Here is a 57,671-nt window from a genome sequence, read left to right as displayed (position 1 = left end):
CTTGGAACAGTAGCCCCAATAGAAACCACGAAATGTAATTCAGTAGAGGTGGTTCGTTACCAAGAAATTCCCAAAAATTAAACCTTGCCGCGCTGGCTTCCATAAAAAAGTCTAGGAACACCATTAGCGAAGCAGCAAGAACCATTTTTATAAATATATTGGTTTTTAGAAAGTCTGTAATGCTCATGGTAATGAACGTGAGTAGTGCCCAATACGAACCGATTAAAAGAGGAACTCCTGCTATTTTTATTCCAAAATTAGTTCCATAATCGTAATCTCCAAAGAGAAGTCCTGTTGTAATACCTAACCATTCGGCAAACATGCCTACAATAAAAAAGAGTAAAAAAGCCCCGCCTTTTTTAAGGCTATTTACGGGATAAACAAAAAGAAAGAGAATAAGCGACAAACAGAGGTTAAGAGGTGTTTTTTCGATAAACCAATCTACATTTCCGAGACTTATACCAATAATTGCGGTGCTATGAAAAAGCCATACCAATACAATGGCCCAACCATTTTTTATTGGAAGAATTTCTTTAGGTTCCATGAATCGGTGCGTCTGGGATTAAATCACTCGTTATTTTGGCCGATAGGAGGCACAAGGGTATTCCGCCACCAGGATGTACAGAACCACCACAAAAATATAATCCAGAAATATGGGAACTAAAATTGGGATGTCTTAAAAAAGCAGCGAATTTAGAATTGCTTGAAGCACCATAAAGAGCTCCGCCTACGGAACCTGTTTTCTTTTCTATCTGAAGAGGGTCTAAACTGTCCTCTTCAACTATATATTTTTCAATATCCGTTCCAAGTATCTTATTGGTCTTTTCAATAATTTTTTTCCTTACCCTAGTTTTAATTCTATCCCAATCCTGTCCATTTGCCGAAGGCGCATTAACCATAACAAACCAGTTTTCGCATCCTTTCGGCGCATCCTTAGGACTGTTCTTGCTGGATATGTTTATATAGATTGTAGGGTCTTCCGGGGGTTTTTTCTCATTGAAAATGGCGTTGAATTCCTTTTGGTAATCGGAGCTAAAGAAAATGTTATGTAAATCTAATTCAGGGAAGCTCCGGGCAATGCCCCAATAGAATATAATTGCCGAACTCGATTTTTCTTGGTTCAGGGTTCTCTTGGGTTCTTTTTGCGCAACCAGTAAATCTTTATAGGTCGCAGCTATATCAGCGTTGGTTACCACAACATCCGCCGGGTAGTATCCTACTCTGGTATTGATTCCTGTCGCTTTATCATTAGTAATGGCGATATTCTCGACTCGTTCCCCAAAGTAAAATTGTACACCTTGAGAAACAGCAAGTTTATATAAGCTTTTGGTAATGTTGTGCATACCGCCTTCCGGGAAATAGGTTCCCATATCCATTTCAAGATGTGGAATCATGGACATGATTCCTGGAGTTTTGTACGGGTCAGAACCGTTATATGTAGCGTACCTATTAAAAAGCTGAACTATTTTAGGATTGTTAAAACTTGTTGTATTAACATCGTTCAACGTACCGTACAGGTCTAGTTTCTTAAAATTGATGAGCGCCTTGAGGGTATCCTTGGATATATAGGTTTTTAGTTTGTGAAGTGAACTTTCTAAAAATAATTTTGCGGTTAAGTCATACTTTTTTTTATTTTTTTGGAGATAATTTTCAACGGCTACCTTGTTTTCTCCAAAATTAGAAACCAAATTTTCTGCAAATAAATCCGGGTTAGTTGAGGCGTTAAAACTCGTGCCGTCTTCCCAAAAATAAAAACAGGAATGGTCTTTTTTTATGTAGTTAAAGTGTTCGGAGGCTTGTTCGTTAAAAAGCTCGAATAATTCAGTAACCAAATGTGGCATAGTAAATAATGAAGGTCCCCAATCGAATCTATATGGTCCTAAGGAAAATTCGTGCAGTTTTCCTCCTGGATAGGCATTACCTTCAAATACAGCAACTGTATAGCCTTTTTTTCTTAGCCTTAGTGCAACGGCTAGACCAGCAATACCGGCACCTACTACTAAAGCTTTGGACATTTTATTTTTTAAAATACTTGAACGGAACAAATAACATTCCAAAGCATTCACCATCACCCTTGCCTAAATGCTTGTGATGTATCTTGTGTGCCCTTCTAACGCCTTTTGCATACCAGTGATTGGCGTTCCTGAATAATTTAAACCTTTGATGTATGAATATATCGTGTACCAAAAAATAGGCGGCTCCATAGGCCATAATGCCAAAACCTAAAGGCCAGCCGTACCAAAAACCGTTGGCTGCCGCATAGAATAGGGACATGCTAACCACTGCATAAAAAATAAAAAAGGCATCGTTTCTTTCAAACCAAGAATCATGATCTTTATGATGATGGTCCTTATGAAGACTCCAAAGAAAGCCATGCATTACATATTTATGTGTAAACCACGCCATAAATTCCATTAAGGAAAACGTACCTAAAAAAATAAGTATCCAGATTGCTGTTTTCATCTAAACTAAATTCATTTTATATTTAACATAGGATCTAGCCAAAAGACCAAACTTCTGATAATTGGGAACTCTTATTCGAGTGTTTTTAATATCTAGCGACGGCGTATTTTGAAGTTTCTGTAATAATTTATAGTAGTATTTATAAGCGGTGTAAACACCAAATTTTGCTTCCATCGGTAATTTTAAAATTCCTTCGTAGCCTAACTGAAAATCTGCCCTAATTTCATCTACAATCCTTTTTTTAGAATCCTCGTCCAATTCGGTAAGGTTGGTATTAGGAAAATAGGAGCGGTTCAGTTCCTCAAAATCGGCCTTTACATCTCTTAAAAAATTCACCTTTTGAAACGCTGAGCCTAAAGCCATTGCAGATTCTTTGAGACTATCATATGAATCTGGACAGCCTTTTACAAAAACTTTTAAACACATTAAACCTACGACATCAGCGGAACCATAGATGTATTCTTTGTATTCCTGATCGGTCTTGTAGATACTTTTGGTCAGGTCCATTCGCATGCTTTTCATAAAAGAATCCACTAAATGTTTGGGAATGTTGTATTTATGGAAGGTGTGTTGAAAGGAGTTCAATATAGGGTTTAGGCTAATTTTTGATTCTAGGGCTTCTTCTAAATCTGTATCAAACTTATTAAAAAGTACATCTTTGTCGTAATCATGGAAAGTGTCCACTATTTCATCTGCAAAGCGCACAAAACCGTAAATATTATAAATATCACTCCGTATAGAGTTATCCAGCATTTTAGTGGCCAATGCAAAAGAAGTGCTGTATTTCTCTGTTACGAGCTTACTGCACTGATAGGAGACCATGTCAAAAGTAACTTTCATTCCGGTACTAATTATCTTTAACTATTAATTCCGACACTAATTTGCCGGATATTAAAGAAGGGGGAACCCCAGGCCCTGGAACTGTAAGTTGACCTGTAAAAAAAAGATTTTGCACCTTCTTGCTCTTTAATCTTGGTCTTAAAAATGCAGTCTGGGAAAGCGTATTGGCCATTCCGTAAGCGTTGCCTTTGTAAGAGTTATATTTTTCAATGAAATCATTAACACAGAAAGATTCCTTGAAGATAATATTATTTGTTATGTTTTGACCTGTTCTTTTTTCAAATCTGTCCATTATTAAATCGAAATATTGGCTTCTTAGAGCAGGGGTGTCGCTTAGTCCGGGAGCGATAGGAACTAGGAAAAACCCTGTCTCACAATTGTTTGGAGCCATTTTTTCGTCTGTTACCGATGGGAAATTAGCATAGAATAGGGGGTCTGTAGGCCACTCGGGAGTATCATAAATTTCTTGTGCATGCACTTCAAAATCCGTATCAAAGAATAGATTATGATGCTGTATGTTCTTTAATTTTTTATCAAAACCTATATAGAACAATAGGGAAGAGGGAGCAAAGGTTTTCTTGTCCCAATAACTTTCTTTGTACTGTCTATACTTTTTATCCAATAAACCCTCCGAGTGGTGATAATCTGCACCGCTTAATACCACATCGGCATTTATGGTCTCTCCATCACACAAAACCCCTTGACTTGAACCATTGTTCACAACAATTTTCTCAATAGCTTTACCTGTATGAATGTTCACTCCAAGTTCTTCCGCTAGACTTTTCATGGCTTTAATAATTTCATACATGCCGCCCTGCGGGTGCCATGTGCCTAGACCGAAGTCTGCAAAATTCATAAAGCTGTAAAAAGATGGGGTTTTACTCGGTTTGGCACCTAGAAACAGTACGGGAAATTCCAAAGTAGCTATAAGCTTGGGATTTTTAAATCTTCTGCGGACTTCCGTGCTTATTGTTTTGAAAAACTGGTCTACCTTGAGTATCGTTTCCTTTGTAACCAATTCTAATGGAGAGATTCCAGGTCTTAGGACTACCTTATTAATGGCGATATCGTAATTTTCCTGCGCTTGGGATATGAACTTGCGTAACTTTTTTGCACTGCCTTTTTCTATCCTTTCGAACTCCGAACAAATTTTATCCATTGAATCTCCAATGGTAATCACATCATCGGAAAAGAAAATTTTGTACGCAGGACTTAACTTGTCCAACTGGTAGTAATCGCTAGTTTTTTTTCCGAAATCAGCGAAGAATTTATCAAAAATATCGGGCATCCAGTACCAACTTGGACCCATGTCAAAGGTAAAACCCTTTTTGGTATATTGAGAAGCTCTGCCGCCTACGGTTCTGTTTTTTTCGTAGATAGAAACTTCAAATCCCTCCTTTGCAAGATAACAGGCTGCTGAAAGGGATGAGAATCCAGAACCTATAACGATAACTTTTTTAGCCATTTATTTTGAGATGTTACCTCTTAAAGTTTGCTTATTACTTCCTCTATGGATGTAAACGTCTTAACGAATTTTGGGAGTTTAGCTTCATCGATATGCTGAACTTGCCTTCCCAATATCCATAGATTAGGATTGTTGTACTCGGATACCAATTCTTCAAAATCCTTGATGTATTTGTTTATCCGGTCCTTTTCAGGCACTACGGTAAAATAGGAAAGAAAGTAAATATCTTCGAAGTATTTCATTACATCCATTAAGTTTTCCATTGGTACGGTCTGCCCTAAATAAATACATTTATAGCCTCGAAGTACAATTTCGTAGTTAAGATATAGCAAGCCAATTTCATGGATTTCATTTTCCGGTAAGTAGGCCACAAAAACTTTATCAGTTTTTGTAGGCTTCAAATGTTGCAATTTCTCTGTGTTCAGTAATATTTTCTGTTTTATAAGACTAGTTATAAAGTGCTCATGAGCCGGACTTATCGTATCTGTTTGCCATAACAATCCTAGTTCGTTAAGCAACGGAATAAAGGTCTCTTTGAAAATTTCCCTAAACGACTGTTGACTAAGGAGATTGTTATACGTATTAAAGAAGATGGTCTGGTCAAAATTGACCATGGCCAACTTAAACGAATTTATGGCGTGATTCTTATTACTGTTTTTGGCTACTATTTCCCTGACCACTAGCGGTATTTCGTTTTCAGGTATTTTTGCAATCTTAGAAATTTTATGTCCGTTGTGATAAAGTAGTGTAACGTTCAAAAGCTTCTGAAGGCTTGCCAAACTATAGTTCCTGATATTGGTGTCGGTTCTTTCAGGTGATAGCAAATTGTACCGCTTTTCCCATATTCTAATGGTATGGGCCTTAATCCCAGAAAGATTTTCTAAATCACGGATACTGAATTGTTTTTTTACGTTGTTCATACTTTTGAAAAAAGAGTTAAACAAATTTACAACATTATGCCGTAGGTAAGAAAAATGCTTCGTTAAATTTTTACCAATGAAAAAGTCAGGATTAACCTGACTTTCATGTGCCCACGACTAGATTCGAACTAGCACGTCCTTGCGAACACTACCCCCTCAAGGTAGCGTGTCTACCAATTTCACCACGTGGGCAAGTTTTATAAGGCCACAAAGATAAAAAGGTATCTCTGATATCATAATAAATTAGTGTAATTCCTCACCTTAAACTTTAATAAAAATTTGTCCGTACGATTAATAGATAAATCAAGGCGTATTAATTTGGTCTACGCGCCAACCGAAATTCTATAATCGCTCGGAGTGCAGTTTTTCAAAGACTTGAATTTTTTGTTGAAATTTGATATCGATTTAAAGCCAGATTCCTCGGCGACTTCTATAATGGTCATATCCTTTTTGGTAACAAGTAGTTGACACGCATGGGCTATACGTAGTTCTATGAGAAATTGAAAGAACGACTTATCGGTACGTTGTTTAAAAAATCTACAGAATGCGTTCGGGGTCATAAATGCCAAATTAGCAGCTGTGGCAAGCTTTATATCAGCTTGAAAGTTCTTGGTGACATAGTCAAAAACATCCTGTAAGCGTTTACCTTCGTTGGAATTTAAGGCCTTAGGATTTATAAATTCGGTCAAGGTTTCTACTTTGGACGAACTTATCAGTTCCAAGAGTTTTAAAAATAGAATAAATCTGTTCAGTTTATCCTTTAAAGGAATTTGAAGCATTATTTCTGTAATATCCGGCTTAATGGGGCTTACTTTAAAGCTTTTGTTCGCCACTTTAAAAAACGGTGTAATCTGTTCTAAATCAGGGATATCAAAAAAATCCGCCCCAAAACTATGTGGAGTAAAGAATAGGGAGATCATGTGCGCGTGTTCTTTGCTAGGGGTACTCTGAAATAGATGGGGAACCTGACTGCCAATGACAAAAACTTCGCCAGCACCGAAAGAATGAACGCTATCACCTACAATGAGTTTACCGCTGCCGTTGACAATAAGGCTTATCTGTATTTCCTTGTGTTGATGAAGTTTATCAAAAAATACTAAACCCTTGTCTATCTGCACAAGCAGATGTACGTCAACTGGTTTTGAAATTTCAAAGGGAAGTACTTTCAATATAACTGTAATTTATCTCAAAACACTAAGTTATGTAATTTTTGAGGTAATATAAGCTTATATATGGCTAAAATTCAGGTATAGGAATAGATGCTATGGTTTCTATTTTTGTGGAAAATTAAATTATTACATATGAGTGTTCAATGGAAAGGGGTAATGCCCGCTGTAACGACAAAGTTCAAAGAAGATGATACTTTGGATATGGAGATGTTCGAAGTAAACATAAAAGCGCAACTAGAAGCTGGCGTTTCTGGAATTATCCTCGGTGGAACGCTGGGAGAGGCAAGTACGCTAACGTACGAGGAGAAGCGGACGCTAATTATAGAAACGGTTAAGATGGTAAAGGGTGCGGTTCCCGTAATCATCAATATAGCTGAGCAAACGACTAAGGGTGCCATACATGCAGCAAAGGTAGCTGAGGAATGTGGGGCAAAGGGTCTAATGATGTTACCCCCAATGCGGTACAAGGCCAACGATTATGAAACCGTAACTTATTTTAAAACGGTTGCTAATAGTACTTCGTTACCCATTATGATATACAATAACCCCGTAGATTATGGTATTGAGGTTACATTGGATATGTTCGATGAACTTATGGAGTGTAGTAATATCCAAGCAGTGAAGGAATCTACAAGGGATATTTCTAACGTTACGCGTATCAAAGCTAGATTTGGAGATAGGTTAAAAGTGCTTACAGGAGTAGATACTCTAGGTTTAGAAAGTATTCTTATGGGTGCGGACGGCTGGGTGGCTGGTTTGGTATGTGCGTTTCCGGCGGAAACCTGTGCTATTTTTGAACTGGCAAAAGCTGGAAAACGGGAAGAAGCACTTGAAATTTACCGTTGGTTCTTGCCTTTATTGGAGTTGGATATTAATCCCCAGTTGGTTCAGAATATTAAAATGGCAGAGGTTGCCACAGGAATAGGAACCGAAAGGGTAAGGGCACCAAGGCTTCCATTAATAGGTGCGGAGAGAACACGCGTAGAAGTAGTAATTGCCAAAGGAATGGCTTCAAGACCTACCCTGCCAGCGTACAAGGAATTGAATATGGTACATAATTAATCCTACCATTTCATAAAATTTGAAAAGAAGCACTGGAACGCGTATTGTTTCGTTCAGTGTTTCTTATTTTTAATAGTAAACTATAGCACATACAATGATTACAGGCGGAAACTATATCGGAGATGAAATCTCTAAACAAGGCACACATACTTATCAAACATTTAATCCAAAGTTAAATCTGCCTACACCATGGACTTTTCATGAAGCTACAGCCCAAGAGGTAAAGGCAGCTTGTGATTTGGCAGCGGAGGCTTTTGTCACCTATGGAAAGTGTACCGGTTCGGAGAAAGCGAAATTTTTGAGACAAATCGCCTTAGAGATTGAAGCGTTGGGGGATACATTGATTTCCACTTACATGCAGGAATCGGGTCTACCTGAAGGAAGAGCTAACGGAGAAAGGGGAAGAACCCTAGGCCAATTAAATGCGTTTGCCGATTTGTTGGAGGAAGGTTCTTGGGTAGAAGCAACAATAGATACCGCAAAACCGGATAGGCAACCCATTCCTAAAGTAGACCTAAGGAAAATGCTAATGCCCATTGGACCTATAGCTGTTTTTGGTTCTAGTAATTTTCCTTTGGCTTTTTCTACTGCGGGAGGAGATGCTGCCAGCGCCTTAGCAGCTGGTTGCCCGGTCATCGTCAAAAGTCACCCTATGCACTCCGGTACGGGAGAGCTAGTGGCTTCGGCTATTACCACGGCTATTGAAAAGACGGGAATGCCAAAAGGTGTTTTTTCGAATTTGAACAGTAGTGGTATAGCGGTCGGGGAGCAACTGGTAATGAACGATAAAATTAAGGGTGTCGGTTTTACGGGCAGTATTAAAGGGGGGACAGCTATTTATAAACTAGCAAATGGCCGTGAGGAACCTATTCCCGTATTTGCTGAAATGGGTAGCGTAAATCCAGTTATAGTACTGCCGAGCGCTTTGGAAGAACAGGGTGAAGATTGGGCTAAAAAATATGCCGGTTCCATTTTACTGGGTGCCGGGCAGTTTTGTACAAACCCCGGTCTGATTCTTGCCATAAAGAGTACTGCTTTAGATGGTTTTATTTCCACCTTGGGAGCGGAAATTAGTAAAGCCGAACCTATTTGTATGCTACACCCAAAGATTCATGAGAATTTTGAGAACGGCAAAGATGAAATGAGCCGTCAAGACACGGTAGATGTTGTCGCCGCATACGAAGAAAGCGCACCACCAAACTTTGCGAAACAGAAAGTATTGACCGTGAACGGGTCTGATTTTTTACGGAACACAAAATTGCATCAAGAAGTATTTGGTCCGTTTTCTATTGTGGTGCGTTGTGAGGATACAGAAGAATTGGAGGCTATTATTAAAAAGTTGGATGGGCAACTTACAGGAACCGTTTTGGGAAGTACAGTAGAATTGAATACTTACAACAGTGTTATAGATAGTTTACAGAATAGGGTTGGAAGGATAATTTTTAACGGTGTGCCTACCGGAGTAGAAGTATGCCCCTCAATGCAACACGGAGGTCCTTTTCCCGCGACTACGGACAGTCGTTTTACTTCTGTAGGGACTTCTTCCATAAAGAGATGGGTGCGCCCAGTGGCATATCAAAGTTGGCCGCAAAATATGTTACCAAAAGAACTACAGAATACGAACCCATTGAACGTAGTACGCATAGTAAACGGTTTGCATACCTCTAACAAAATCTAATATGTGTACGATTAATAGAATTATTGGTCTGTTTTTTTTCTGTTTTGTCTTTAAGGGGATGGTGACGGTATCCGCCCAACAGAATGCTTCGGAAGAATTAAAAAATATTATTCAGATCGTAGAGGGCTATGAGGCGTATGATAGCAAGGCGTATCCCTTGGGAAGATTTCAAGAAAAACTGAAAAAGCAAGAGTCTGATTTCGCTCAATCTCAATTGGTGGAATTAAAGAAACTCAATAGTTCAGAGTTGTCCGAAACGGAGCAAATTTCTGCGGAACTAATGCGTTTTCGTTTACAAAATACGGTTGATGAATACACCTATAAGATGCACCTGAACCCCATACAGGCGGACCAGGGATTCCATTTGAATCTCAACTATAGAATCAAACCCATATTATCCCATACCGATGCTAAACGCTACTTAAATGTTTTAAATGCCATACCTGCTTTTGTAAGTGAACATCTTGTAGTGTTAAAAAAAGGTTTGGACGAGGGACTTTCACAACCAAAAATTATTTTCAACGGATACGAAAGTACCTACGATGTTCATATCGTGGCCGATTATGCACAAAGCGGTTTCTATGACCCTTTTACTGCATTACCATCATCGATGACGAAAGCACAAAAAGATTCTGTACTTAATGCAGCGCAGATTGCCATAGAAAATAGTGTGGTGCCTTCGTTTAAAAAAATAAAGCGATTCTTCGAGGAAGAATATATTCCTAGAACAAGAACTGCTTTGGGTGTATCCGAGACCCCTAACGGTAAAGAGTTTTACCAGAACCGAATCAATTATTATACGACCACAGAACAGTATAGTGCTGACGATATTCATGAGATTGGACTCAATGAAGTGGCCAGAATACGTTCAGAGATGAAAGAGATCATTGAGCGCGTTGGTTTTGAGGGTAGCTTTTCTGATTTTTTGAGCTTTTTAAGAACCGATGACCAGTTTTATGCATCTACGGGAGAAGAGCTGCTCATGCATGCCAGGGATATTGCCAAACGTATAGACGCAGAACTTCCCAAGTTCTTCAAGACCCTTCCTAGGAGACCTTATGGGGTAATCAAAGTTCCAGACGCCATTGCTCCTAAATATACCGGGGGTCGTTATTCGGGACCGTCCTCAGAAACCCAACCGGGATATTATTTGGTAAACACCTACAAGTTACAAAGTAGGCCCTTATACACTTTACCATCCCTAACGGCACATGAAGCCGTTCCGGGACATCATCTACAGGGAAGTCTTAATAGAGAGCTTGGAGATAGTATCCCACAATTTAGAAAAAACATGTACCTCTCTGCTTATGGCGAAGGTTGGGCATTGTATACAGAGTTTTTGGGTAATGAATTGGGTATCTACACTACACCGTACGAAGAGTTTGGCAAGCTTACTTATGAAATGTGGCGTGCGTGCAGATTGGTGGTAGACACGGGAATCCATGCCAAGGGATGGTCACGCGAAAGAGTTTTGGATTATATGTTATCCAATACAGCACTTTCTGAACATGAGGTAGGCACGGAGACCGATCGCTATATTGCTTGGCCGGGTCAAGCTATTTCTTATAAAATTGGAGAATTAAAAATAAGGGAATTACGTAAAAAAGCAGAAGCGGAACTGGGAAGTAAATTTGATATTAGGCAGTTTCACGAAATTATTTTAGAACAGGGGACCGTTACGCTTCCTATTCTTGAGAGAAGAATTAATAACTATATCGCTGCCAGTAAATAGATACTTATGTCCAAAAATACTTTCGTTTGTATCGACGCGCATACCTGTGGTAATCCAGTGCGGGTTATCAAAGAAGGAGGTCCAGAACTTATTGGGGCAAATATGAGCCAAAAGCGTCAACATTTTTTGAAGGATTACGACTGGATACGAAAAGGATTAATGTTCGAGCCCCGTGGACATGATATGATGAGTGGTAGTATTTTTTATCCACCTTCAGACCCTAATAACGATTTCGGTATTCTTTTTATAGAAACAAGCGGCTGTTTGCCCATGTGCGGACACGGAACAATTGGTGCCATAACCATAGGTATAGAAGAGGGACTTTTGAAACCAAAAGTGCCGGGAGAGGTGCGGATGGAAACTCCCGCCGGCTTGGTGAAAATACAATACCAGCAAACTGGTGATAAGGTAGATTGGGTAAAATTAACCAATGTAAAATCGTACCTAGCCGCAACGGAGTTAACCATTAATTCTTCCTACTTGGGAGAATTGACATTTGATGTTTCCTACGGGGGCAATTTCTACGCTATTGTGGACCCACAAAAGAATTTTAGTGGCATACAGGATTTTTCAGCAAGTAAGTTAATTCAATTTAGTCAAGAGATTCGTGATAAAATCAATTTAGAATATCCAGATACGTTCATTCATCCGGAAGATGAGACCATAAGAAATGTAAGTCATATGCTATGGACAGGCGAAACCATTTCTCCTAAAGCTACCGCTAGAAATGCCGTTTTTTATGGTGATAAAGCTATTGACCGGTCTCCTTGTGGAACAGGAACATCTGCGCGTATGGCGCAGTGGCATGCCAAAGGTAAATTACGACGTGGGGAAGATTTTATTCACGAAAGTTTTATCGGGTCCCAATTCATTGGGCGTGTAGAAGAAGAGACAGTTCTTGGGAACATGCCGGCGATAATTCCCAGTATAAAAGGTTGGGCTAAAATATACGGACAGAACACCATAACTATTGATGAGGACGACCCCTATGCACATGGGTTTCAAGTATTATAAAAATGAGTAAAAATATTGTAATTATAGGAGGTGGAATCGTGGGCCTCAGTTCTGCCTACTATTTGCACAAAGCGGGGCATGAAGTAACGGTTATCGATAAATCGGATATTACCTCCGGAGCCTCTTTTGTTAATGCGGGTTACATTACTCCGAGCCATATTATTCCGTTAGCTTCGCCCGGCATGATTGCGACTGGGATTAAAATGATGTTTAATTCTGCAAGTCCGTTTTATATGAAACCTAGACTGGATAAAGATTTTTTGCAGTGGTCTTGGTATTTTCATAAATCTTCCACAAATGCTAAAGTAGAAAAGGCAATACCCTTGATAAAGGAAATCAATATCATTAGTAGGGAGTTGTATGCAGATATAAAGCAATCAGGAGATTTAGGAACTTTTCAACTAGAACGGAAAGGACTGTTGATGCTGTATAAAACCGAGAAGTCCTATTTACACGAGGCTGAGGTTGCTAAAAAAGCAAGTTTTCTGGGCTTGGAAGTAAATGAACTCAATAAAGAAGAATTACAAAATATAGAACCGAATATAAGAATAGATGCACTGGGTGCCATTCATTATGAATGTGACGGACACACCACGCCGACGGAGTTTATGCCAAAAATGCTCAACTATTTGAAGAAACAGGGAGTTAAGGTCAAAACCAATGAAGAAGTTGAGGATATTGTACTCAAGAATCAAAGAATAACCGGACTTAGAACGGACAAGGATGTCTACGAAGCCGACGATGTCGTAATGGCCGCAGGATCATGGAGTGGAGAACTTTCCAAAAAATTGAAAATCAATTTACCCTTACAGGCCGGGAAAGGCTATCGTATAAATGTTGAAAGAGAAACGGGGATATCTTTACCGGCCATACTTATGGAGGCCAAGATGGCCGTGACACCTATGAATGGTTTTACACGTTTCGCCGGCACCATGGAATTTTCGGGAATTAATAATATTATCAGGAAGGAGCGAGTACTGGCCATAGCAAAAGGGGCCAAAACTTTTTATCCCGAATTGGAGATTCAAAAAGAGGAAATTGAAAATGCCTCAACGGGTATGAGACCGGTATCACCTGACGGTCTCCCGTACATCGGAAAATCTAAAACGGTGAAGAATTTGACTTTTGCCACGGGTCACGCCATGATGGGTTGGAGTTTAGGCCCCGCCACAGGGAAACTTATTTCCGAAATTATCGACGAACAAAAACTGTCTATGAGTATCGATGCCTTCGCTCCCGACCGTAAATTTGTCTAATTACAAATGTTAAGGAATAAATTTGGCACAGAACTATTGCAACGATTCTGAATATTAGCTGGTTTTTTAAACTTTAGTTAATTACCATTCACCGACAGTAAAGCGTCATTGGGCTACACTTCTATTTTTAGTAGCTGTGAAAACAGGAACTTTAACCTCTTATAAAAAATAGAATTATGGATATTTTGCTTATTGAGGATGATACAATTGAGGTAATGAAATTAGAGCGAACGCTTTCTAAGCTAGAAACAAAACATAATATTGTTAAAGCAACGAATGGCGAAGAGGCATTGGCACTTTTAAAATCCGGAAATAAATTACCGGATATTATTCTTCTAGATTTGAATATGCCAAGAATGAGTGGAACAGAATTCTTGGAAATTCTCAAGGCAGATGACATCTTAAAATACCTACCTACCATCATACTCACAACTTCAGAGAATAGGGCGGATTTACTAAAATGTTACCAAATTGGTGTAGCTGGTTATATTATAAAACCTTTAAAATATGCTGATTACGAATCAAAAATGAAAAAAGTCTTGGCGTATTGGAGTGTTAACCAATTAGTCAAAGGCTAATTAAAAAGTTGATTTCACAACATTATTTTTTTGATAGGTAATACTTTTCTTACTTTTAAATCTTTAATTTTAATTTATGAAAGGTATAATTTTTACGGAATTTTTGGAAATGGTAGAGTCCAAATTTGGACTAGAAACGGTGGATACCATCATTGAGGGGGCAGACTTACCCTCTCAAGGCATTTACACCTCTGTAGGTACTTACGATTTCAATGAGATGGTTAGTCTTATTACGGAACTTAGTAAGGACACGGATATACCCTTAGGGGATTTGATTTATGCTTTTGGACATTATCTTTTTGCAGGTCTGGGAGCAGCTCATCCAGAGGTCATACAAAGTTATAATTCGCCTTTGGCTTTGTTGTATTCTATCGAAGACCATATACATGTGCATGTCCAGAAACTTTATCCGGATGCAGAATTGCCAACGTTCAAAATTTTGGAAAAAACAGATGACACCCTATCCATGATTTATTCCTCTTCCAGAGGTTTGTATAGGCTTGCACACGGTCTAATAGAAAAATCATTCGAGCATTTTAATGAAAGTGCCACCGTAGTCTATGAACTATTGAAAGAGGATGGCTCCGAAGTTAAATTTCACATTACACAGCATGGATAGCAAAGAAGTTCAATTGCTAAAACGCGCTTTGGACCGACAGAAAAAGGCTCGTATTCAGGCTGAAAAAATACTTGAACAAAAGTCCAAAGAGCTTTACGATACTACCTATCATTTAAAAGAAGCTAACGCTAAACTAGAGAATTTACTGAATGAAAAAACATCGGAATTAGATGGTGTTTTCGTAAATATCATTGACCCTTATGTGGTCATGGACCTTCATTTTAATGTTATTAATATGAACGTCTCCGCCAAGGATTTCTTAGGATACGATCATGGTGTGGAAGATTTAAACTTATCGCAGTTGGTTCACAAGGATTTTATGGCCTATACCGCTGAATCCATGAAATCTTTAATGGAAATAGGTATTCTTAAAAATTATAGGGCCAAAATTATAGTCAAGGATGGTAGTACAAAATGGGTTCAAATTAATGCTAGTCTCATTTATGACATCCATAAAAAGCCCATTGCAGCTCAAGGAATTCTAAGGGATATCACCCAGGAAATGGAAATAAAACAATTGCTGTCAGAACAAAAAAGACAGTTGGATATTATTGTCGAGAATTCTCCTCTCGGTATTGTACTTACGGATAATGGTAAAATTATAAAGGCCAATGCTACCACTACAAGTCTACTGGGGTTCAACGAATTAGAGCTTAAAACAATGCACGTTAAAGATATCTCTGCCGCAGAAAACGCGGAAGAAAGTCTAGAGCTCGTAAAGAAAATGAATGCTGGAGAACTAGAGAAATTTTCAGTGGTGAAGAAATATCGTAAAAAGAACGGGTCAGAGCTACTTGCCAAAACCTTAGTAAGTGCGGTAAAGAATAGTGCAGGAGAAACAGATTATCAAGTAGCTTTAATTGAGGATATTACCAAGCAAAGGGAAGCAGAGGACCGTTTGAACGTGGAGCGGGAGAAGTATAGCAGCATAATAGCCAATATGAACTTAGGTCTCATTGAGGTAGATAATGACGATGTTATCCAAATGGTCAACCAAAGTTTTACGGTCATGAGTGGTTTCCAAGAAAATGAGCTTGTGGGTAAAAAGGCTGCTCATGTTCTAAAGGTAAAAAACGATAATGTCATTCAGGAGAAAACAGCTAAAAGACTAGCTGGCTCATCAGATTCCTACGAAATTGAAGTCCTGAACAAAAATGGAGAAGTAAAGCACTGGTTAATAAGTGGTGCACCAAGGTATGATGCGGATAATAAAGTTATCGGGTCTATTGGTATCCATTTGGATATTACCAATCAAAAGTCTCTAGAATTACAAAAAGAGGTTTTATTGAAAGAATTAGAGAAAAGCAATAAGGGTTTACAAGAGTATGCTCATATTGTTTCCCATGACTTAAAATCTCCATTGCGAAGTATAAGTGCCTTAGCAACATGGATTCAAGAGGATTACAGTGATGTACTCGATGAGAACGGGCAGCAGAACCTTCAATTAATGCAAGAGAAGGTAGCAGCTATGGATAAATTGATACACGGCATATTGGAATACTCTACGGCAAACAGTTCTACGATGGACGTAGCCGAGGTAAATTTAAATGAAGTTGTAAAGGCGGTCGGTGATAGTATCTATATTCCTGAACACGTAAAGCTAACGGTGCCGGAAAAGCTACCTGTTATATTTGCCGACCGTACCAAAATACATCAACTGTTCCAGAATATAATCGGGAACGCTGTTGTACATATTGAAAGAAAAGAGGGTCTGGTTCAGGTCCTTTATTCTGAAACGGAAACGCATTGGGGTTTTTCCATTAAAGATAATGGTGTGGGTATACCTAAGGAGTATCATAAGAAGATTTTTGAGATTTTTCAATCTATTGGTGATAATGAAAGGTCAACAGGTATTGGATTGTCCATCGTAAAAAAAATAATAGATCGTTATGGTGGCGAAGTTTGGTTAGAAAGTGAAGTAGGAGTAGGTACGGAGTTCCATTTTACACTAGATAAAGACATTTGTTCCCTAAAACCAGTTAAATGAGAATAGTACAAGGAATTAAAAAAGGAGACGGTAATTTTGTATTGAACAGTGCCGAAAAATTAAGCGAGCCGCTGGTAATGGTCTTTGGTAACAGGTTTATGTTAGAAGATTCTTCGCTATATGATGAGGTAAAAAACTTATTCCCTAACGGACATATTGTGTTTGGTTCTACTTCTGGAGAGATAATTAATGAAGCCGTTGAAGAAAAGAGCATTGTTCTTACGGCCATCGCGTTTGAGAAAAGTAGTTTTATAGTGCATACCAAGAATGTTAAGGAATTTGATAACAATGACTTTAATTTGGGTCAGGCACTGATGAAAGAATTCCCCAAGGATAAGCTCAAATACTTCTTCCTGGTTTCAGAAGGCAGCACCGTAAATGGCAGTGCCCTAATTAACGGCTTTGAAACCGGCAAAGCAAAAAATATAGGTTTATCCGGAGGGTTATGTGGAGACGATGATCGATTTGAAAAAACGTTGGCCTCATATAATGAGAATCCTAAGGAGGGAGAAGTGGTAGCCGTTGCATTTTATGGCGACACCTTAGAAATATCCAGTGCCAATTTTGGAGGCTGGACCTCCTTTGGACCTGAACGCATCATAACCAAATCCAATAATAACGTTTTGTACGAGCTTGATGGTAAACCGGCATTGGACCTATACAAAAGATATTTAGGGGACAAGGCCAAAGAATTACCTAAATCTGCTCTTCTGTATCCGTTAAGCGTAATTACTACCGAAAATGAAGCCGCCATAGTGAGGACCATACTTAATATTGATGAAAATAATAATACCATGATCTTAGCCGGTGATGTGCCAGAAGGTTCTCGCGTACAATTAATGATGTCTACCGTAGATGATATTGCCAATGGCGCCAGAACTGCAGCGGAGCTAGCTATGAAAAACCGTAAGAATAAACCGGAACTTGCCATTTTAGTCAGTTGTGTAGGTAGAAAATTGGTTATGGACCAACGAACGGAGGAAGAGGTGGAGGAGGTTATATCCGTAATAGGTGATAATGCAGTTGTTTCAGGATTTTATTCTTATGGAGAAATGGCACCCTTTGAAGGTCAGGATAGCTGTAAGCTACATAACCAAACCATGACACTAACCCTATTTAGCGAATAATGTCATCACTTCTAAGAAGACAGTTACGAAAATATTTACCCGAGGATTTTAAGGACCATCCCGACCTACAAGTGTTTATGGATGCCGTAGGAAAATCATATGAGAACTATGACGAAAAACTTTCCATGATGCAACGGGCCACGGCCATTAGCTCAGAAGAGTTGTTTCTTGCAAATAGGGAATTGGAAAAGGAAGCGAAACGACAGAAAAATGTATTGTTGTCCTTAGAGCGGGCAGTAGAAAGTCTAAATGTAAATTTGGAGACTACAGATCCTAAGGACAAACAAAAAACTTTACCGGTAGATATTGAAAAACTGGCAAAACATGTTGGGCATTTGGCAACTGAAATAACTAGGGTTACCGAGGAGAAAAATACACTTCTAAAGGATTTGGCTGCACAGAACGATTCATTGAACAATTACGTAAAAATGGTTTCCCACGACTTAAAGTCTCCCATAAGAAACGTACACGCCTTAATGTCTTGGATTACTGAAGAGGAAAAGGAGAAGTTCTCTGAGGATAGTAAAAACAATTGTGCACTGGTCGCTGAAAATTTGACCAGAATGGATAATCTTATCAACGGTATTCTGCAACACGCTACGGTGGGGGATCATATGGAGAACAGAACAAATGTTGATATAAAAAACCTACTATCGGAAATTGTTGCTACTTCGCAAGTGCCTGAAAATATCAATTTTGAATTGGCCAATGACTTACCAGTTATATCAATTCAAAAATATTGGATAGAACAATTGTTCCGAAATTTAGTGTCGAATGCCATTGCAGCTACAGAAGATAAAAAGCCGGGTCTAATTAGTATTGATTTTATTCCCGATGAAATTTATTGGAAGTTTACCATTAGAGACAATGGCAAAGGAATTCCCGAAAAATATATGACCACAATTTTTGAGATGTTCACTAAGCTGGAAAGTAGCTCCAATGCTGCCGGTGTTGGCCTTTCTTTAGTGAAGAAAATTACGACTTTATTCCAAGGCGATGTTTGGCTGGAATCGGAACCAAATAAAGGAACTACATTTTACGTTACATTTAAAAAGGATTATCATGAGCAAGCCTAATTTGGATTATATTAAGGACCTGGCAGGAGATGATAAAGAATTTGAAAATCAATTTATACACATTTTGAAAACCGAATTCCCGTCTGAAAAGGTTATCTATGAAAAGGCTGTTCTGGAGGGGAACTTTCATGAAGCAGCTCAGATTGTCCATAAATTAAAGCATAAATTTAATATCTTGAGCATGACAGAGGCTTATACGTTGTCCGTTGCTTACGAAGAAGAGTTAAATGCTCAAAATATGGAAAAAGACAAAGAATTTCTCAAAGAGCTGTGTACCATTGAAACGTACCTCAAAACAATCTGAATATGACCTGTATTATTGTAGACGATGAGGCCGCTGCTAGAGCTATTGTTCATCAGCTGTGTTCCAAATATGAGGAATTAATTGTCCTAGATGAGTTTGATAATGCAATAGATGCCATAAAATTTTTGAATCAGCAAGATGTGGATGTGGTTTTCTTGGACATTCATATGCCTGGTTTCAGTGGTGTAGATTTTGTACAGACCTTAAAAAGCGCACCAAGAATAGTGTTGACCACATCAGATACTGAATTTGCGATTGAAGCGTATGAATATGAAGCCATAGTAGATTACTTGGTCAAACCAATAACACCACCACGCTTTGAAAAATCGCTTCAGAAAATAAAGAACGCTTTGGCAAGTAGTGTGGGAAAAGAAGAACAGGGCAGTTCTAATGAATCTAGTGCAGAGGAAGATCTTTATATTAATATAGATAGGCGGTTGATAAAACTAAAGCTGAAAGAGGTTTTGTTCGTAGAAGCGAAGGGAGACTATATAGATATTATTACCGAAGGTAAGACGTACCATGTACATACCACATTAAAGAAGATAAAAGAGAAGCTCCCGGAAAAGACCTTTTTACAGATACACCGATCTTACATCATCAATTTTACTAGGATTATAGACATTGAGGACAATAGTGTACTAATAGAAAAGAAAGTAATTCCGATAAGCAGGTCTAGTCGTCCTGAACTTATGAGGAGGTTAAACTTATTGTGACAGCTTCTTCCCTTATTTAGTTAGCTTATCGTAAAATAATGGTTTTTTGGTGAGTAACCATTTTAGCTTTATTCCTAATTCCGTGAATTCGAAACCTGCCGCGGTCGCCGATGCTATATTGCTGTATTTTCCATAAATACTTGTAATAAAACGTTTGGAAAACCGATGTTGAACATTTGCCTCGGCCCTGAAAATCGTGGTATTTGGGTCGGCTTCTACTTGTTGTATACCCGTTGCGGTACTGGCCATGTAAGAAGTCTTCTCGGAAATGGTACCCCTTACATCTGCAAAAATCTCTAGCGCTTGATATTTTTCCGGACTGAAATAAATTGTAGGTACTTGTTCCGCGAAGGTTATATATTGATAATTAACCCCCATTTTTAATGCCGGTTTTTTCATTAAGGTATAGTATAGGGAGGTAAAAAGCAGATTACGACTGTTAGCATCACTCTGTTGCGTATGGATAAGCTGGGTATACCAACCCAAATTAAAGTTCGTTCCAAGATTATAGTTAAGAGAGTAATTGTTAAGTACTATTTCACGCTCAATTAGGTCAGCATTAAAATTTTGAACTTCACGTTGGTAACCCACTTCTAGATTCTGCATTTTAAAGGGTTCCGTAGCTAATTTAATATCCAAGACGGGTTGTGTATAAGCGTCATCCATAAATTGCGAGTTATTCAAACCTAGGATGCTTTTGAGCATTACTTTAGGGAATAATTTGTAGTGTAGACCTGCAACGAGTACATGTGAATTGGCCTTATTACCTGTAACCGTGTTTTCGGTTGTTCTATACAGGTACGAAAGGGTAGTGCGGAATTTTGTTGACAAGGGAACGTCCACCGTAGTGTTGGTGAAAAAAGCATTATTATTACCATTATCGAAGGTGTAAGCGGCATGTTCCTCAACGGTAGGCGTGTGTATGGTATTGAGTTTTACAATAAAGCCGGTAGCATCCTTTTGATTTTCATAAATTTCCAATGTCTTAAAGGCAGCCTGGTAAGCGGGTACAATGCGATCGGCTGCAAAAAGGGCATTAGCAATGCCTAGGTTACCGTCAAAGGAGTTCTTGTCATTCGCTAAGATTTCGGAATAACTGTTAACACTTGTCTTGGCATCTCCAGTATACAGTCCAAGAGTTGCCTTTAAAGCTAAAATCCAATTCCTATTTGGATTTTCCAACGCTAAACTATCTATAAGTCTTCTGGCTTTGACGAATTTTTGGTTCCAAATCAATGCTTGAACATAACGGTCGTAGGTTTGTTCCACAAGTGGAGTATTGTTGATTCTCTTGACTTTGGATTTCGCCAGCGTTGCTAGTTTCAAAGCTTCTTTATCCCTTTCGCCTATATGTTCTGCCAGTGCTATACCATTTAGGGCTGTTATAGAATCTTTTGGTGTTGTGGCATATCTCTTATAAATGCCCTTTGCATTGGATACTTCTTTGGTAATGAGATATAAGTTGGCCAAGTTCGATAAAGCATCTTTGTCCTCAGGAAAATCATTGAATATCTGTTTTAGAAGCTGCTCGCCTTTCTTGTACTGTTGATTGTTCACAAATTTGTTCGCATAGCCCAAGCGCATATATTTTCTAGAAACTTTGGCATTTTCGCTATCTGGCTGTAGAAGTAATGCTTTCTCTACCCAAATAAGGGCCTCCTCATATTCTTTTAAATTACTCAAGGTATTTGCATAGCCTAGAACTGCACCAAAATTTTCTGGATAATCACTTACCAAAGCCTTATAAAGTGGTTTGGCAGTAGTATAGTCTTTTGCCCATAAATAGGATTCGTTATAATTGATACGTACTTCAAAATCCTTGGGAAAGTTTTCTAACATTTTGGAGAATAATAGGGTCGCTTTCTTTGGTTCGCCACTTAGCCCCACCGCACGGCCGTAACATAGCTGTGCTGTTTTATTTTTCGGATTCGATTCTAGGTATGTTCTGAAAAAATATTCGGCTTCTTCAAAATTGCCATTTTCCAAAAGTTCAAAGCCGGGTTGCATAGAATTTTGTGCAGATGCAAAAGATGTTACGAGGATAAAAAAGAGGTATAGAAAATATCTGTTCATTAATAGTAGGATTATTACTACAAAAATATAACGCTTATATCATGTATTTATTAGTGCTACGTTGTTTTTGTAAAGTTAGAGGCAATACATGAGTACCGGAAGTACGATAACTACCACTCATCTACAGAAATCTTCCATCTACCTATAAGGAACATTTTCGGAAGAACATTACTTGGATATTTGTATGAGAATTGAACATAAACATCTTTAAAACCATACAAATGACAACCATAAAATCATTACTAACGAAAGTTCCCCCGGAACGGTTGTACTTAGGTAGTATGCTTCTTCTATTTGGAAGCTACTACCTTTACAACCAAATTTCCGCTTGGATAATTGGAAGTTACCTAGAAGGTACCGATACCCAACTGTTCAAAGCACTAATACTAACCGGTGGTATTGTCTGCAAGTTAACTTGGTCCGCAGTGTTACTGGTATCGCTGTATGCTTTGATGGAGCGCAAGGAGCCAAGCTATACAAGTACTATTATCAACAATTTTGTACGTTGTAGTCTAGTCATGTGGGCTGCCGTACTCCTTTTTAGTGTTATACGGCCAGAGCTACTCATTACTAAATTAACCGATGAGAGCTTCCTCTTTATTGCGCCGTACCTATGGAAGTACGTATTGGCCGTATTCTTGTTTACAATATCTAACGTTATTAGCTACTACTTTGTCCTGCTAAAGGAATATACACCTATAGTATTTTCCCTAATTATCAGCCTTTTTCAAATAAGTATGCTGTTCTTTTTCCACAATGGTCTCAGCATTGTTGTTCACGTACAGGTGATGTCAATGATTACTTTGTTCGTATTACAGGTACTGTACTTTGAATTTAGTACTACAAATAAAATTCTCACTTAGGTAGGCACTCATACGTAGTTCTTAAAAATCCTTTAAATATTGATATTAGAAAATAGGTTTCAGGGGAAGTATTGGTCTGGAAAATACAGAATAAATTATTTTTTTAATAAATATATGAAAATTCTTACAATATTAAATGAAAATTAACATTATAGTATTATTGATAAAGAATAAACCAAACAAAATTATGGCTACAGAAATAAAAGAAATCAACGGAATGTTTCAAATAGTAGGGAGTATCACTTCGGCTAACTGTCATGCCATAAAAAGTCATTTAGAAAGTACCCTAGTTACTGGTAAGGACCTTTTATTAAGTATAGAAAAGGTGATTTCCATTGATGCTAGTGGAGCTTTTATGCTAGAAGCACTTTACAAAAAAGCGGGTTTGGAAAATCTTGTGATTTCCATATTCGGTCTCGAGAACGATGATATACAGGAAGTGATGTCTACTACTAAAACAAGATATATTCTAAGCAATGACCGTGTATAGACTAATACAAAAGAAGGTTTCACCAGAGCAAATATTTATGCTCAGTGTACTTCTTGTAAATGGAGGCAATTATCTCTATAATCTTCTTTTAGGAAGATTGTTGGGCCCTGAGGTGTTTGCAGAAGCAGCTCTGTTAGTTACACTTTTGCTGGTGTTATCTTTTATAGGAATGACCTTTCAGTTGGCTGCGGCCAAATTTGCCGTCTTGTTAGAGGATACACAATGGTCCCGTTTTCGTTTCAAGATATACAAGGGTGCGCTCTTGGGAGGTTGTATTGCTATGCTTTTGTTAATAGTCTTTGCCCCTAGCTTACAGAATCTATTTCTGACAAAGTCTTCCAATATGTTCATCGTCTTTGCCATTGGAATACCTGTTTACTTTTTTATGAGTGTAAATAGGGGTATCTATCAGGGAAAAATGGCCTTTAAAAAATTGTCCACTACCTATCAAACAGAAATGTGGAGCAGGCTTGGTATTACTCTTTTATTGCTTTGGGCCCTACCTTTGGACCCTGCTACTGTGGTAGCATTGGGTATAGTCATATCCTTGTTTTTCGGGATGTTGCCCACAGATTCGAAAAATTTTAGATTTAATAAGTCCGCTAGGTTGACTGACGCTAATACAAAGCTGGTATCTACCTTTATAGTACTCACGGCTTGTTATGAGGGGACCCAAATTATAATCAACAACAGCGACATCTTAATGGTAAAACACTATTTTGATGCTAAGCAGGCCGGGCTATACGCTTCCTTGGCATTAATAGGAAGAGTGGTGTACTTCATCGCTTGGATGTTCGTCATGATTTTATTGCCAACCGTAGTGCAACGTAAAAAAGATGGCTTGTCCACAGCTCCCGTATTGTTCAAATATGTTTCGATTATTGGGATACTTTCTGCACTTATAGTCAGTGCCTGTTGGATGTTTCCGGAGCTTATCGTACAACTCATGTTCGGTGGGGATTACCTTGCTATTTCAGGTCTACTATGGAAATATGCCACAGCTACCTCACTCTTTGCAATCTCAAATATTTTTGCCTATTACTATCTGTCATTGGACCATTATGTACCTGTAATCATATCCGGAATCTTAGGTTTTCTGCAAATAGCACTCATTACAATATACCATGATAATCTAGAGCAAGTAGTCATGGTACAGATTATAGCTATGGCTATTCTATTACTATTTCAGCTTGTTTACTTCGTCTATAAAAACAATAAGAACAAAAAAGAGCTTTTTAAAGCTGACACTAACCCTATCCAAAATAATTAAATATGAAATTAGCAATTGTAACGGCATACCCACCAAGTAAAGTAACGTTAACAGAATACGGCTATTATTTAGTGAAGCATTTTAGACTACAACCAGAGGTAGATGAGTTGATATTAATAACGGACCACACTTCAGAAGAAAAAGACTTGAACTTTGAAGAGGGTGGTTGCAAGATTACCGTAGCGGAGAGCTGGGATTTTAATAGCTACACCAACATTTTTAGAATTAATAGAACACTAAATAGAACTAAACCGGATGCTATTCTATTTAATCTACAGTTCTTAAAATTCGGAGATAAGAAAGTGCCAGCGGCACTTGGGCTGTTATTACCCTTTATCTGTAAGGTAAAAAAAATTCCTTGTATTTCCTTGCTGCATAACATATTGGAAAAAGTAGATTTGGAGAACGCGGGCTTCACTAAAAACAAAGTACTCCAAAGAATATACGGATTTATTGGTACAAGCTTAACCCGTTTTGTTTTAGCGTCTGATGTTGTTGCTGTCACTATCCATAAGTATGTAGGTATATTGGAACATAAGTATAAAGCAAAAAATGTGATTCAGATACCTCATGGTGCTTTTGAAACTCCGCCTGAGCCAAACTATGCCTTACCTGAAGGACCAAAACAAGTTATGGCCTTTGGTAAGTTCGGAACCTATAAAAAAGTTGAGGTCATGATCGAAGCGGTAGAAAAGATTCGAGAGCGTACCCAAGAAGATATTGAGATAGTTATTGCGGGCACCGATAGCCCCAATACACCAGGTTACTTAGCGGACGTTGCCAAAAGGTATGCCCACGTAAAGCAACTACGATTTACAGGTTATGTTGCCGAAGAAGATGTTCCGGTAATTTTTGGAGATAGCGCGGTCTGCGTATTTCCTTATACCTCTACAACCGGAAGTTCCGGCGTCCTGCATCAGGCGGGTAGCTATGGCAAGGCGGTAGTACTACCAAATTTGGGAGATTTGGCAACACTGGTAGAAGATGAAGGTTACAAGGGGGAATTTTTCGAGGCGGAGGATAGTGCTTCTTTAGCTGATGCAATTGAGCATATTATTATAGACGATGCCAATAGGATATTACTCTCTAAAGCTAATTATAGGGCAGCTTGCTCTTTACCGATGTCTACGATTACCCAGATGTATATGGACTGTTTTAAGGCCATACAACAGAAGACGGCCGATTTCTCCATGCTGGATGTGGAACGTTATATGGAAAAGGATGGTGTAAAAGCTTAAAAGCGTTTTGGTTAGGTTTAATTCTTGAGGCGACCCTTACTGGGTCGTCTCTTTTCTTTTATTTCTATTGTGCCAATTCTGAGTAGCTTTGTTTTTTATTCCCGGCGGTATCAATACAACCATAGTATTTTTGTGGCGCTCTGCGCCAAGGCAAACGTCCAACGACCGCTGTAGGAACTTCTTCAAAATCATACAAACCCCAAAAAGCGAATGGAATATTCTCTTGCTTAATATATCCTTGAATCTCCTTGTAGTAGTCTGCTTGCTTGCTTTCACTACCCATAAAACCTTTCCATAGACCACCGTAGGAAGATATGCCATATTCTTGTAGGAATATAGGTTTGTTTGCAGGAAGGTTAGATTTTAATGTGCGGTATTTTTCAGTAAAAAGGGACAGTTTTTCATAATAATGAAAGGAAACGAAATCTACTTTGTTAGATAAAATGTTCGCACTTTCCGCAGACGACCAACCTATGGTTACAGGATGTGTGGTATCCCATTCTTTTACTTGGGCTATCATTTCACTTAACCAAGCATTAACGGTGTATTTTTTTCTGTTCTCAAAATCCAGGTCCGGCTCATTTTTAATATCCCATGCAAGCAATGCGGGATGGTCCTTTAATGTTTCAACAATAACTTCCGCGTGCCTATGGGTCAAGGTCCAGTCTGTAATATCATAATTCCCGTAGAAATCAAATAGAGTGATCATGACCTTGATACCTGCTTTTTCGGCAAAGTCGAGTACCTGACCTACTTGTGCTAATTTACTTTGGTCAACTTTATTTTTTCCGAAATCCTCATAAGGAATGAATATACGAATCATATTTAATCCCATATGCCGTATGAGTTTTATATCTTTCCCAATGGCAACACTATCAAAATTATCTCCGAACATGTTCCATGCGGCATCCTTAGGGTAGTAATTAACACCACGTATGTTATAGAGATTTAGAGGCATACCAATTTTATTCTCAGCTGCTTTTTCCAAGGTATCCGACTTAATTTCCATAAGATGTCTTATGCGCCAAAACCCGTCTTCTAACAGCATAATAACACGGTAATTAGTGGTATCTTTTTTTGAAATTAATAGTGTGTCACCCATAAAGGTCTGTGAGTAACGGGTAACGTTATTGTCTCGAAACACTACCAGTTGCCCGTCCGCGCTAAAAAATTCCAAATCCGGATGGTGTGTAAGGGTAGTGGTTCTAACATGTACGTTTTCTTCCTTATTAAACCTTACTATCCGCTTTAGCTTCACCAAGACACTATCTGTATAATAGTCTTTTAAACCGTCAGGGTCATTAGTTCTAAAAGCTAAATTTTTTACATACCAAGCCCTCTTATAATCTCTTTCAATTTTATTCAAAATCTGTTTGCTGATCGGCCTTCCTTCACCCAAGGTGTCGGTCCATTGTACCTTTGGTAAATAGACATCATGAACCTCTTGCTCTAAATGTAGCATAGTAGATTTATCAGCACCGGTACTCAAATACGATAATACAGCACCAATACCAAAAATTATAAGGGCATTTATAGCTATAAAGGATAGAACCAAAAAGATACGATATGCGTTTTTTGTTCTACTCATTGGGTAAGGTTATTAGCAGCTCTTTAGAAATTCCCGCAGCTTCAATAGTAATGTTGTAAGTCCCGGAGGGATAAAAATTCTTATCCAGTATATAAAAGGCTTTGCCGTCTTTTGTAAATAGCTTTTCCTCTTCATTAATAATATTAGCTTCTGACTTTATGGATAACTGAATACTAAACCCATCCGTAACCTTTTGTTGCATAAACCCTAGTAATGGGCCAATGGAAAGTTTTCTTTGGTCTTTATCAAAATTGATAGGATAATCTTCTACTGAAGCTTTAAAACCAACAACAATGGTATTACTTCTGGCAGCCCCGGTAATAAATGCTTTTGCCGTCCACGTGGTAGGCTCTTCAGGATGTAACAACCTGGCAATGGCTCTTCCATTAATCGTGTTTCCCGTGGCACTCATAAAAATACCGTCTTGGTTTTCTATGAGAAAATTAACATGGGTACCATCGCTCACCACATTGCCGTATTTGTCTAAGATTTTATTAGTTTGTAAGGTTATAATTTGATTACCATCCGCAAACGTATGGTCTCTTTGATACCCTATTTCAAAATCCGTAGGCATGGCAGGATAAACAATGGTGGTAAGTTGCTTGGAATTGGTGTTTCTACAAAGTGCACTTACCAGAATACGACCGGATTTTTCAGTTGCATTTATATTTTTCCAGGCAATACTTTTGGAAATTGGAACCATAAACTGATGGAATTCATCTTCAAACTCCCTGTTTACGGTAACCATGGTTCCGTTAACTAGCGTATTATCATAGTTGTCCGTTGGAATGTTAACGAGCATGGAGAAATCATTTTTACCAGCGGTTATTTGCCGGGGTCCAAAATAGGTTTCAAGGAAGGTAGTTGTTGCGTCGGGAGCGATACTAATCTGCCCGGCTTCAATTTCCTCACTGTTCAGTACCAGTGACCAATGCATGATACCGGCTTTGTTGGCATACATGGGCGGTACACAGAACCTAAGTTGGTTAGTATCCTTTACAGGTTTAAGTACACTGGTTCCCAAAGCATTTTTCAATACCAGATAGGGTAATAACTCTTTAGAGGCGCTAAAAGTGATACATATCTCTGAGCCTGCGGTGTACTGTGCGCTTTTTGTTAATAGTTTAATTGTGGTATTGGCAGGCACCCTTATTTCCTCATTCTTTTCAGCACAAGAGAAAAAACATATAAAAATAAAGATGCTAATAAATCTCATCATTAGTTGGGATTACCTATGTAGCCGTTAAGTTCTACTTTTATAAACTCATAACCATTGCCCTGCAACGGTTGTAAAAGCTCTTTTCCATGGGTGTTATCTCTGTCAGGGAATATTTTCACGGCTATCTGCTCATTTTCAAGACCGTTTACGAAACAATTTTCTAAACTACTGTTCAGCACATTTAATTTGGGTAAAGTAGAAAGTTCATAATCAAAGTACTGCTTACGTTGTACACGAACACCCTCTCTCATAAATTGGGAATCTACCCAAATAAGTTCCTTGTTTTCGTCATAGTAAGAAATCAGTAATTGCGGAATGGTCACTTCTTGTATGCCACCATTGAAAAGTGTGCCTTTTAAACGATTTTCCGAGTGCTCCAAATCTTGTAAGGTTATCGCTTTATAAAGGTCTGTTGTGGCGACATTACCTGCACATTGTAGGTTGAATTTTGTTGGTATTTCTTCCAAGTTTAGCTTAGTGAATTCATCTGGATTAAAGCTGCTTGGCAGGTGTTCTTCTGGATGGGTCCATGCAATTCCTTCGAAAAGAATCTTAAAAGTGGTCGTTTCCTTGGGCATCAATTTATGCTTCATATGGTATTTAGCGTTAAACTTTGCCAGTTCTTTATCCTTATCATTATATAAAGAGGCCGTAATTACCACATCTGCAGGAACATTATCTACATTTTGTAATTCCCCTATGATTACATATTCTCCTGCTTGCGCTACAAGTTTAGCACTTAGCACTTCTAAAACTGGTTGTTTTAAGACGTCCTCATGGTGCGTTTGCTGCGTGGTTATTTTTCGTCTACCGTGATTATAAAATTGCGTTTCATTAGTCGTGAAAAGTTGATCTGGAGGTATATCCGTATCGATTGGTTCTGGTACTACATACCACTTTCCTTCTTTTTTCACCAAATCGTGTGTCCGGTTTCTGGTTATTTTTTCTAATGGTGTAACCCACTGCATACCAACGTTGGCAGTAGCGCTATGATTCGTTTGTTCGCTTACGGCTACACTAATGGCATCCATTTTGGCATACGAACTAAGTATGCCATCGGTTACAGAAACTTCTAACATAAATTGGGGTAAGGTTTTGGTTCCATCCGGATCTAAATAAGAATGCGCTCGTTCAAATTCCTTAAAATCTAGGGCATCATAATAGGAGCGAAGGACATTTTCCGGAGAGTTCTGTTCAGATGTATTCAAGTAAAAAGTGTACATGCTCAACATTAATATAAGGAGAAGTATGCCTACCCAGAATAGATTAATATTTATGAGTGGCTTAGAAAAGTTTTTATACTTCTGGGAATAAATTAAATAAGCAGAAGGCGTTATATTTTTAGCCTTTAGGGCTCTATACCATATAGATTGAATATTAAAAATAAAAGCTAATAAAATAGTTCCAAGTGGAATTATACCCCACATTAGTTTAAGGAAAGTGGGCACTTCTTCTTTTGCTAAAATTTTCGGCAGCGGAGGTACATTAAGTTTTTCCCAAACCATGATGCCATTTTCTAATTGCTGTAAACGCTGCCAACCACAGAAGAACAGTAAGGGGTCATAAAATTTATCGTTAGAAAAGATGTATTTTAAGTTATACTTTTCCGGGACGGTCAGGAATTGTTGTAACGAACCTATACCTTCTACACCTCTAAATTTGGAATTCTCCAAACGTTCTATGGCTCTTGTGGTCAATTCTGGGAGCCTTCGTGCAGAATGGTAATTTCCATCCACGGTCATGGCATTTGTTTGGGCAGATAACCATGCCATTTGGTCCCCGAATCCCAGGGGTAAATAGCGCCATTGGTCATGTTGGTCTTGATTGAGAAAATTAACGATAGGTAACATTTTAATTTTTTGAGGTTGGGAAGGTCTAAAATACCCCAAACTCATGGTAAAGATGACCATAAAGAGGATGCCCCCAACTAACAACCCACCCATGATCCTATGATACACGGCGCCAAAACGCGCTTGGAGTTGTACTCTTAAGTCCCCCTCTACCATGCGGTACATGAACTCTCCAAAAATAGGAAGCGCCATTATGGTAGCCCACAGGGTAAAACGGTCTAGCGTTAAAATATTGAATGCTGTTTCTCCCAAAATTTTTAAAGGAATCGGCGTAGTGCCTCCGGTACCCAAGATGGTTAATAACGTAAAAGAAAATCCAAAAAATAGATAACGTTTACTGTACAACCTATAAAATAAATAGGGTAGTACAAATAATAGAATTCCCCAAGGGATAATAAAGAAAACCAGACCAGATGAGGTTACTTCTAAAAAGTTGTCTCTAGAGCCATGAGGAATAGGTACCTGTGTAATGGGGTTCTTTTTTGTATTTATCCAATAGGGTAGGATACAGCCAATAATGAGTATTAGCGACCCTCCTCCAAATTTGATAATTCTCCAAAACAGTTTACGGAACGCTTTCCAGAATATTTTGAACGTAACTTTTTTTCTAGTACCGGCATAATCAAGGGCTTCATCCATAACGACCATACCGATCAATGGAAATATGAAAAAGACCATTCCAAAGATGGGGGTTACATGGTGCGATGTTACTGTGACCGCTATGAGGGATAAACTCGTTAAAAAATACCTGAGCTTTCCTGTTTTCAACCATTGATATATTTCTGGGAAGGAATGTAGTAAAATAGATAATGCCGCAATACTGGGCAATTGACCAAAAATGTGAAGTGTTTCTACGAAGGTTGACGAGAAAACCGCTAATAGGGCAGTGTAACCAGCAATTTTTCTATTTGCGGTCATCAATAGACTAAACCTGTAGGCTCCTGTGATGAAAAGGACTATGGCGATTAAGGCCACGCTGAACATGCCAAATTTAAGACCGCCGATATAGGATAACAGTGCAATAGATTGATGTACCAATGGTGGGTAACCCTGAACGGTAAACCCAGTGTACCATCTATAATCCCAAGGTTCAAACCAACTATTGGCATAGTGATCCGCAAAGAAAAGATGAATTAATGCATCGTAGGTAGACTCTAAAGTGAAGAAAATACTAGAACCATGAAATGCTAGTGCAATGAATATTGCAACGACAAGCAAGGTGTTGGTACTTTTCTTGGCCATTTTGTATTTAAAATCTACCACGATATAACGGGAAAAATAATTTTTTGTTACAATAATAAACATAAAATAGACGTTAATTGAAGGAAAATACTTACGAAATAATTTTACTAATTATTTATCTAACCATAACAACCATTCGTCTACAGAAATAAGTAAGTGATGGTCTTAAAAATAGAAGGCTGCTAAAGGGTGAATACCTTTGCTTATGATGAGTAATTGTGCTCCCAAGAGTATGCTTCTTGAAATAAACCGATTTAAATTTTAAAATTATGAAAATACTAGCCATAGATGACCAACAATTGATTTTACTATCCGTAGAGAAAAGATTAAGAGAATTAGGTTATACTATTCGGACTGCGGATACAGGCCAAAAAGGAATAGCGCTTTTTGAATCGTTCAAACCAGATTTGGTAATCGTGGATATTAATATGCCAGATATGACCGGACTAGAGGTGGTAAAGCATATTAGATTCATTAAGGATTCAAAAACCCCTATCATGGTCATGTCCGGTAATACCAACGAAGATGTCATTATGGATGGTTTTACTTTGGGTATCGATGATTATTTAAAAAAGCCCGTAAGTTTAGACGAGATGGCCGCTAGAATAAAACGCAAAATAGGAGCTCCGGAAAATACATCTACGGTCTTTAATGAAAAGAAGGAGGGCAGGATGTTGCAAAAGAATTGCGTTGGGGTGGTAATACCGTGTTATAATGAGGAGGATAGGCTTTCTAGTGGAGAATTTAAAAACTTTGCTCATAAAAACTTGGGCTATCATCTATGTTTTGTTAATGATGGAAGTACGGACAAAACATTAGAGGTATTGGAAGAACTTAGACAAGGGAATCCGGATAATATAAGTATTTATGATTGTGCAAAGAATGGAGGAAAAGCGGAAGCTGTGCGGCAGGGAACCCTGCATTTGGTTCAGGATAAGCAACTAGATTATATTGGTTTTTTAGATGCCGACCTATCAACGGACTTCAGAGATTTTGACGATTTGGTGAAAACGATAGAAACATCGGATTTTAAAATAGTAAGTGGTTCAAGGATTGCACGGATGGGTGCCAATATTACAAAGGAATCGGCCCGTAGAATAATAAGTTTAACTATTAATAAAATTATACAGACCATACTTGGTATGCCCTTTAAAGATACGCAATGTGGGGCCAAAATCATGGACAGAGAAATTGCAACACTAATGTTCAAGGATAAGTTTATTACAAAATGGTTATTTGATGTGGAAATTTTCATGAGGATGAGAAAACATTATGGAAAGGACGAAGCTAAAAGACTTATATGCGAGCAACCTTTAAAGAGATGGATACATGCGGATGGCTCTAAGCTTTCTATGAAGGATTCCGTCAAAATCGTCGGTCAATTAGCACAAATAGCCTATACCTATAAATAATTAGGAAAGAGTTGGTCAACATCATGATAAAGTAGACAAATCAATGATAAAAGTATGCTATTCAAGTAACTCTCTTAATTCATCTAATAGTAACGGCTTACAAATATGACCGGATATTAACCTGTTTTGCTTAATTTTTTTGAGGTCATTTTTGTCTATAGTAGATGATAAGATGTAAATGGTAATGTTGTCCTTTATCAGTGCTAGTTTCTCTTTGAAGTTTTCAAGAAATGACCAGCCATCTATTAAGGGCATATTCAGGTCTAAAAGAATTAAAATTTTAGTATTAAAATTGGCAAAATTTAAGCCGGTAAGGTAGTCTAAACCTTCCCCGCCGTGTTGAAAAGTTAGAATTTTTTGCGAAGCAAAAAATTCCCTCATTAAGCGATTGAAACCATATCTTATGATATGGTCATCATCTATTAATATAATGGTCTCGTATTTCATGCTAGTGTATTCTACCGCAAAAGAAAGAAAAAACCTACAATAAAAAAATTTTGTTTATTAATTTATTCTGAAAATTTTTCTTTACCAATGGGTGTACACCGTAATACCATAACAAAAAAGCCTTCCAATACTGGAAGGCTTTCTGTGACCTGGCTGGGGCTCGAACCCAGGACCCTCTCCTTAAAAGGGAGATGCTCTACCAACTGAGCTACCAGGTCAAAAAGTGAGCATTCGTTTCTCTGAATGCGGCTGCAAATATACGTGGATTCGTTTATTTTACAAGCCTATTTTAATAGAATTTTATTTTTTTTTGTAATCATCCCAAATTAGCTGAATTTTACACAAAACAAACAGGTGAAAATAGTACTGGTAGGATACATGGGTAGTGGCAAAACCACAATAGGACGGCTTTTGTCTAAGCAATTGAAAATTAAATTCTTAGACTTGGATGATAATATCGAAAAGGGCGAGAGCCGGTCTATTGCCAACATATTCAAGGAAAAAGGGGAAATATATTTCAGAAAAAAAGAAAGTGAATACCTAAATCAAATATTGGAAACGAAAGACCCTTTTATTTTGTCCACTGGGGGAGGCACACCATGTTACGGTTCCAATATGACGAACATTTTAAAGGCTACGGAAAATGTCTTCTATGTTAAGGTTTCTATTCCCGAATTGGTTCGAAGACTGTCAAATGAGAAAGCCTCTAGACCTCTGATAAGTAATTTTACAGAAGAAGAACTACCGGAATTTATTGGCAAACATCTTTTTGAAAGAAGTTATTATTATAACATGGCAAACTACAAAATAACTACTGATGACAAAACTCCCGAAGAAACTATCCAAGAAATAATAAACTGCTTAGTTTAGAAAAACCCTATTGTTTTTTGTTTCGAAGTCTACATTAACGTGTTCTTGCAAGGAAGTAGACAGGGATATTCCTTTGTAATCTGCCTTTACAGGATATTTCTTATGGTTTCGGTTAACCAGTACAGCTGTCTTTAACTGTTTTAAAGGGGTCTTCAAGAAATGATGAACGCCGTAGATTAATGTGGTGCCAGAGTTTAGGACATCATCTACCAGCACAACTGATTTATTGATATAATCTTCGGCTAACAAGGAAGTGGTTACACCACTTTTTAAAGGATTCTTTTTGTCCATAATAACCTTGCAAAGTGTTATTTCTACCCCTGTTATTTTACGTAAAATTCGGATTAACTTTTTAGCGAAATCTATTCCACCTCCTTCGATGCCTGCAATAACGATTTCTTTTTCAGAAACATTTGCCTCGTATATCTGATATGCAATACGTTCTATTTTGTATTGAATTTGCTGATGCGAAAGAATATTCTGCTCCATAAGTTGGCTTTAAATTTTAAAGATAAGTATGTTTTGATTAATGTAATGTAGTTCCTTGAAGATTGGATTTTAGGGTTTGGACGAATCATCCTCGGTTTTACGCTCTGGCGTATCCAAGTAGTCATCAATTTCTCTCCTATCTTTCTTAGTTGGCCTTCCTGTCCCCTTTTTTCTATAATACTCCTTTGAATATTTAAGCAATTCATTATGTTCAAATGCCGTTGCTGGTGTGGTATCCTTCCTGTAAATGTCCACCAATTTGGCACCTATTCTGCTATCAGGTATAGCAAGAACACGCAACTTATAGTCTATCTGGTTCTTCCTAATCTGTATTTCGTCCATGGGAAAAGCTTCCCGACCAGGCTTTACCACGTGCCCGTTTATTTTTACATGACCTTTCTTACAAGCATTTGTAGCCATGTTTCTAGTTTTAAAGTAACGGGTACACCATAAGTATTTGTCTATTCGCATAGGAATTAAAAATCTTTGTTAAGGTCCTGAACAAAAATAGGGGAAAATTGTATCTTGCCCCCTTAAAAATTTGTGTACATGAATTGGAAAAATAGCTACATTTTAGGATTGGCTTTACTTTTAGTCATCGCTTGTAGAGATGATGATGAAGAAATTGGTGAGCTGGTGCCACCAAGATCGTTGAGTGAAGTTGCTGTGGAGAACGATGAAGAGATACGAGCTTTCTTATCCACACATTTCTATAACTATGAGGAATTTGCGAACCCACCTGCTAATTTCGATTATAACATCGTTATTGATACTATATCAGGTGATAATGCTTCTAAAACACCTTTAATCAATCAAATAATAGAGCGTAAAGTTACCGTATTTTCCTCGGATTTTGGATTAGACGCGGAAGAAGAGGTAGAACATACTTATTATTATCTGGAAGCTAGAGAAGGGGAAGGTTTCCAACCTACGACGGCTGATTCTACATTCGTCAACTATGAAGGAGTTTTACTATCCGGAGAGGTTTTTGATAATGTATCAACCGGCACATGGTGGGACAATCCAAGTTTTCAATTTCCGGGACTTGGAAGTCAACGAGCTTTTAGAGGAGTAGGGGAAGGTGTGACGAATACAGCTGGAGGAAACAATATAATTGACAACCCTGATGGTACGTTTGACGTAGAAGGTTTTGGTGTAGGCATGATAATCTTCCCGTCGGGCTTAGGTACTTTTAATGGGGCTCGTGGCGCAATACCGGCATACAGTCCGTTAATTTTTAAATATCAAGTACTTACTACCGTTCAGGATACAGATCATGATAATGATGGAATACCTTCGCTTTTAGAAGATTTCAACAAAGATGGATTATTTTATAATGATAATGCTGATGCTGAGTTGGAAGCTATTAATGGGCGATTCCCTGATTATCTTGACGCCGATGACGATAATGACGGTATCCCAACTATTGAAGAAATAGAACTAGATGATGATGGCAATTTCGTTGGTTTTTTATTTTCGGACGATGATGATATCCCCGATCATTTAGATAGTGATTCATAAAAACATAACCATCAAAAATTAAAAAGCCCCTTGGAATTTCCAAGGGGCTTTTTAATACCAATACCGAGCAAATTATATTTTCAAAGAAAGACTCAAGATCAATTGATCAGGTCTGGTATCTATTCGGCTTGGTCCCACATTGGTAATGTTCGTGTTAATGAAATTAGCTTCATTATCGCTAAAACCTCTTTCATAACGCAAATCAATACCTAGCTTGCCTAGGTTGATGCCAGCGCCTATGTTCATACCAACGGTGAAATCATTTGCAACATCGTCAATGGTGATACCATCATATTCCGTACTCAAAATATACTGAAAAGATGGACCGGCAAAAAGATGTAATGGTCCAATTACCTTAACACCTAGAAGTATGGGTGCATCTAATTTACTCATGTCAAAATCCTCCCCGTTGTAATCAGATTTTGTTTTCGTGTAAACCAGTTCTGGTCGCAGATAAATGCGTGACACGCCAATTTTTCCGAAGATACCTAAGTGGTAACCAATGTTTCTATCAGGGTTACGAGCCGCATCACCTGCAGACTCAAAATAATCTCCATTGGCATTGTAATTAAGTCCTCCTTTAATTCCAAAACCAGAATCGCTTTGGGCGTATGTACTAAGCCCAAACAATACCATAGCTGTAAGCAAAAGTGTTTTTTTCATAATAGTTTTATTTAATTGATGAATACTAATCAAGAACGATACCAAATATTCCCGTTCCCGTTATACCATCAGAACGACGGGCACTGCGCTTTATTGCTTTGCGAACGGGACACCTTCCAAGTGCCATAAAGAGTGATGGTGATTTTTTAAATGCCTATTTCTTTGGTTTTTATTAAGTTTTCAAGACCTGTAGTTCATTATCTTTGTCAACTTATTCGTAGACCATTGAATTTTACATTACATAAAACAGACGCACAATCTAAAGCTAGGGCGGGTACTATGGTCACCGACCACGGAAGTATTGAAACACCCATATTTATGCCTGTAGGCACAGTAGCTTCGGTCAAGGGCGTGCATCAAAAGGAGCTTAGGGAAGAAATTGACCCGGATATTATTTTAGGAAATACCTATCATTTGTTTTTAAGACCAAAGACAGATATTCTCAAGAAAGCTGGAGGACTGCATAAGTTTATGGGATGGGACAGAAATATTTTAACCGATAGTGGGGGTTATCAAGTTTATTCGCTTTCAGCCAATCGAAAGATTAAAGAGGAGGGAGTAAAGTTCAAGTCGCATATAGACGGATCTATGCACCTTTTTACTCCAGAGAACGTCATGGAAATACAGCGGGTCATTGGAGCGGATATTATCATGGCTTTTGATGAATGTACGCCGTATCCCTGCGATTATAATTATGCGAAAAGGTCCATGCATATGACCCACCGTTGGCTAGATCGCTGTATAAACCATTTAGAAAAGACGCCTTTTGTCTATGATTATACGCAGACATTTTTTCCTATTGTACAGGGTTCTACTTACAAGGACCTGCGTAGGCAATCCGCAGAATATATTGCTAATGCCGGGGCAGAAGGAAATGCTATCGGAGGATTATCCGTAGGGGAGCCGGCAGAGGAGATGTACGGAATGACAGAGGTCGTATGCGAAATTCTTCCAGAAGATAAACCAAGGTATTTAATGGGTGTAGGAACGCCTATCAACATCCTAGAGAATATAGCACTGGGTATAGATATGTTCGATTGTGTAATGCCTACCAGAAATGCCAGGAACGGCATGCTTTTTACGGCACATGGTACCATCAATATCAAAAATAAGAAGTGGGAGGACGATTTTTCCGTTTTGGACGAAATGGGAACTACCTTTGTAGATAGGGAATATTCCAAGGCATATTTACGACACTTGTTTGCTGCAAACGAGTATCTTGGAAAGCAAATTGCCACCATCCATAATTTAGGATTTTATATGTGGTTGGTGCGAGAGGCAAGAAAACATATATTAGCTGGAGATTTTGCGTCATGGAAGGCCATAATGGTTAAACAAATGGATAAAAGGCTATAATGCTTTCAATAATAGATAAGTACATCTTAAAACGATATTTGGCCACATTTGGCCTCATGTTATTATTGTTCATTCCTATTGGTATAATGATCAATCTTGCCGAACAAATAGGGAAGATGATAGATAACGAAGCCCCATTGAATGAGATTCTAATGTATTATCTCAATTTCACCATCTATATCGGTAGCCTTCTGTTTCCTATTTTTTTATTTCTATCGGTTATATTTTTCACCTCAAAACTGGCAAACAATACGGAGATAATTGCCATATTAAGCTCTGGGGTTTCCTATGGTAGATTCTTAAGGCCCTATATCATAGGTGCTAGCATTATAGCCGTACTCATGTTTTTTATGACCATGTTCATTGTTCCCAATGCCAGTGTGGGTTTTAATGAATTCAAGTTCAAATACTTAAAAAAAGGCAAACAGGATAGGGTTACGAGTAACATATTCAACCAGTTGAACGAAACAGATTTTATTTACGTAAGTAGCTTTAACCCAGCTAGACAATTGGGACATAATTTTACTTTTGAAAGGTTCGACAGTTTAAATCAACTGAAGTTTAAAATTTCAGCAGTGAACATTAGATGGGTAGAAAAAGATAGTAATTATCGCCTTACCTCTTATGTAAAAAGAACCATGCGGGGAGATTCTGCGCTTGTTGAGAATAAAAGAAGGCTGGATACCCTTTTCACCTTTAAATTAGATGATTTAACCCCGGTGTCCTATGTGGCCGAAACCAAGAACCTGTACGAACTGGACAAATTTATCGCGGACCAGAAACAAAAAGGGGCTTCAAATATAAATACCTACGTTTTAGTGAAGTATAAGCGATGGGCTTTGCCGCTAACGGCCTTTATACTAACGATAATAGCGGTCTCTGTCTCCTCTGTAAAACGTAGGGGAGGTATGGGTATTAACTTGGCCTTCGGTATTCTAGTGGCCTTCATATTCATATTTTTTGACAAGGTTTTCGGTACGTTGGCAGAGCAATCCGGTTTTTCACCTTTACTCGCGGTAATTATCCCAAATGTGGTGTTCGGTATCTTGGCATTTTATCTTTTACAAAATGCAAAAAGATAAAGTAGCCAATCTTATCCATCTTCATTTTATCGTTTTTATATGGGGTTTTACGGCTATCCTAGGAAAGCTTATTTCTATAGACTCATTGCCTTTGGTGTGGTACCGTATGCTTATAGCAACTCTGGTCATACTGATTTATTTGTTATGGATGAAAATTCCATTAAAAGTGGATAAGAAGACTTTGTTGTGGTTCATAACTGCGGGTATTGTGGTCGCTTTGCATTGGGTAACCTTCTTTTTGGCCATAAAAGTTTCTACGGTCTCGGTTGCACTGGCCATGATGTCTACAGGAGCTTTTTTCACTGCGCTTTTAGAACCCCTTCTATTTAAAAGAAAGATTATAGGCTATGAAATCTTTTTTGGAATACTGGTAGTCATGGGACTATACTTAATTTTTAAGGTAGAAACCAATTACAGTTATGGGATGGGTATTGCTTTATTGTCCGCTTTTTTAGCAGCGATATTCGCAATTATCAACGGAAAACTAGTAAAAACGAACAGACCTGCCGTAATATCTTACTATGAATTAGGTATAGGTGTACTTTTTTTGACGATCATCTTAGCGGTGAATGATAGTTATACGGTAGATTTTTTTACGGTAAGTACTATGGATTGGGTCTATCTGATTGTTCTAGGGGTATTATGTACGGCATATGCTTTTATTGCTGCGGTAAAAGTAATGCGGGTGTTAACACCGTATACGGTAATGCTAACCACAAATTTAGAGCCTGTTTATGGGATTTTGTTGGCTTGGTTCATTTTCGGAAATGAGGAAAAGATGAATCCATTATTTTATGTGGGAGCTGGAATTATATTAGCGACTGTAATAGCCAACGGAGTTCTAAAACAACGCACGGGTATAAAACGGAAAGTGTCTTGAAATACCCATTAAAGTTTTATATTTGTGGCCACAACTAACGAAATCTTTTTTGAACTATGGAGTATTTGGATTTTGAACTTCCAATTAAAGAATTGGAGGAGCAATTAGACAAGTGTATGATTATTGGAGCGGAAAGTGATGTAGACGTCACCGAAACCTGCAAACAGATTGAAAAGAAGTTAGCTGATACTAGAAAGGATATCTACAAAAACCTTACGGCATGGCAACGTGTACAGCTTTCAAGACACCCTAATAGACCCTATACCTTAGATTATATCAAAGCAATTTGCGGTGACACCTTCTTGGAACTACACGGAGATCGCACGGTAAAGGATGACAAGGCCATGATAGGAGGTCTTGGAAAAATTGGAGACCAAACGTTTATGTTCGTGGGTCAACAGAAAGGGTTCAATACCAAGACCAGACAATACCGAAACTTCGGTATGGCAAATCCAGAAGGCTATCGTAAAGCATTGCGTTTAATGAAGTCAGCCGAGAAATTCGGTATTCCCGTAGTTTGTTTGGTAGATACTCCGGGTGCGTATCCTGGAATTGAAGCGGAGGAACGCGGACAGGGAGAGGCCATTGCACGTAATATTTTAGAAATGACGCGCTTAAAAGTTCCGATTATTGTTGCTATTATTGGTGAGGGAGCTTCGGGAGGTGCATTGGGCATTGGAGTAGGTGACAAGGTATTAATGTTGGAAAATACTTGGTATTCCGTTATTTCACCAGAATCTTGTTCCTCTATTTTATGGAGAAGTTGGGAATACAAGGAAGTCGCAGCAGAAGCTTTAAAACTTACCGCTACCGATATGAAGAAATTAAAATTAATCGATGAAATCGTTCGGGAGCCTGTAGGAGGGGCCCATGCAAATCGAGAAAAGACTTTTGACATTTTAAAGAACAAGATCGTAGCACACTTTACAGAATTACAAAAGTTATCACCAAAAGAATTGGTGAATAAAAGAATGGAAAAGTATGCAGAAATGGGTGTCTTTAATGGCTAATATACCATTTTGGCAACCTCAGAAAAATCTGGAGATTTATATCTCCAGATTTTTTTTGTTATCAACATAAATCGTAACTTATTAACAGTACAATTGTTAGTTAACTGTGAACATCCTAAAGGTTGTATTTCATGTTAACTAAAGGTTAATTGCATATTTTCGTCCCTATGGAGAACACAAAACCTTTAATTGGTCGTAAGATCGATAAATCTACTATTATAAACCTCGAGAGAGGTAAGATTCCACCTCAAGCTGTTGATTTAGAGGAGGTTGTGCTGGGTGCAATGATGATAGACAAAAAAGGTGTGGATGAGGTAATAGATATCTTACACCCAGATGTATTTTATAAGGATGCCCACAGGTTTATCTACGAGGCCATTTTTGTTCTGTTCGAAGAATCCCAGCCCGTAGATTTATTAACCGTTTCTTCGCAATTAAAGAAATCGGGAAAGTTAGAAGCGTCAGGAGGTGATTTTTATTTGATTAAACTAACACAGAAAGTAGCTTCTTCTGCACATATTGAGTTCCATGCACGCATCATTCTTCAAAAGTTTATTCAGCGTAGTTTAATAAAAATTTCGAACGAAATTATTGAGGATGCCTATGATGAGGCTACTGATGTTTTTGATTTGTTAGACAATGCAGAATCGAAGTTATACGATGTCACGCAAGGAAACTTAAAACGCTCGGCAGAAACTGCACAGAATTTGGTAATCCAGGCCAAGAAAAGAATTGAAGAAATAGCGGGTAAAGAGGGTATGAGCGGTATTCCTTCCGGATTCGATAAAGTAGACAAATTAACTTCGGGTTGGCAACCTAGTGATTTAATCATTGTAGCTGCGCGTCCAGGTATGGGTAAAACGGCACTGACTTTGTCTATGGCTAGGAACATGGCGGTAAATTCCAATATGCCCGTTGCGTTTTTCTCGTTAGAGATGTCCTCCGTTCAGCTCATCACGAGATTAATTTCGTCGGAGACGGGATTGTCTTCTGAGAAATTAAGAACCGGCAAACTTGAGAAACACGAATGGGAACAGTTGAACGTTAAGGTAAAATCTTTGGAGTCCGCTCCTTTATTTATAGACGATACACCTTCCTTATCCATTTTTGACCTTAGGGCAAAAGCAAGGCGATTAGCCTCACAACACGGTATTAAAATTATTATGATTGATTATCTGCAGCTAATGACAGCAGGTGGTAGCCAAAAAGGAGGAAATAGAGAGCAAGAAATCTCTACCATATCCAGGAACTTAAAAGCCTTGGCAAAGGAGTTGAACGTTCCAGTGATAGCGCTCTCCCAATTATCACGCGCCGTAGAGACCAGAGGAGGCAGTAAAAGACCTATTCTGTCGGATTTGAGGGAATCCGGAGCCATCGAGCAAGATGCGGATATCGTATCCTTTATCTATAGACCGGAGTATTATAAAATTGAGGAGTGGGATGATGAAGAACGAACCCCAACACAAGGTCAGGCCGAGTTTATTGTAGCGAAGCATAGAAACGGTGGTCTAGAGAATATAAGACTGAAGTTTATTGGAAATCAAGGTAAGTTCGATAATTTGGATGACTTTGATTCTCCATTTGAGTTCCAATCAAAAATGAATGCGAACGAGGAGAATCCGTTTACTACCAAAAACCTGCCTAGTGCGAATGATGCTTTTGGAAGCTCAATGAACGATGGTTTGGGCGACGTTGATGATAATGATGTTCCGTTTTAATTGAAATCTTAATACTTTAATTCATGAAAATCGGAATTTTACATCTTACTGATATTCACATTCAAGATAATAAAGATCCTATTCTAGGAAGGGTAGATAAGATTGTTAGTGCTGTCAGTAATAAGATTTCTGGTGTCTTTACTTTATTTATAGTAGTTTCTGGTGATTTAGCAAACAAGGGAAAAAAATCTGAATATGAAATAGCTAGAATTTTTTTAACTGAGTTGAGTGAAAAGTTTAGGAGTTCATCTAGAACTTTGAAAACGGTAGAATTTATCTTAGTTCCTGGTAATCATGATTGTAATTTTAGTGAAAAGGATGCCGTTCGAGAAACACTTTTATCGCAACCTTTAGGAGACGATACGGACAGCCAAATTATTGAACAATGTTTGAGTGTTCAACATGAGTATTGGGAATTTTATAAAAGTTTTTTAGATAAAGAAAAATTTGATATTTCTTCTCAAATCACCTTTAAAATAAAACTTGATAAGGATATCATTTTTAACTGTTATAATACAAGTTGGGGTTCTAAAATCGATGAGAAAGTTGGTTCACTGACAATACCAGAGTCATCATTTTTGAATAAGGAGTCACAGTCTAAAACTTCTCTAGTAATATCAGTATTTCACCATCCAACAAATTGGCTTTCTCCCAACACGGATAACAATAACAAGAAAAGTTTTGAGTCATTATTACTAGGGAGTTCTAGTTTAGTATTATGTGGTCATGAGCATACTGGTTCAAAAAACATTACCAATTCTTTGGTCAGTAAGGATGGCTTTATTTATGTCGAGGGTAAAGCATTGCAAAATAGATATGATCAGACATCTGGGTTCAATCTTTTTTTGATTGATACAGAAGATAACTGCATTAACACTTCAGAATTCACATGGAGAAATAGTATGTTTATCACGGATAAACCTTTAAAGTTTAGTATTTCTGAAAAACAGAAAGGACTTCTTATTGATGATAAATTTAATAGAGATTTAAACAGTTTATCTGTTCCAATAAAAAAAACGAGTAACAAAACGCTCTATCTAACTGACGTCTTTGTCTATCCTGATTTAGAACTTATTTCTGAGTCGACTAAGAATCCTAAATATGTTGATTCAAAATCCATATTGGATGATTACATAGATAAAAAAGTAATCATAGAAGGTGATAGTCAGTCCGGCAAAACTTCTCTTCTGAAAAAATATTTTCTTGATTTTTATTCCTACAACAATTTTCCTTTACTAATATCCGGAAAAAGTATAAAAAACTTTGATCTTGATTCTATTTTACGAAAAGCCGTGAAAATCCAATATGGACGGGGTACTCAAATTTATGAAAGTTTCGTTCAGACTGATAGATCAAAAAAAATATTATTGATTGAAAACTTTGATAAATCGAACTTGAATTCGTCGGCAAAGGAAACTCTCTTGAAAAAGTTTGACCCCTTATTTGCCACTATTATCGTCTCTACAGGAGAGGCTGTAAAGGTTAATCAAATTACAGAAAATGAAAAAGTTTATTCTGATTATGACCATTTTAAGATTATACCGCTAGGGTATTTGAAGAGAAATATGTTGATAGAAAAATGGATAAGAATTGGTAAGAATGAGCTAACCTTAAAAGAGGAAGAGATTATGAGAAATGTCAAAATCACATTTGACACAATCACTAATCTATTAGGTGAACAACTTATACCTTCCCACCCCTTTTTTATCTTAACACTTTTACAAAGCCTTGAAAATCAAATTTCCTCGTATGATGTAGCACCAACCTCGTATGCATATTGTTATCATAGTTTAATACATGTTAGTCTTTTAAGACAGAGCGTCCCTAATGACAAAATTGGAAGTGTTTTCAATTTTTTGACAGAATTATCATTTTGGATGTACGAGGGAGAAAAAAGTACTATTTCTAAGGTCAAATTGCAGGAATTCTACGCTAATTACACTGATAAATATGTTTTTTATTATGGTTTTCAGGATATTTTGTCGATTTTAACTGAAGCTGTTATATTGAGCGACGATGAGAATAATTATAATTTTAGTTATAAATATTTAGCGTATTACCTAACGGCTAAGAAAATATCAACAATATTGACATCTGTCAAAGGAAAAACTATAGTTAATAGCCTAATCTATAATTTAAATAATGAAATGAATGCTAATATATTAGTATTCCTTACTCATCATACTAAAGATAATAACCTTCTTGAGGAAATATTATTCAAAAGTATGTTGCCTTTCGAAGACTTCAAACCTATAACATTAGAGACTGATGACTCATTTTTCAAGTTTTTATCCAATTTTGTGAGTACGATCGAAGAAAATATTTTGCCAGAAAGTACTAACCCTGCAAAAAATCGGGAAAAAGATTTAATTCAAAAAGATAAACTTCAAATTAAAAGACAATCCAGTAAATCGGAGGATGATTCTGAGGAAATAAGTTCTTCTGATCTTGTTGAAAATTTTAAGGTCATTAAAATTTTAGGGCAAATAATTAAAAATCAACACGGGAACTTTGAAAAAGAAAAACTAATATCAATGCTAGAAGCTGCCTATAATGCTTGCTTCAGATCAATTGATCATTTATCAACAGTTTTGGAATCAGATCGGGAAGAAGTAATCGAGGCTTTTTTAGAAAAGCATAGCAAGGACAAAAAAGAAATTACGATTAGAGATAAAGAAATTTTGAAATCAAAGATTTCAGGATTTCTTTATTATATTGGTTATAGATTGTGTTTGGGTTCGTTTGCAAATTTATCTCTTGCAGTAGGGACTCAAAACATCGACGATATTTACGACCAAGTAGCCAAAAGAATAAATTCTCCCGCAGCAAAATTAATAACGTTTAATATTAAAACTTACTATGGTAAACTGAGTATTCCTGAATTAATCAGAATGAAAGAAGATTTTAAGGGTAATCCAGTAGCCCTTCATATGTTGACATCTCGGGTTTATAGTTATCTTTATAATAATTATGTAAACTATGAAAAGCGTAGTAAAATCGCGAATATTTTAGAACTAAAATCACTTCCGATTGCTAAAAAGGGTAAGTAATATTTAACTGTCAAAATGTCAATGTAACGGACAAAATTTTAGATATTAGCTTATGCATAGACGTTTTTTTTCTCTTTTCTTTGTTCTATTTACACTTCAGATTTCAGCTTCCTCCATACTTATTCCTATGGATGCGGATACGCAAAAGAACCATTTAAAGGCCTATGGGATTACCTATTGGATGCTTTCTAAGCAACAGAAAGTACAATGGCTTTTAAATTACCGTGGTGGTTCTTTTTTATTGCCCGATGGCGATAGTGTGCGCAAGGAATGTCAAATACGGGGAGTTTCCTTTGAGGTAATTTCCGATAGTGAAGCCAACCGTATATTAGATGAAATAAGTAGTCCTTCTAAAAATCAAGACGCGGTAATATTAGAAAAAGCACCCAAAATAGCGGTCTACTCGCCTAAGGGAAACCAACCTTGGGACGATGCGGTAACCATGGCCCTTACCTATGCAGAGATTCCATATGTAACGGTTTATGATGAGGAGGTCTTGGATGATAAGTTGGCCTTGTACGATTGGTTGCACCTACATCATGAGGATTTCACGGGGCAATACGGTAAGTTTTATGGTGCATATAGGGCTACCCCTTGGTACATCGATAGTAAGAAAGAGTCTGAGAAATTGGCACGTAAGCTTGGTTACGATAAAGTTTCGGAAGAAAAGGGGGCGGTTGCCCTAAAAATTAGAAACTATGTCATAGGTGGCGGATTTATGTTCGCTATGTGTTCGGCTACGGATAGCTTTGATATTGCCTTAGCGGCGGACGGTGTTGATATTTGCGAGCCAATGTTCGATGGTGATGCATCGGACCCTAACTATCAAGCTAGTTTAGACTTTAATAACACTTTTGCCTTTAAGGATTTTATATTGGAGCGGAGCCCTTTAAAATACGAGTTTTCTTCTATAGATATGACTTCTAAAAGGGGTAACGTACCCAAAGAATCCGATTACTTCTCTTTGATGGATTTCTCTGCGAAGTGGGACCCTGTTCCGACTATGCTCTGTCAAAACCATACCGCTTTGGTCAAAGGTTTTATGGGGCAAACCACGGCATTTAATAGAAACCAATTAAAGCCCACCGTATTGGTGCTTGGTGAAAACAAACTGAACGAGGAGGCAAGGTACATCCATGGAATAAAGGGAAAAGGTTTTTTTACGTTCTATGGAGGCCATGACCCGGAGGACTATCAGCATAGGGTAGGGGACCCTAAAACAGAATTGGAACTACATCCCACTTCTCCAGGATATAGACTTATTTTGAACAATGTCTTGTTCCCAGCGGCAAAAAAGAAAAAACAAAAGACCTAGCGCTTTTGTGCTACAAGTTGTTCCAAAATGCGCTCTACTCCCAATGCATCATTGCTGGCAGTTTGGTAGTTAGCAGCTTGTTTTACATTGTCGTGGGCGTTTTCCATGGCAAAACTAAAATCTGCAAGCCCCAACATTTCCAAATCATTGTTATAATCACCAAAGACCATAGTTTCAGCTGGTGAAATCCCATAAATTTCTTGTAGTTTTTCAACGGCAAAGCCCTTATTGGCGTTAGGGCTAGAGATATCTACCCAATTGGGTCCAGAGACTTTTACCTTTAAATCAACCTCTAAATGTTGCACATGGGGGTAGATAAATGCCTCGGAACTTTCAAAATGATAGATTGCCGTCTTTATGATCTCCTCATCAACTCCGTTTAAATCGTCCACGATGTTAAAAGCGGAATAATATTGCCTTAAAAGGGCTGTAAATTCTTCAGATTCCCCGGTAAGATAAGCACTTCTTTTCCCGCACAAAACGGTATGTACGTTAGAAACTTCGGAAAGTACCTTTAAGATTTTTTGTTGTTGTGATTTTGGTAGGTGCGTACTCAGTACCTCTTCATTTTTTCGCATTACGAAACCTCCGTTTTCAGCAACCACAATAATATCGTTCTTAATGGTGTGTAGCTTGTCAAGAATACTATTATATTGTCTTCCACTGGCCGCAACGAAGAGCACATTATGCTCCTTTAGCGCTTCAAAAAGCTCAAAGAAGCGATGACTCATTTCATGTTGGGAATTTAATAATGTCCCATCCATATCGGAAACGACCATTTTTACCTTGGATAAGTTCATGGGGTGATATATTTGAGGTCAAAGGTATTTCAATACGCACAATATCTTTGCCTTTGTTTTAAAGTTTTACCTTTATTTAATAATAGACAAGTATGCACTGGTATCAGAAAGAATTTAAACTTAAACCCTTTAAAAGGGGATTTCATATTATAACGGAGATTGTTTTAAAGGAGATTCCCGAGATAGATAAAATAGAGGCGGGAATGTTGCAGGTATTTATAAAACATACTTCTGCTAGTTTAACCATAAATGAAAATGCGGACCCCACGGTTCGGGTGGATTTTGAAAGTCATTTGAATACAATGGTTCCGGAAAATGCACCTTATTATATTCATACCTACGAGGGTGCTGATGATATGCCGGCACATATAAAAGCCGCTTTGATGGGTGCTTCGGTGCAGATACCAATTACAAATGGCAGGCTTAATCTAGGGATTTGGCAAGGAATCTATCTATGTGAACACCGAAACAATGCATCTGGCAGAAGCCTGGTAGTCACCGCCTTTGGAAATTGATTTGCCCTGAGCTATAAAATTATGTTTAGGATATAACACAAAAAATCCGACTCGTTAGAATCGGATTTTTATAAGTGAGATAATTTATTTTTTACTTTACTTGATCTACAACTGCTTTAAAAGCATCTGGGTGGTTCATCGCTAAATCTGCTAGTACTTTTCTATTAAGTTCTATATTGTTAGCTTTTACTTTCCCCATAAATTGAGAGTAAGACATTCCGTGTAACCTAGCACCCGCATTGATACGTGTTATCCATAGTGCACGAAACGTTCTTTTCTTGTTTCTACGGTCTCTGTAAGCGTATAACATCGCTTTTTCAACCGCATTTTTAGCTACTGTCCAGACGTTTTTACGTCTTCCAAAGTATCCTTTGGCTTGCTTCATCACCTTTTTTCTTCTGGCTCTTGAAGCTACTGCATTTACTGATCTTGGCATTTCTTTTAATTTTTTTGTAGTAGGCGGTCAAAATTGACACTTTGTTTTAAGCCTAACTCCATGGTTAATAAATTTACCTGTTAGAGGACAATTATTTTAATCTTAATTGCTCTTTAATACTGTTTACATCGTGCTGATGTACTAAAGTATCATGTGTTAAAGCAAGCTTACGCTTTTTAGACTTCTTCGTAAGAATGTGGCTTTTAAAAGCGTGCTTTCTTTTGATTTTACCTGTACCGGTAAGCTTGAATCGCTTTTTGGCACTGGATTTTGTTTTCTGCTTAGGCATTTTCTCCTATTTTAAGTATTAATCTCACTTGTGTATGCTGAATATGTCCACTTAAAGGCAAACAAAATTCAGTATTTTATATAATCGGCTTACCGTTTAAGATTGGCCGAACCATCGGTCGCAGAGCGAAGCCGAAGGTGTTATTTACCTTTTGTCTTAGGAGCAATGAACATGGTCATTCGCTTACCCTCCAATTTTGGCATCTGTTCTACCTTCCCTAGTTCTTCTAATTCCGATGCCAATCGTAATAATAATATTTCTCCCTGATCCTTATAAACGATGGACCTTCCTTTAAAAAACACGTACGCTTTTAATTTTGCTCCGTCTTTAAGGAACTTTTCAGCATGCTTCTTTTTAAATTCATAATCGTGATCGTCCGTATTTGGACCAAAACGTATTTCTTTTACGACAACTTTAGAGGCTTTGGCTTTCATTGCCTTATCCCTTTTCTTTTGTTCGTACAAGAATTTCTTATAATCGATAATCTTACAGACCGGAGGTTTAGCTTTGGGAGATATTTCTACCAAATCCAATTCCAGTTCTTTAGATATGTCCAGTGCCTTCCTAATAGGATAAACACCAACTTCTACATTGTCACCAACCAACCTTACTTCTGGAGCAAGTATTTTTTCATTGATATTATGGGGATTTTTGTTTTCCCTTCTTGGTTGGGGTCTAAATCTTTTACGTATTGCTATGACTTCATATTTTTAGTTAAACTTAATTTTTTAAAACGACTTTAAAGTACTATTTATTTCCTTAGTTACCAAGTCTTTAAACTCTTCTATGGTAATGGCTCCTAAATCGTCTCCACCATGCCTTCTAACGGATATGGTATTTGCTTTTTCATCGTTTTCTCCGACTATCAGTATAAAGGGGATTTTATTCATCTCTGCCTCCCTGATTTTTTTGCCAACAGTCTCGTTCCTATTATCAATGAGGGCGCGAATTTCGCTATTTTCTAGGGATTTTAAAACTTTTTCCGCATATTTTTCATGTTTCTCACTTACGGGCAATACAATAGCTTGTTCAGGAATAAGCCACAGCGGGAAATTACCTCCCGTATGTTCTAGTAATAAAGCTATAAAACGCTCCATACTTCCAAAGGGTGCCCGGTGTATCATAATAGGCCTGTGTAGCTCATTGTCGCTCCCTTTGTAGGTCAGGTCAAAACGCTCTGGCAACGTATAATCTACTTGGATTGTGCCGAGCTGCCAGTTTCTTCCCAGCGCATCTTTGACCATGAAATCTAGCTTAGGGCCGTAAAACGCAGCTTCACCCTCTTCAATAACATAATCCAGTCCCTTCTCCTTGGCAGCATTGATAATGGCATTTTCTGCCTTTTCCCAATTTTCGACCGTTCCAATATACTTATCAGGGTTTTTAGGGTCTCTTATAGAAACCTGGGCGGTAAAATTATCAAAACCTAACGAACCTAGTACGTATAGAGATAAGTCAATCACGTTCATAAATTCTTGATCTACCTGATCTGGTGTACAGAAAATATGGGCGTCATCCTGGGTAAATCCTCTTACCCTTGTTAAGCCGTGCAATTCTCCACTCTGTTCGTATCTGTAGACCGTGCCAAATTCTGCAAAACGTTTGGGTAAGTCTTTATAGGAATGTGGCTTAAAATTGTAGACCTCACAATGATGGGGGCAATTCATTGGTTTTAATAGAAACTCCTCATCCATTTTAGGAGTTTTTATGGGCTGAAAACTATCTTCTCCATATTTAGCATAATGCCCTGAAGTAACGTAAAGTTCTTTTTGACCAATATGCGGGGTTACCACCATTTCGTAACCTGCTTTTTTCTGCGCTTTTTTCAAAAATCCTTCTAATCGTTCGCGTAATGCTGCACCTTTAGGAAGCCAAAGCGGAAGCCCTTGACCTACTTTCTGAGAAAAAGTAAAAAGCTCTAGTTCTTTCCCTAGTTTTCTATGGTCTCTTTTTTTAGCTTCTTCCAAAAGAGCAAGATATTCTGTCAGTTCTTTTTGCTTTGGGAACGAAATACCATAAATACGCGTCAATTGAGGTTTGTTTTCGTCCCCACGCCAGTAGGCACCAGCAACACTAAGGATTTTAATCGCCTTAACAATTCCGGTATTGGGGATGTGACCGCCTCGGCATAAATCCGTAAAGGTGTCATGGTCACAAAATGTAATCGTTCCGTCCTCAAGGTTTTCTATGAGCTCTATCTTGTATTCATTACCTTCTTCTCTGTAGAAATTAAGCGCATCTTCTTTCGTGACCGATTTCATTTTAAAATCGTGCTTACCACGGGCAATTTCCAGTGCTTTTTTCTCAATGGAAGGAAAATCTTTTTCTGAGATAGTTCCTTCCGGTAAATCTACATCGTAATAAAAGCCATTATCAATAGCCGGACCTATGGTTAGTTTCACTCCAGGATATAATTCCTCCAAGGCCTGCGCAACAATATGTGAGGAGGAGTGCCAAAAAGCAGTTTTGCCCTCTTTATCTTTCCAAGTATAAAGTACAAGAGATCCGTCCTCATGTAAAGGAGTGGAAGATTCGATGATAGCGGTATTAAATTTTGCTGAAATCACATTCCTTGCAAATCCCTCACTTATATTCTTGGCAATCTCCATCGGAGTGATACCTTTTTCAAATTCCCTAACGGAACCATCTGGTAGCGTTATTTTAATCATTATAATCGGTATAATATGTAATGGGCAAAGATAATGCGTAGTAGTTAGGCGCACAATATATTATGATGTTGTTTTTTCGAACGTTTATAAGCATCTGGATAGTTGCTCAAAAGAAGCCTTGATTCCTTTTGAAGAGTGAAGACCAGTGTTTTTGTAATGATGTCCATAATTTTCGTTAGTGAAGATTTGTGGGGATGGAAGTATTTTATTAAATTCAATGCCCATTTAGATTTTTTAATTTCTATAATGACCTAGGATTTAGAGCATTAAAAAAAAGAGAGAAAAAAAGTTTAAAAAAGATGTGAATTTTATTTTTAATTCAAAAAACACTCTTATATTTGCACCCGCTTTGAGAGATACTTGAAGTGCTAACGTGGAGACAGTGATGTTTTCGGAGCGTTAGGGGATTACAGGAGTTCATTGAAATATTGTGGAGAGAATAAGAGCTGAGTGGTGCCTTTCGGGGTTACCGTTTCGGTTTTTAGGTAGAGAAAAAGAATCAAGTGATTTCCCGAGGCCTTAGGGTTTCGGGAAGAATAGAATTAAATCGAGAGAATCGGGGCCGTGGACGGACGTTGGAATGGTTGGGACGAATATATACAGAACAACGATGAAGAGTTTGATCCTGGCTCAGGATGAACGCTAGCGGCAGGCCTAACACATGCAAGTCGAGGGGTAACAGGGAGTGCTTGCACTCCGCTGACGACCGGCGCACGGGTGCGCACCGCGTATGGAACCTACCTTCTACAGGGGAATAGCCTTTGGAAACGAAGATTAATGCCCCATTGTACCTTTTCACGGCATCGTGAAAGGGTTAAAGGCTTCGGCCGGTGGAAGATGGCCATGCGTCCCATTAGCTAGATGGTAAGGTAACGGCTTACCATGGCTACGATGGGTAGGGGCCCTGAGAGGGGGATCCCCCACACTGGTACTGAGACACGGACCAGACTCCTACGGGAGGCAGCAGTGAGGAATATTGGACAATGGAGGAGACTCTGATCCAGCCATGCCGCGTGCAGGAAGAATGCCCTATGGGTAGTAAACTGCTTTTATACGGGAAGAAAAAGGGCTACGTGTAGCTTGTTGACGGTACCGTAAGAATAAGGACCGGCTAACTCCGTGCCAGCAGCCGCGGTAATACGGAGGGTCCGAGCGTTATCCGGAATTATTGGGTTTAAAGGGTCCGTAGGCGGGCGATTAAGTCAGTGGTGAAAGTCTGCAGCTCAACTGTAGAATTGCCTTTGATACTGGTCGTCTTGAGTTATGGTGAAGTTGGCGGAATATGTAGTGTAGCGGTGAAATGCATAGATATTACATAGAACACCGATTGCGAAGGCAGCTGACTAACCATATACTGACGCTGATGGACGAAAGCGTGGGGAGCGAACAGGATTAGATACCCTGGTAGTCCACGCCGTAAACGATGGATACTAGCTGTCCGGCACCTTGAGTGCTGGGCGGCCAAGCGAAAGTGATAAGTATCCCACCTGGGGAGTACGTTCGCAAGAATGAAACTCAAAGGAATTGACGGGGGCCCGCACAAGCGGTGGAGCATGTGGTTTAATTCGATGATACGCGAGGAACCTTACCAGGGCTTAAATGCATATTGACAGGGGTAGAGATACCTTTTCCTTCGGGCAATTTGCAAGGTGCTGCATGGTTGTCGTCAGCTCGTGCCGTGAGGTGTCAGGTTAAGTCCTATAACGAGCGCAACCCCTACCGTTAGTTGCCAGCATGTCATGATGGGGACTCTAACGGGACTGCCGGTGCAAACCGTGAGGAAGGTGGGGATGACGTCAAATCATCACGGCCCTTACGTCCTGGGCCACACACGTGCTACAATGGCAGGTACAGAGAGCAGCCACGTCGCAAGGCGGAGCGAATCTACAAAACCTGTCACAGTTCGGATCGGGGTCTGCAACTCGACCCCGTGAAGCTGGAATCGCTAGTAATCGGATATCAGCCATGATCCGGTGAATACGTTCCCGGGCCTTGTACACACCGCCCGTCAAGCCATGGAAGCCGGGAGTGCCTGAAGTCCGTCACCGTAAGGAGCGGCCTAGGGCAAGATCGGTAACTAGGGCTAAGTCGTAACAAGGTAGCCGTACCGGAAGGTGCGGCTGGAACACCTCCTTTCTAGAGATTGTCCTTTAAGGACGGTCCCTGACCTTTTCGGAAGAAGTTCCCGGTCCCGTTTTTTCGATTTATAATTCGATTTTGACCATCACTATCTACAACAACTCCACAATTACGATATATAAGTAAATACGTTACATGCTTCCTAGGGAGCTGTAGTGTAGGGACAGTCCCATAGCTCAGCTGGTTAGAGCGCTACACTGATAATGTAGAGGTCGGCAGTTCGAGTCTGCCTGGGACTACTAATGGGCCCAAGGGTTTTTTAAGGGAGAACCGGGCAACGTTCATTGAGACTGAAATACTGAACAGGAAATTCTAGAAGTTGAGTGGTAGTTGTACTAACTACTAACTACTGATTGCTAACTACTAGTAATTGGGGGATTAGCTCAGCTGGCTAGAGCGCCTGCCTTGCACGCAGGAGGTCATCGGTTCGACTCCGATATTCTCCACGAATTCCCGCGCATGCGGGAAACTCCGAGGGATAGCACCGACCAAGGTCGGTACCTTGCCGAGGAGATGCCGGATCAAGTCCGGCATGAACGTTCATTGACATATTGGAACAGGATATACGACATTAGTGTCGTATATACCTAAAAAGAAAGAAACACGAATCTTGATCGTACGCCTTATGGTGTGCGATTACAGAAAAGAGTACGAATACATAATAAGTAAGCAAACAAGAAGGTTTGGCGACAAGCTGGAAAAGGGCGTATGGGGAATGCCTAGGCTCTCAGAGGCGAAGAAGGACGTGATAAGCTGCGAAAAGCTGCGGGGATCGGCACACACGATATGATCCGTAGATATCCGAATGGGGCAACCCGGCATATTGAAGATATGTCATGCGAAAGCAAGCAAACCCGGGGAACTGAAACATCTAAGTACCCGGAGGAGGAGAAAACAAAAGTGATTCCGATAGTAGCGGCGAGCGAAATCGGATTAGTCCAAACCGTTGTTGTTTCGGCAATAACGGGGTTGTAGGACCACGACATTCGATGAGTGACGAACTAGAACAAGTTGGAAAGCTTGGCCATAGACGGTGATAGCCCGGTATAGGTAAGGAACTTTCAGATAGTGGTATCCTGAGTAGTGCGGGGCACGTGAAACCCTGTATGAATCCGGCGGGACCATCCGCCAAGACTAAATACTCCTGAGAGACCGATAGTGAACCAGTACCGTGAGGGAAAGGTGAAAAGAACCGTGAATAACGGAGTGAAATAGATCCTGAAACCATACGCTTACAAGCGGTCGGAGCCCTTCGGGGTGACGGCGTGCCTTTTGCATAATGAGCCTACGAGTTACTTTTACTGGCAAGGTTAAGTTCTTCAGGAACGGAGCCGTAGCGAAAGCGAGTCTTAATAGGGCGCCATAGTCAGTAGTAGTAGACGCGAAACCGTGCGATCTACCCATGGGCAGGTTGAAGCTGTGGTAACACATAGTGGAGGACCGAACCCGTTGACGTTGAAAAGTCTTGGGATGACCTGTGGGTAGGGGTGAAAGGCCAATCAAGCTCGGAAATAGCTCGTACTCCCCGAAATGCATTTAGGTGCAGCGTGTAGATAGTTTCATAGAGGTAGAGCTACTGATTGGATGCGGGGGCTTCACCGCCTACCAATTCCTGACAAACTCCGAATACTATGAAATGTTTCTGCGCAGTGAGGGCATGGGTGCTAAGGTCCATGTCCGAGAGGGAAAGAACCCGGATCACCGGCTAAGGTCCCAAAGTATATACTAAGTTGATATAACGCGGTGGAACTGCATTGACAGCCAGGATGTTGGCTTGGAAGCAGCCATTCATTTAAAGAGTGCGTAACAGCTCACTGGTCGAGCGGTTCCGCATGGATAATGATCGGGCATAAGTATATCACCGAAGCCGTGACTTCTATTTATAGAGGGGTAGGGGAGCATTGTAGTGCCGTTGAAGGTGTACCTGCGAGGGATGCTGGAGGAGCTACAAACGAAAATGTAGGCATAAGTAACGATAATGCGGGCGAGAAACCCGCACGCCGAAAGACCAAGGTTTCCCCAGCTATGCTAATCAGCTGGGGGTCAGTCGGGACCTAACGCGAACCCGAAAGGGGTAGTGGATGGACAACGGGTTAATATTCCCGTACCTGCTCACGCTAAAAGTGACGGAGGCGAGAAGTTGGTGCGTACAGACGGAATTGTACGTTGAAGGGAGCGGTAACGCCCCGATAGTACACCGAGACTACGGTCAAGGTGATAATCCAGCGGATCGACTTCCAAGAAAAGCGAGTGAAGCAGCCCGTACCGTAAACCGACACAGGTGGTTGGGATGAGTATTCTAAGGCGCTCGAGAGATTCATGGCTAAGGAACTAGGCAAAATAGACCCGTAACTTCGGGAGAAGGGTCGCCCCCTGTATGGGGGGCCGCAGTGAAGAGGTCCAGGCGACTGTTTATCAAAAACACAGGGCTCTGCAAAATCGAGAGATGACGTATAGGGCCTGACACCTGCCCGGTGCTGGAAGGTTAAGAGGAGATGTTAGCTTCGGCGACGCATTGAATTGAAGCCCCAGTAAACGGCGGCCGTAACTATAACGGTCCTAAGGTAGCGAAATTCCTTGTCGGGTAAGTTCCGACCTGCACGAATGGTGCAACGATCTGGACACTGTCTCGGCCATGAGCTCGGTGAAATTGTAGTATCGGTGAAGATGCCGGTTACCCGCAGTGGGACGAAAAGACCCCGTGCACCTTTACTATAGCTTCGTATTGACTTCGGTCAAGCAATGTGTAGGATAGCTGGGAGACTTTGAAGCCGCATCGCCAGGTGTGGTGGAGTCATTGTTGAAATACCAGCCTTTGCTTGTCTGAAGCCTAACTCTCCAAGGAGAGAACAGTGCGTGGTGGGTAGTTTGACTGGGGTGGTCGCCTCCAAAAGAGTAACGGAGGCTTCTAAAGGTGCCCTCAATACGGTTGGCAATCGTGTGTAGAGTGCAATGGCACAAGGGCGCTTGACTGAGAGACATACAGGTCGACCAGGTTGGAAACAAGAGCATAGTGATCCGGTGGTTCCGCATGGAAGGGCCATCGCTCAAAGGATAAAAGGTACGCCGGGGATAACAGGCTGATCTCCCCCAAGAGCTCATATCGACGGGGGGGTTTGGCACCTCGATGTCGGCTCGTCACATCCTGGGGCTGGAGAAGGTCCCAAGGGT

47 protein-coding genes, 4 tRNA genes and 2 rRNA genes (2 of these 53 cut by a window edge) are annotated in these 57,671 nt (G+C 39.0%); 31 read left to right on the top strand and 22 right to left on the bottom strand.

The genetic code is table 11. From position 1 onward, the window contains the following. The 8 genes from EJ994_RS07525 to EJ994_RS07490 all read right to left on the bottom strand — a co-directional run. Positions 1 to 544: the 5' portion of a carotenoid biosynthesis protein gene (locus EJ994_RS07525; RefSeq protein WP_126591891.1), read on the bottom strand. Its footprint begins 101 nt before the window's first position; the window shows 544 of its 645 coding nt (coding positions 1–544); its start codon is at positions 542 to 544; its stop codon lies beyond the left edge, outside the window. Further along, complete coding sequence (gene crtD, locus EJ994_RS07520) at positions 534 to 2,015, bottom strand: 1-hydroxycarotenoid 3,4-desaturase CrtD (protein WP_126591890.1); 1,482 nt, start codon at positions 2,013 to 2,015, stop codon at positions 534 to 536. The genes EJ994_RS07525 and crtD overlap by 11 nt, the downstream gene beginning before the upstream one ends. Before the next feature lies 1 nt (position 2,016). Next, positions 2,017 to 2,463, bottom strand: coding sequence for a sterol desaturase family protein (locus EJ994_RS07515; protein WP_099573902.1), 447 nt, complete (start codon positions 2,461 to 2,463; stop codon positions 2,017 to 2,019). Further along, positions 2,464 to 3,303: a phytoene/squalene synthase family protein gene (locus EJ994_RS07510; protein WP_126591889.1), complete on the bottom strand. Its 840-nt coding sequence runs from the start codon at positions 3,301 to 3,303 to the stop codon at positions 2,464 to 2,466. Positions 3,304 to 3,310: 7 nt separating this feature from the next. Further along, positions 3,311 to 4,768 (bottom strand): phytoene desaturase family protein, encoded by a 1,458-nt coding sequence (locus EJ994_RS07505; protein WP_126591888.1) that lies wholly within the window; start codon positions 4,766 to 4,768, stop codon positions 3,311 to 3,313. Between the two features lie 20 nt (positions 4,769 to 4,788). Next, complete coding sequence (locus EJ994_RS07500) at positions 4,789 to 5,688, bottom strand: MerR family transcriptional regulator (RefSeq protein ID WP_126591887.1); 900 nt, start codon at positions 5,686 to 5,688, stop codon at positions 4,789 to 4,791. 108 nt (positions 5,689 to 5,796) lie between these two features. Continuing rightward, positions 5,797 to 5,880, bottom strand: a tRNA-Leu gene (locus EJ994_RS07495). A gap of 131 nt (positions 5,881 to 6,011) precedes the next feature. Then, entirely contained in the window at positions 6,012 to 6,857 is an 846-nt protein-coding gene (locus EJ994_RS07490) for an AraC family transcriptional regulator (protein WP_126591886.1), read from the bottom strand. Positions 6,858 to 6,989: 132 nt separating this feature from the next. Between EJ994_RS07490 and EJ994_RS07485 the strand changes: the two genes are divergently transcribed. The 12 genes from EJ994_RS07485 to EJ994_RS07430 all read left to right on the top strand — a co-directional run bounded on the left by EJ994_RS07485 (position 6,990) and on the right by EJ994_RS07430 (position 20,006). Next, positions 6,990 to 7,919: a dihydrodipicolinate synthase family protein gene (locus EJ994_RS07485; protein WP_126591885.1), complete on the top strand. Its 930-nt coding sequence runs from the start codon at positions 6,990 to 6,992 to the stop codon at positions 7,917 to 7,919. A 94-nt stretch (positions 7,920 to 8,013) separates the two neighbouring features. Then, positions 8,014 to 9,597, top strand: a complete 1,584-nt coding sequence (locus EJ994_RS07480) for an aldehyde dehydrogenase (NADP(+)) (RefSeq protein WP_126591884.1) — start codon at positions 8,014 to 8,016, stop codon at positions 9,595 to 9,597. A gap of 1 nt (position 9,598) precedes the next feature. After that, positions 9,599 to 11,329, top strand: coding sequence for a DUF885 domain-containing protein (locus EJ994_RS07475; protein ID WP_410504173.1), 1,731 nt, complete (start codon positions 9,599 to 9,601; stop codon positions 11,327 to 11,329). A 6-nt stretch (positions 11,330 to 11,335) separates the two neighbouring features. After that, positions 11,336 to 12,343 (top strand): 4-hydroxyproline epimerase, encoded by a 1,008-nt coding sequence (locus EJ994_RS07470; RefSeq protein WP_126591883.1) that lies wholly within the window; start codon positions 11,336 to 11,338, stop codon positions 12,341 to 12,343. Between the two features lie 2 nt (positions 12,344 to 12,345). Next, complete coding sequence (locus EJ994_RS07465) at positions 12,346 to 13,599, top strand: NAD(P)/FAD-dependent oxidoreductase (RefSeq protein ID WP_126591882.1); 1,254 nt, start codon at positions 12,346 to 12,348, stop codon at positions 13,597 to 13,599. Between the two features lie 176 nt (positions 13,600 to 13,775). Continuing rightward, complete coding sequence (locus tag EJ994_RS07460) at positions 13,776 to 14,177, top strand: response regulator (protein WP_099573912.1); 402 nt, start codon at positions 13,776 to 13,778, stop codon at positions 14,175 to 14,177. A gap of 76 nt (positions 14,178 to 14,253) precedes the next feature. Then, on the top strand, positions 14,254 to 14,796 hold the full coding sequence (locus EJ994_RS07455) for a heme NO-binding domain-containing protein (RefSeq protein WP_126591881.1): 543 nt from the start codon (positions 14,254 to 14,256) through the stop codon (positions 14,794 to 14,796). Beyond that, the gene (locus tag EJ994_RS07450) at positions 14,789 to 16,783 is read left to right on the top strand and encodes a PAS domain-containing sensor histidine kinase (RefSeq protein ID WP_126591880.1); all 1,995 of its coding nucleotides are present in this window, start codon (positions 14,789 to 14,791) and stop codon (positions 16,781 to 16,783) included. The genes EJ994_RS07455 and EJ994_RS07450 overlap by 8 nt, the downstream gene beginning before the upstream one ends. Further along, on the top strand, positions 16,780 to 17,910 hold the full coding sequence (locus EJ994_RS07445) for an FIST signal transduction protein (protein ID WP_126591879.1): 1,131 nt from the start codon (positions 16,780 to 16,782) through the stop codon (positions 17,908 to 17,910). The genes EJ994_RS07450 and EJ994_RS07445 overlap by 4 nt, the downstream gene beginning before the upstream one ends. Next, positions 17,910 to 18,986: a sensor histidine kinase gene (locus EJ994_RS07440; RefSeq protein WP_126591878.1), complete on the top strand. Its 1,077-nt coding sequence runs from the start codon at positions 17,910 to 17,912 to the stop codon at positions 18,984 to 18,986. Before EJ994_RS07445 ends, EJ994_RS07440 begins: the two co-directional genes overlap by 1 nt. Next, complete coding sequence (locus EJ994_RS07435) at positions 18,973 to 19,290, top strand: Hpt domain-containing protein (protein WP_241240878.1); 318 nt, start codon at positions 18,973 to 18,975, stop codon at positions 19,288 to 19,290. The genes EJ994_RS07440 and EJ994_RS07435 overlap by 14 nt, the downstream gene beginning before the upstream one ends. Positions 19,291 to 19,292: 2 nt before the next feature. Continuing rightward, positions 19,293 to 20,006, top strand: coding sequence for a LytR/AlgR family response regulator transcription factor (locus EJ994_RS07430; RefSeq protein WP_126591877.1), 714 nt, complete (start codon positions 19,293 to 19,295; stop codon positions 20,004 to 20,006). Positions 20,007 to 20,018: 12 nt separating this feature from the next. Here the strand turns inward: EJ994_RS07430 and EJ994_RS07425 are convergent, their stop codons facing one another. Continuing rightward, a complete protein-coding gene (locus EJ994_RS07425) occupies positions 20,019 to 22,079 on the bottom strand; it encodes a tetratricopeptide repeat protein (protein ID WP_126591876.1) in 2,061 nt (686 codons plus the stop codon). Between the two features lie 221 nt (positions 22,080 to 22,300). Between EJ994_RS07425 and EJ994_RS07420 the strand changes: the two genes are divergently transcribed. The 4 genes from EJ994_RS07420 (at position 22,301) to EJ994_RS07405 (ending at position 25,940) form a co-directional block, all read left to right on the top strand. Beyond that, positions 22,301 to 22,942 (top strand): hypothetical protein, encoded by a 642-nt coding sequence (locus EJ994_RS07420; RefSeq protein ID WP_099573919.1) that lies wholly within the window; start codon positions 22,301 to 22,303, stop codon positions 22,940 to 22,942. A gap of 187 nt (positions 22,943 to 23,129) precedes the next feature. Then, positions 23,130 to 23,432 carry an STAS domain-containing protein gene (locus EJ994_RS07415; protein WP_164721437.1) on the top strand — a complete coding sequence of 101 codons (303 nt, stop codon included), beginning with the start codon at positions 23,130 to 23,132 and terminating at the stop codon, positions 23,430 to 23,432. Then, positions 23,419 to 24,702: a sugar isomerase gene (locus EJ994_RS07410; protein WP_126591874.1), complete on the top strand. Its 1,284-nt coding sequence runs from the start codon at positions 23,419 to 23,421 to the stop codon at positions 24,700 to 24,702. Before EJ994_RS07415 ends, EJ994_RS07410 begins: the two co-directional genes overlap by 14 nt. Before the next feature lie 2 nt (positions 24,703 to 24,704). Then, positions 24,705 to 25,940 (top strand): glycosyltransferase, encoded by a 1,236-nt coding sequence (locus EJ994_RS07405; RefSeq protein WP_126591873.1) that lies wholly within the window; start codon positions 24,705 to 24,707, stop codon positions 25,938 to 25,940. 64 nt (positions 25,941 to 26,004) lie between these two features. Here the strand turns inward: EJ994_RS07405 and EJ994_RS07400 are convergent, their stop codons facing one another. Genes EJ994_RS07400 through EJ994_RS07390 form a run of 3 tightly spaced genes read right to left on the bottom strand, consistent with a single transcriptional unit; the run spans position 26,005 to position 31,839 of the window. Further along, positions 26,005 to 27,528, bottom strand: coding sequence for a cellulase family glycosylhydrolase (locus EJ994_RS07400; protein WP_126591872.1), 1,524 nt, complete (start codon positions 27,526 to 27,528; stop codon positions 26,005 to 26,007). Further along, positions 27,521 to 28,747, bottom strand: a complete 1,227-nt coding sequence (locus EJ994_RS07395) for a hypothetical protein (protein WP_126591871.1) — start codon at positions 28,745 to 28,747, stop codon at positions 27,521 to 27,523. Before EJ994_RS07395 ends, EJ994_RS07400 begins: the two co-directional genes overlap by 8 nt. Further along, on the bottom strand, positions 28,747 to 31,839 hold the full coding sequence (locus tag EJ994_RS07390) for a hypothetical protein (protein WP_126593673.1): 3,093 nt from the start codon (positions 31,837 to 31,839) through the stop codon (positions 28,747 to 28,749). Before EJ994_RS07390 ends, EJ994_RS07395 begins: the two co-directional genes overlap by 1 nt. A gap of 269 nt (positions 31,840 to 32,108) precedes the next feature. On the opposite strand from EJ994_RS07390, the gene EJ994_RS07385 reads away from it, so the two are divergent. Then, a complete protein-coding gene (locus tag EJ994_RS07385; RefSeq protein ID WP_126591870.1) occupies positions 32,109 to 33,251 on the top strand; it encodes a response regulator in 1,143 nt (380 codons plus the stop codon). 57 nt (positions 33,252 to 33,308) lie between these two features. Here the strand turns inward: EJ994_RS07385 and EJ994_RS07380 are convergent, their stop codons facing one another. Beyond that, positions 33,309 to 33,698: a response regulator gene (locus tag EJ994_RS07380; protein ID WP_099573926.1), complete on the bottom strand. Its 390-nt coding sequence runs from the start codon at positions 33,696 to 33,698 to the stop codon at positions 33,309 to 33,311. A 145-nt stretch (positions 33,699 to 33,843) separates the two neighbouring features. Continuing rightward, positions 33,844 to 33,916, bottom strand: a tRNA-Lys gene (locus EJ994_RS07375). Positions 33,917 to 34,052: 136 nt separating this feature from the next. Here EJ994_RS07375 and EJ994_RS07370 point away from each other — a divergent pair. After that, positions 34,053 to 34,568 carry a shikimate kinase gene (locus EJ994_RS07370; RefSeq protein WP_099573927.1) on the top strand — a complete coding sequence of 172 codons (516 nt, stop codon included), beginning with the start codon at positions 34,053 to 34,055 and terminating at the stop codon, positions 34,566 to 34,568. Here the strand turns inward: EJ994_RS07370 and EJ994_RS07365 are convergent. Both EJ994_RS07365 and EJ994_RS07360 read right to left on the bottom strand, forming a co-directional pair. Beyond that, positions 34,560 to 35,057 carry a phosphoribosyltransferase domain-containing protein gene (locus EJ994_RS07365; RefSeq protein WP_099573928.1) on the bottom strand — a complete coding sequence of 166 codons (498 nt, stop codon included), beginning with the start codon at positions 35,055 to 35,057 and terminating at the stop codon, positions 34,560 to 34,562. The two genes, EJ994_RS07370 and EJ994_RS07365, sit on opposite strands and share 9 nt — an antisense overlap. 69 nt (positions 35,058 to 35,126) lie before the next feature. Then, entirely contained in the window at positions 35,127 to 35,528 is a 402-nt protein-coding gene (locus tag EJ994_RS07360; protein WP_099573929.1) for an RNA-binding S4 domain-containing protein, read from the bottom strand. A gap of 78 nt (positions 35,529 to 35,606) precedes the next feature. On the opposite strand from EJ994_RS07360, the gene EJ994_RS07355 reads away from it, so the two are divergent. Then, a complete protein-coding gene (locus EJ994_RS07355) occupies positions 35,607 to 36,578 on the top strand; it encodes an FKBP-type peptidyl-prolyl cis-trans isomerase (protein ID WP_099573930.1) in 972 nt (323 codons plus the stop codon). 72 nt (positions 36,579 to 36,650) lie between these two features. Here the strand turns inward: EJ994_RS07355 and EJ994_RS07350 are convergent, their stop codons facing one another. Then, complete coding sequence (locus EJ994_RS07350; protein WP_099573931.1) at positions 36,651 to 37,241, bottom strand: outer membrane beta-barrel protein; 591 nt, start codon at positions 37,239 to 37,241, stop codon at positions 36,651 to 36,653. Positions 37,242 to 37,466: 225 nt separating this feature from the next. Between EJ994_RS07350 and tgt the strand changes: the two genes are divergently transcribed. The 7 genes from tgt to EJ994_RS07315 all read left to right on the top strand — a co-directional run bounded on the left by tgt (position 37,467) and on the right by EJ994_RS07315 (position 47,652). Beyond that, entirely contained in the window at positions 37,467 to 38,597 is a 1,131-nt protein-coding gene (gene tgt, locus EJ994_RS07345; protein WP_126591869.1) for a tRNA guanosine(34) transglycosylase Tgt, read from the top strand. Next, on the top strand, positions 38,597 to 39,679 hold the full coding sequence (locus tag EJ994_RS07340) for an LptF/LptG family permease (RefSeq protein ID WP_099573932.1): 1,083 nt from the start codon (positions 38,597 to 38,599) through the stop codon (positions 39,677 to 39,679). Before tgt ends, EJ994_RS07340 begins: the two co-directional genes overlap by 1 nt. Further along, the gene (locus tag EJ994_RS07335) at positions 39,666 to 40,559 is read left to right on the top strand and encodes a DMT family transporter (protein ID WP_126591868.1); all 894 of its coding nucleotides are present in this window, start codon (positions 39,666 to 39,668) and stop codon (positions 40,557 to 40,559) included. The genes EJ994_RS07340 and EJ994_RS07335 overlap by 14 nt, the downstream gene beginning before the upstream one ends. Before the next feature lie 56 nt (positions 40,560 to 40,615). Beyond that, on the top strand, positions 40,616 to 41,569 hold the full coding sequence (locus EJ994_RS07330; protein WP_126591867.1) for an acetyl-CoA carboxylase carboxyltransferase subunit alpha: 954 nt from the start codon (positions 40,616 to 40,618) through the stop codon (positions 41,567 to 41,569). Between the two features lie 167 nt (positions 41,570 to 41,736). After that, on the top strand, positions 41,737 to 43,287 hold the full coding sequence (dnaB, locus tag EJ994_RS07325) for a replicative DNA helicase (protein ID WP_126591866.1): 1,551 nt from the start codon (positions 41,737 to 41,739) through the stop codon (positions 43,285 to 43,287). Between the two features lie 23 nt (positions 43,288 to 43,310). After that, positions 43,311 to 46,337, top strand: coding sequence for a metallophosphoesterase (locus EJ994_RS07320; protein ID WP_126591865.1), 3,027 nt, complete (start codon positions 43,311 to 43,313; stop codon positions 46,335 to 46,337). A 52-nt stretch (positions 46,338 to 46,389) separates the two neighbouring features. Next, on the top strand, positions 46,390 to 47,652 hold the full coding sequence (locus tag EJ994_RS07315) for an asparagine synthetase B (protein WP_126591864.1): 1,263 nt from the start codon (positions 46,390 to 46,392) through the stop codon (positions 47,650 to 47,652). Here the strand turns inward: EJ994_RS07315 and EJ994_RS07310 are convergent. Then, positions 47,649 to 48,452, bottom strand: a complete 804-nt coding sequence (locus EJ994_RS07310) for an HAD family hydrolase (RefSeq protein WP_126591863.1) — start codon at positions 48,450 to 48,452, stop codon at positions 47,649 to 47,651. The two genes, EJ994_RS07315 and EJ994_RS07310, sit on opposite strands and share 4 nt — an antisense overlap. A 92-nt stretch (positions 48,453 to 48,544) precedes the next feature. Between EJ994_RS07310 and EJ994_RS07305 the strand changes: the two genes are divergently transcribed. Next, positions 48,545 to 48,967 carry a secondary thiamine-phosphate synthase enzyme YjbQ gene (locus EJ994_RS07305; protein ID WP_126591862.1) on the top strand — a complete coding sequence of 141 codons (423 nt, stop codon included), beginning with the start codon at positions 48,545 to 48,547 and terminating at the stop codon, positions 48,965 to 48,967. 91 nt (positions 48,968 to 49,058) lie between these two features. Here the strand turns inward: EJ994_RS07305 and rplT are convergent, their stop codons facing one another. The 4 genes from rplT to thrS all read right to left on the bottom strand — a co-directional run bounded on the left by rplT (position 49,059) and on the right by thrS (position 52,361). Continuing rightward, positions 49,059 to 49,403 (bottom strand): 50S ribosomal protein L20, encoded by a 345-nt coding sequence (rplT, locus tag EJ994_RS07300; RefSeq protein WP_099573940.1) that lies wholly within the window; start codon positions 49,401 to 49,403, stop codon positions 49,059 to 49,061. A 91-nt stretch (positions 49,404 to 49,494) separates the two neighbouring features. Beyond that, a complete protein-coding gene (rpmI, locus tag EJ994_RS07295) occupies positions 49,495 to 49,692 on the bottom strand; it encodes a 50S ribosomal protein L35 (RefSeq protein ID WP_047245905.1) in 198 nt (65 codons plus the stop codon). Positions 49,693 to 49,832: 140 nt separating this feature from the next. Then, the gene (infC, locus tag EJ994_RS07290) at positions 49,833 to 50,390 is read right to left on the bottom strand and encodes a translation initiation factor IF-3 (RefSeq protein ID WP_099573941.1); all 558 of its coding nucleotides are present in this window, start codon (positions 50,388 to 50,390) and stop codon (positions 49,833 to 49,835) included. Between the two features lie 30 nt (positions 50,391 to 50,420). Further along, a complete protein-coding gene (gene thrS / locus EJ994_RS07285) occupies positions 50,421 to 52,361 on the bottom strand; it encodes a threonine--tRNA ligase (protein WP_126591861.1) in 1,941 nt (646 codons plus the stop codon). A gap of 607 nt (positions 52,362 to 52,968) precedes the next feature. On the opposite strand from thrS, the gene EJ994_RS07280 reads away from it, so the two are divergent. From EJ994_RS07280 to EJ994_RS07265, 4 genes are all read left to right on the top strand, one after another. Beyond that, positions 52,969 to 54,497: ribosomal RNA gene (locus tag EJ994_RS07280) — 16S ribosomal RNA — on the top strand. Between the two features lie 168 nt (positions 54,498 to 54,665). Further along, positions 54,666 to 54,739 (top strand) — tRNA-Ile (locus EJ994_RS07275). Between the two features lie 133 nt (positions 54,740 to 54,872). Next, positions 54,873 to 54,946, top strand: a tRNA-Ala gene (locus EJ994_RS07270). A gap of 240 nt (positions 54,947 to 55,186) precedes the next feature. Continuing rightward, a 23S ribosomal RNA gene (locus tag EJ994_RS07265) occupies positions 55,187 to 57,671 on the top strand; it runs 341 nt beyond the window's last position. Together the 16S and 23S rRNA genes with 2 tRNA genes alongside form the textbook arrangement of a ribosomal RNA operon.

This window comes from Maribacter sp. MJ134 (assembly GCF_003970695.1).
Lineage (GTDB): Bacteria > Bacteroidota > Bacteroidia > Flavobacteriales > Flavobacteriaceae > Maribacter.
This window is presented reverse-complemented; position numbering and strand designations above follow the sequence as displayed.

What these genes read in the sequence shown, in the direction of transcription:
- EJ994_RS07475 (WP_410504173.1), top strand. Translation starts at nt 9,599, where the DNA reads ATGTGTACGATTAATAGAATTATTGGTCTGTTTTTTTTCTGTTTTGTC.
- EJ994_RS07440 (WP_126591878.1), top strand. Translation starts at nt 17,910, where the DNA reads ATGTCATCACTTCTAAGAAGACAGTTACGAAAATATTTACCCGAGGAT.
- EJ994_RS07335 (WP_126591868.1), top strand. Translation starts at nt 39,666, where the DNA reads ATGCAAAAAGATAAAGTAGCCAATCTTATCCATCTTCATTTTATCGTT.
- EJ994_RS07425 (WP_126591876.1), bottom strand. Translation starts at nt 22,079, where the DNA reads ATGAACAGATATTTTCTATACCTCTTTTTTATCCTCGTAACATCTTTT.
- EJ994_RS07505 (WP_126591888.1), bottom strand. Translation starts at nt 4,768, where the DNA reads ATGGCTAAAAAAGTTATCGTTATAGGTTCTGGATTCTCATCCCTTTCA.
- EJ994_RS07435 (WP_241240878.1), top strand. Translation starts at nt 18,973, where the DNA reads ATGAGCAAGCCTAATTTGGATTATATTAAGGACCTGGCAGGAGATGAT.
- EJ994_RS07470 (WP_126591883.1), top strand. Translation starts at nt 11,336, where the DNA reads ATGTCCAAAAATACTTTCGTTTGTATCGACGCGCATACCTGTGGTAAT.
- EJ994_RS07450 (WP_126591880.1), top strand. Translation starts at nt 14,789, where the DNA reads ATGGATAGCAAAGAAGTTCAATTGCTAAAACGCGCTTTGGACCGACAG.
- EJ994_RS07420 (WP_099573919.1), top strand. Translation starts at nt 22,301, where the DNA reads ATGACAACCATAAAATCATTACTAACGAAAGTTCCCCCGGAACGGTTG.
- crtD (WP_126591890.1), bottom strand. Translation starts at nt 2,015, where the DNA reads ATGTCCAAAGCTTTAGTAGTAGGTGCCGGTATTGCTGGTCTAGCCGTT.
- EJ994_RS07410 (WP_126591874.1), top strand. Translation starts at nt 23,419, where the DNA reads ATGACCGTGTATAGACTAATACAAAAGAAGGTTTCACCAGAGCAAATA.
- EJ994_RS07460 (WP_099573912.1), top strand. Translation starts at nt 13,776, where the DNA reads ATGGATATTTTGCTTATTGAGGATGATACAATTGAGGTAATGAAATTA.
- EJ994_RS07330 (WP_126591867.1), top strand. Translation starts at nt 40,616, where the DNA reads ATGGAGTATTTGGATTTTGAACTTCCAATTAAAGAATTGGAGGAGCAA.
- EJ994_RS07385 (WP_126591870.1), top strand. Translation starts at nt 32,109, where the DNA reads ATGAAAATACTAGCCATAGATGACCAACAATTGATTTTACTATCCGTA.
- EJ994_RS07480 (WP_126591884.1), top strand. Translation starts at nt 8,014, where the DNA reads ATGATTACAGGCGGAAACTATATCGGAGATGAAATCTCTAAACAAGGC.
- dnaB (WP_126591866.1), top strand. Translation starts at nt 41,737, where the DNA reads ATGGAGAACACAAAACCTTTAATTGGTCGTAAGATCGATAAATCTACT.
- EJ994_RS07395 (WP_126591871.1), bottom strand. Translation starts at nt 28,747, where the DNA reads ATGATGAGATTTATTAGCATCTTTATTTTTATATGTTTTTTCTCTTGT.
- EJ994_RS07405 (WP_126591873.1), top strand. Translation starts at nt 24,705, where the DNA reads ATGAAATTAGCAATTGTAACGGCATACCCACCAAGTAAAGTAACGTTA.
- EJ994_RS07305 (WP_126591862.1), top strand. Translation starts at nt 48,545, where the DNA reads ATGCACTGGTATCAGAAAGAATTTAAACTTAAACCCTTTAAAAGGGGA.
- EJ994_RS07465 (WP_126591882.1), top strand. Translation starts at nt 12,346, where the DNA reads ATGAGTAAAAATATTGTAATTATAGGAGGTGGAATCGTGGGCCTCAGT.
- EJ994_RS07510 (WP_126591889.1), bottom strand. Translation starts at nt 3,303, where the DNA reads ATGAAAGTTACTTTTGACATGGTCTCCTATCAGTGCAGTAAGCTCGTA.
- EJ994_RS07390 (WP_126593673.1), bottom strand. Translation starts at nt 31,839, where the DNA reads ATGGCCAAGAAAAGTACCAACACCTTGCTTGTCGTTGCAATATTCATT.
- EJ994_RS07415 (WP_164721437.1), top strand. Translation starts at nt 23,130, where the DNA reads ATGGCTACAGAAATAAAAGAAATCAACGGAATGTTTCAAATAGTAGGG.
- EJ994_RS07340 (WP_099573932.1), top strand. Translation starts at nt 38,597, where the DNA reads ATGCTTTCAATAATAGATAAGTACATCTTAAAACGATATTTGGCCACA.
- EJ994_RS07500 (WP_126591887.1), bottom strand. Translation starts at nt 5,688, where the DNA reads ATGAACAACGTAAAAAAACAATTCAGTATCCGTGATTTAGAAAATCTT.
- EJ994_RS07485 (WP_126591885.1), top strand. Translation starts at nt 6,990, where the DNA reads ATGAGTGTTCAATGGAAAGGGGTAATGCCCGCTGTAACGACAAAGTTC.
- EJ994_RS07320 (WP_126591865.1), top strand. Translation starts at nt 43,311, where the DNA reads ATGAAAATCGGAATTTTACATCTTACTGATATTCACATTCAAGATAAT.
- EJ994_RS07455 (WP_126591881.1), top strand. Translation starts at nt 14,254, where the DNA reads ATGAAAGGTATAATTTTTACGGAATTTTTGGAAATGGTAGAGTCCAAA.
- rpmI (WP_047245905.1), bottom strand. Translation starts at nt 49,692, where the DNA reads ATGCCTAAGCAGAAAACAAAATCCAGTGCCAAAAAGCGATTCAAGCTT.
- EJ994_RS07365 (WP_099573928.1), bottom strand. Translation starts at nt 35,057, where the DNA reads ATGGAGCAGAATATTCTTTCGCATCAGCAAATTCAATACAAAATAGAA.
- thrS (WP_126591861.1), bottom strand. Translation starts at nt 52,361, where the DNA reads ATGATTAAAATAACGCTACCAGATGGTTCCGTTAGGGAATTTGAAAAA.
- EJ994_RS07400 (WP_126591872.1), bottom strand. Translation starts at nt 27,528, where the DNA reads ATGAGTAGAACAAAAAACGCATATCGTATCTTTTTGGTTCTATCCTTT.
- EJ994_RS07310 (WP_126591863.1), bottom strand. Translation starts at nt 48,452, where the DNA reads ATGAACTTATCCAAGGTAAAAATGGTCGTTTCCGATATGGATGGGACA.
- EJ994_RS07515 (WP_099573902.1), bottom strand. Translation starts at nt 2,463, where the DNA reads ATGAAAACAGCAATCTGGATACTTATTTTTTTAGGTACGTTTTCCTTA.
- EJ994_RS07350 (WP_099573931.1), bottom strand. Translation starts at nt 37,241, where the DNA reads ATGAAAAAAACACTTTTGCTTACAGCTATGGTATTGTTTGGGCTTAGT.
- EJ994_RS07445 (WP_126591879.1), top strand. Translation starts at nt 16,780, where the DNA reads ATGAGAATAGTACAAGGAATTAAAAAAGGAGACGGTAATTTTGTATTG.
- EJ994_RS07430 (WP_126591877.1), top strand. Translation starts at nt 19,293, where the DNA reads ATGACCTGTATTATTGTAGACGATGAGGCCGCTGCTAGAGCTATTGTT.
- EJ994_RS07315 (WP_126591864.1), top strand. Translation starts at nt 46,390, where the DNA reads ATGCATAGACGTTTTTTTTCTCTTTTCTTTGTTCTATTTACACTTCAG.
- rplT (WP_099573940.1), bottom strand. Translation starts at nt 49,403, where the DNA reads ATGCCAAGATCAGTAAATGCAGTAGCTTCAAGAGCCAGAAGAAAAAAG.
- EJ994_RS07360 (WP_099573929.1), bottom strand. Translation starts at nt 35,528, where the DNA reads ATGCGAATAGACAAATACTTATGGTGTACCCGTTACTTTAAAACTAGA.
- EJ994_RS07355 (WP_099573930.1), top strand. Translation starts at nt 35,607, where the DNA reads ATGAATTGGAAAAATAGCTACATTTTAGGATTGGCTTTACTTTTAGTC.
- EJ994_RS07380 (WP_099573926.1), bottom strand. Translation starts at nt 33,698, where the DNA reads ATGAAATACGAGACCATTATATTAATAGATGATGACCATATCATAAGA.